This is a genomic window from Aurantimonas sp. E1-2-R+4 (genome assembly GCF_036549515.1).
GTDB lineage: Bacteria > Pseudomonadota > Alphaproteobacteria > Rhizobiales > Rhizobiaceae > Aurantimonas > Aurantimonas coralicida_A.
In genome coordinates, this window is sequence record NZ_JAZHLK010000031.1 from 1 (window position 1) to 48450 (window position 48450).

The 48450-nt window shown below is 63.8% G+C and carries 45 protein-coding genes; 22 read left to right on the plus strand and 23 right to left on the minus strand.

Features of this window, described 5'->3' with window-relative positions; all coding sequences use genetic code 11:
* On the minus strand, positions 1-198 hold a 198-nt coding region (locus tag VQ045_RS14330), incomplete at its 3' end, for a polysaccharide biosynthesis protein (RefSeq protein ID WP_331830574.1).
* Positions 199-1093: 895 nt separating this feature from the next.
* Between VQ045_RS14330 and VQ045_RS14335 the strand changes: the two genes are divergently transcribed.
* Positions 1094-2440 (plus strand): UDP-glucose dehydrogenase family protein, encoded by a 1347-nt coding sequence (locus VQ045_RS14335; protein WP_331830575.1) that lies wholly within the window; start codon positions 1094-1096, stop codon positions 2438-2440.
* A gap of 46 nt (positions 2441-2486) precedes the next feature.
* Here the strand turns inward: VQ045_RS14335 and VQ045_RS14340 are convergent, their stop codons facing one another.
* From VQ045_RS14340 to VQ045_RS14350, 3 genes are all read right to left on the minus strand, one after another.
* Complete coding sequence (locus VQ045_RS14340) at positions 2487-4607, minus strand: polysaccharide biosynthesis protein (RefSeq protein WP_442879876.1); 2121 nt, start codon at positions 4605-4607, stop codon at positions 2487-2489.
* Positions 4608-4795: 188 nt separating this feature from the next.
* On the minus strand, positions 4796-5470 hold the full coding sequence (locus VQ045_RS14345) for a GntR family transcriptional regulator (RefSeq protein WP_327624549.1): 675 nt from the start codon (positions 5468-5470) through the stop codon (positions 4796-4798).
* Positions 5471-5565: 95 nt separating this feature from the next.
* The gene (locus VQ045_RS14350; protein ID WP_331830603.1) at positions 5566-8505 is read right to left on the minus strand and encodes an FAD-binding and (Fe-S)-binding domain-containing protein; all 2940 of its coding nucleotides are present in this window, start codon (positions 8503-8505) and stop codon (positions 5566-5568) included.
* A gap of 166 nt (positions 8506-8671) precedes the next feature.
* On the opposite strand from VQ045_RS14350, the gene VQ045_RS14355 reads away from it, so the two are divergent.
* The 7 genes from VQ045_RS14355 (at position 8672) to VQ045_RS14385 (ending at position 15576) form a co-directional block, all read left to right on the plus strand.
* Positions 8672-9868: a pyridoxal-phosphate-dependent aminotransferase family protein gene (locus VQ045_RS14355; protein ID WP_331830604.1), complete on the plus strand. Its 1197-nt coding sequence runs from the start codon at positions 8672-8674 to the stop codon at positions 9866-9868.
* A gap of 50 nt (positions 9869-9918) precedes the next feature.
* Complete coding sequence (locus VQ045_RS14360; protein ID WP_331830577.1) at positions 9919-10890, plus strand: TRAP transporter substrate-binding protein; 972 nt, start codon at positions 9919-9921, stop codon at positions 10888-10890.
* A 134-nt stretch (positions 10891-11024) separates the two neighbouring features.
* A complete protein-coding gene (locus VQ045_RS14365) occupies positions 11025-11546 on the plus strand; it encodes a TRAP transporter small permease (RefSeq protein WP_327624546.1) in 522 nt (173 codons plus the stop codon).
* Positions 11546-12826 (plus strand): TRAP transporter large permease, encoded by a 1281-nt coding sequence (locus VQ045_RS14370; RefSeq protein WP_327646256.1) that lies wholly within the window; start codon positions 11546-11548, stop codon positions 12824-12826. The genes VQ045_RS14365 and VQ045_RS14370 overlap by 1 nt, the downstream gene beginning before the upstream one ends.
* Positions 12827-12830: 4 nt before the next feature.
* Positions 12831-13613 carry an enoyl-CoA hydratase/isomerase family protein gene (locus tag VQ045_RS14375; RefSeq protein ID WP_331830578.1) on the plus strand — a complete coding sequence of 261 codons (783 nt, stop codon included), beginning with the start codon at positions 12831-12833 and terminating at the stop codon, positions 13611-13613.
* Entirely contained in the window at positions 13613-14824 is a 1212-nt protein-coding gene (locus VQ045_RS14380; RefSeq protein WP_331830579.1) for a CaiB/BaiF CoA transferase family protein, read from the plus strand. The genes VQ045_RS14375 and VQ045_RS14380 overlap by 1 nt, the downstream gene beginning before the upstream one ends.
* A 5-nt stretch (positions 14825-14829) precedes the next feature.
* Entirely contained in the window at positions 14830-15576 is a 747-nt protein-coding gene (locus tag VQ045_RS14385) for a fumarylacetoacetate hydrolase family protein (RefSeq protein WP_331830580.1), read from the plus strand.
* Positions 15577-15608: 32 nt separating this feature from the next.
* On the opposite strand, the gene VQ045_RS14390 is transcribed toward VQ045_RS14385, so the two are convergent.
* The gene (locus VQ045_RS14390; RefSeq protein ID WP_331830581.1) at positions 15609-16316 is read right to left on the minus strand and encodes a GntR family transcriptional regulator; all 708 of its coding nucleotides are present in this window, start codon (positions 16314-16316) and stop codon (positions 15609-15611) included.
* 214 nt (positions 16317-16530) lie between these two features.
* On the opposite strand from VQ045_RS14390, the gene VQ045_RS14395 reads away from it, so the two are divergent.
* From VQ045_RS14395 to VQ045_RS14410, 4 genes are all read left to right on the plus strand, one after another.
* On the plus strand, positions 16531-17487 hold the full coding sequence (locus VQ045_RS14395; RefSeq protein ID WP_327624539.1) for a Bug family tripartite tricarboxylate transporter substrate binding protein: 957 nt from the start codon (positions 16531-16533) through the stop codon (positions 17485-17487).
* A 72-nt stretch (positions 17488-17559) separates the two neighbouring features.
* The gene (locus tag VQ045_RS14400; RefSeq protein ID WP_331830582.1) at positions 17560-19101 is read left to right on the plus strand and encodes a tripartite tricarboxylate transporter permease; all 1542 of its coding nucleotides are present in this window, start codon (positions 17560-17562) and stop codon (positions 19099-19101) included.
* Complete coding sequence (locus VQ045_RS14405; protein ID WP_331830583.1) at positions 19088-19585, plus strand: tripartite tricarboxylate transporter TctB family protein; 498 nt, start codon at positions 19088-19090, stop codon at positions 19583-19585. Before VQ045_RS14400 ends, VQ045_RS14405 begins: the two co-directional genes overlap by 14 nt.
* Positions 19586-19656: 71 nt before the next feature.
* A complete protein-coding gene (locus tag VQ045_RS14410; protein ID WP_331830584.1) occupies positions 19657-20826 on the plus strand; it encodes a mandelate racemase/muconate lactonizing enzyme family protein in 1170 nt (389 codons plus the stop codon).
* Between the two features lie 734 nt (positions 20827-21560).
* On the opposite strand, the gene VQ045_RS14415 is transcribed toward VQ045_RS14410, so the two are convergent.
* The 4 genes from VQ045_RS14415 to VQ045_RS14430 form a co-directional block, all read right to left on the minus strand.
* Positions 21561-22556 carry an Ldh family oxidoreductase gene (locus VQ045_RS14415; RefSeq protein ID WP_327624536.1) on the minus strand — a complete coding sequence of 332 codons (996 nt, stop codon included), beginning with the start codon at positions 22554-22556 and terminating at the stop codon, positions 21561-21563.
* Positions 22553-23485, minus strand: coding sequence for a hydroxyacid dehydrogenase (locus VQ045_RS14420; protein ID WP_331830585.1), 933 nt, complete (start codon positions 23483-23485; stop codon positions 22553-22555). Before VQ045_RS14420 ends, VQ045_RS14415 begins: the two co-directional genes overlap by 4 nt.
* A gap of 101 nt (positions 23486-23586) precedes the next feature.
* Positions 23587-24765, minus strand: a complete 1179-nt coding sequence (locus VQ045_RS14425; protein WP_331830586.1) for a UxaA family hydrolase — start codon at positions 24763-24765, stop codon at positions 23587-23589.
* Between the two features lie 75 nt (positions 24766-24840).
* Positions 24841-25128 (minus strand): UxaA family hydrolase, encoded by a 288-nt coding sequence (locus VQ045_RS14430; protein ID WP_331830587.1) that lies wholly within the window; start codon positions 25126-25128, stop codon positions 24841-24843.
* 171 nt (positions 25129-25299) lie between these two features.
* On the opposite strand from VQ045_RS14430, the gene VQ045_RS14435 reads away from it, so the two are divergent.
* A complete protein-coding gene (locus VQ045_RS14435; protein ID WP_331830588.1) occupies positions 25300-26028 on the plus strand; it encodes a GntR family transcriptional regulator in 729 nt (242 codons plus the stop codon).
* Between the two features lie 71 nt (positions 26029-26099).
* Here the strand turns inward: VQ045_RS14435 and VQ045_RS14440 are convergent, their stop codons facing one another.
* From VQ045_RS14440 to VQ045_RS14470, 7 genes are all read right to left on the minus strand, one after another.
* Complete coding sequence (locus VQ045_RS14440; protein ID WP_331830589.1) at positions 26100-27095, minus strand: alcohol dehydrogenase catalytic domain-containing protein; 996 nt, start codon at positions 27093-27095, stop codon at positions 26100-26102.
* Positions 27092-27850, minus strand: a complete 759-nt coding sequence (locus tag VQ045_RS14445) for an SDR family NAD(P)-dependent oxidoreductase (RefSeq protein ID WP_331830605.1) — start codon at positions 27848-27850, stop codon at positions 27092-27094. Before VQ045_RS14445 ends, VQ045_RS14440 begins: the two co-directional genes overlap by 4 nt.
* Positions 27851-27870: 20 nt before the next feature.
* Positions 27871-29175: a histidinol dehydrogenase gene (gene hisD / locus VQ045_RS14450; RefSeq protein ID WP_331830590.1), complete on the minus strand. Its 1305-nt coding sequence runs from the start codon at positions 29173-29175 to the stop codon at positions 27871-27873.
* A 9-nt stretch (positions 29176-29184) separates the two neighbouring features.
* Positions 29185-30516: a TRAP transporter large permease gene (locus VQ045_RS14455; RefSeq protein ID WP_331830591.1), complete on the minus strand. Its 1332-nt coding sequence runs from the start codon at positions 30514-30516 to the stop codon at positions 29185-29187.
* Positions 30517-30523: 7 nt separating this feature from the next.
* On the minus strand, positions 30524-31036 hold the full coding sequence (locus VQ045_RS14460; RefSeq protein ID WP_327624528.1) for a TRAP transporter small permease: 513 nt from the start codon (positions 31034-31036) through the stop codon (positions 30524-30526).
* A gap of 156 nt (positions 31037-31192) precedes the next feature.
* Positions 31193-32344: a TRAP transporter substrate-binding protein gene (locus VQ045_RS14465; protein WP_331830592.1), complete on the minus strand. Its 1152-nt coding sequence runs from the start codon at positions 32342-32344 to the stop codon at positions 31193-31195.
* Positions 32328-32711, minus strand: a complete 384-nt coding sequence (locus VQ045_RS14470; protein ID WP_327650894.1) for a hypothetical protein — start codon at positions 32709-32711, stop codon at positions 32328-32330. Before VQ045_RS14470 ends, VQ045_RS14465 begins: the two co-directional genes overlap by 17 nt.
* On the opposite strand from VQ045_RS14470, the gene VQ045_RS14475 reads away from it, so the two are divergent.
* The gene (locus tag VQ045_RS14475) at positions 32710-33768 is read left to right on the plus strand and encodes a LacI family DNA-binding transcriptional regulator (RefSeq protein ID WP_331830593.1); all 1059 of its coding nucleotides are present in this window, start codon (positions 32710-32712) and stop codon (positions 33766-33768) included. The genes VQ045_RS14470 and VQ045_RS14475 overlap by 2 nt on opposite strands.
* Before the next feature lie 113 nt (positions 33769-33881).
* A complete protein-coding gene (locus tag VQ045_RS14480) occupies positions 33882-35054 on the plus strand; it encodes a Gfo/Idh/MocA family protein (RefSeq protein ID WP_331830594.1) in 1173 nt (390 codons plus the stop codon).
* A gap of 15 nt (positions 35055-35069) precedes the next feature.
* Here VQ045_RS14480 and VQ045_RS14485 read toward each other — a convergent pair whose 3' ends face one another.
* Complete coding sequence (locus tag VQ045_RS14485; protein ID WP_327624523.1) at positions 35070-35774, minus strand: GntR family transcriptional regulator; 705 nt, start codon at positions 35772-35774, stop codon at positions 35070-35072.
* 259 nt (positions 35775-36033) lie between these two features.
* On the opposite strand from VQ045_RS14485, the gene VQ045_RS14490 reads away from it, so the two are divergent.
* The 7 genes from VQ045_RS14490 (at position 36034) to VQ045_RS14520 (ending at position 44073) form a co-directional block, all read left to right on the plus strand.
* Positions 36034-36891 carry an isocitrate lyase/PEP mutase family protein gene (locus VQ045_RS14490; RefSeq protein ID WP_331830595.1) on the plus strand — a complete coding sequence of 286 codons (858 nt, stop codon included), beginning with the start codon at positions 36034-36036 and terminating at the stop codon, positions 36889-36891.
* A gap of 69 nt (positions 36892-36960) precedes the next feature.
* On the plus strand, positions 36961-38181 hold the full coding sequence (locus VQ045_RS14495; protein WP_327646232.1) for a CaiB/BaiF CoA transferase family protein: 1221 nt from the start codon (positions 36961-36963) through the stop codon (positions 38179-38181).
* Positions 38182-38330: 149 nt separating this feature from the next.
* The gene (locus VQ045_RS14500) at positions 38331-39629 is read left to right on the plus strand and encodes a TRAP transporter large permease (RefSeq protein ID WP_331830596.1); all 1299 of its coding nucleotides are present in this window, start codon (positions 38331-38333) and stop codon (positions 39627-39629) included.
* Positions 39630-39648: 19 nt separating this feature from the next.
* On the plus strand, positions 39649-40689 hold the full coding sequence (locus tag VQ045_RS14505; RefSeq protein WP_327646229.1) for a TRAP transporter substrate-binding protein: 1041 nt from the start codon (positions 39649-39651) through the stop codon (positions 40687-40689).
* Positions 40690-40701: 12 nt separating this feature from the next.
* Positions 40702-41211: a TRAP transporter small permease gene (locus VQ045_RS14510; RefSeq protein ID WP_331830597.1), complete on the plus strand. Its 510-nt coding sequence runs from the start codon at positions 40702-40704 to the stop codon at positions 41209-41211.
* Positions 41204-43156 (plus strand): aconitate hydratase, encoded by a 1953-nt coding sequence (locus tag VQ045_RS14515; RefSeq protein WP_331830598.1) that lies wholly within the window; start codon positions 41204-41206, stop codon positions 43154-43156. Before VQ045_RS14510 ends, VQ045_RS14515 begins: the two co-directional genes overlap by 8 nt.
* Positions 43153-44073 carry a hydroxymethylglutaryl-CoA lyase gene (locus tag VQ045_RS14520; RefSeq protein ID WP_331830599.1) on the plus strand — a complete coding sequence of 307 codons (921 nt, stop codon included), beginning with the start codon at positions 43153-43155 and terminating at the stop codon, positions 44071-44073. The genes VQ045_RS14515 and VQ045_RS14520 overlap by 4 nt, the downstream gene beginning before the upstream one ends.
* 91 nt (positions 44074-44164) lie before the next feature.
* Here VQ045_RS14520 and rlmH read toward each other — a convergent pair whose 3' ends face one another.
* The 6 genes from rlmH to VQ045_RS14550 form a co-directional block, all read right to left on the minus strand.
* On the minus strand, positions 44165-44647 hold the full coding sequence (gene rlmH / locus VQ045_RS14525; protein ID WP_331830600.1) for a 23S rRNA (pseudouridine(1915)-N(3))-methyltransferase RlmH: 483 nt from the start codon (positions 44645-44647) through the stop codon (positions 44165-44167).
* 51 nt (positions 44648-44698) lie between these two features.
* Positions 44699-45148, minus strand: a complete 450-nt coding sequence (rsfS, locus tag VQ045_RS14530; protein WP_442872881.1) for a ribosome silencing factor — start codon at positions 45146-45148, stop codon at positions 44699-44701.
* A gap of 87 nt (positions 45149-45235) precedes the next feature.
* Positions 45236-45721, minus strand: a complete 486-nt coding sequence (locus VQ045_RS14535) for a TadE/TadG family type IV pilus assembly protein (RefSeq protein WP_331830601.1) — start codon at positions 45719-45721, stop codon at positions 45236-45238.
* A gap of 134 nt (positions 45722-45855) precedes the next feature.
* A complete protein-coding gene (locus tag VQ045_RS14540) occupies positions 45856-46374 on the minus strand; it encodes a TadE/TadG family type IV pilus assembly protein (RefSeq protein ID WP_327624512.1) in 519 nt (172 codons plus the stop codon).
* A gap of 4 nt (positions 46375-46378) precedes the next feature.
* Complete coding sequence (locus VQ045_RS14545; RefSeq protein ID WP_331830602.1) at positions 46379-47626, minus strand: TadE/TadG family type IV pilus assembly protein; 1248 nt, start codon at positions 47624-47626, stop codon at positions 46379-46381.
* A gap of 212 nt (positions 47627-47838) precedes the next feature.
* Positions 47839-48132: a hypothetical protein gene (locus VQ045_RS14550; protein WP_327624510.1), complete on the minus strand. Its 294-nt coding sequence runs from the start codon at positions 48130-48132 to the stop codon at positions 47839-47841.
* Positions 48133-48450: the final 318 nt, after the last annotated feature.

A 48450-nucleotide genomic window follows, 5' to 3' on the forward strand; every position in this document is an offset into this window, starting at 1 on the left:
ATATTCCTGGTCGCTGATCTCGAGATTCATCTCGTATTGCTTGAGCTCGTCGCGCGAAAAAACGACGATACGGCGCGGCTTGTAGCGCGCCAATACGGTCTTCACGAAGCTCTTGCCGAACGAGCCCGTTCCACCCGTGATCAAAATGGATTTTCCGTCGAGGTCGGGGACGGGATTCAGGAAGTCACGCGAAGTCATGCCAGCTTTCGAACCTTCTTCGGTATTGGACAAGAAAAGACGGGCTTAAAAGCCTACGCCTCTCGAAACGGACCTGGATAATTCAAAAATGAGATGGCGGACAAGCAGGACATGGCCCCCAAAGAACCAAACATTCCGCCTCGGCCGACCTGGCACGAACGGCGCCGTTCATTTCCCTTCATCGACCTTGGTCTGCGGCTATGAGCGCTCTCAGGCTTTTCCATCGAACGGCCTATGGGCGCGATCGTGAAGGAAATTCCGCTGCGCTATTTATTCAAAGCCGCTCTAATTCACACGACGCGGCCTGTAAAGCACGAAAACGAATGAGCCAGGCGCTGTCCTTACCGACCTTGGCAAGTCCGAACACCCAGGTGGAGGACTAGCCTGTTGCTACCTCCCCTGCAAGGAAGCCAGTCCGCCGGCCCGGCTGCCGTATGCGGCGCCGATGGTCGAGACACGGCAGGCTAGTCCCACCGACTTTATACCAACCTGCGGTGATAGGAACCCATTCGACCGGCCATTTCCCGCACCTTGGCGCCGATGCGTGGCGAGGAGTGGGACGACGCGCGATGCAGCCAAGCGCGGCGAGCGCCCGGCCTTCGGTGGGCTGAACGGGCTCGCCGGACGGCGTCACACCGCTTGCCCGATGCGCCGCATCGAACCGCGCGTCGCTCCTGGCCGGACAAGCCCGTTCAGCGCCATCGAATAGGTCCCTATCGCCGCAGGTTGGTATTACCCACTGCAATCCCGTCGTCGCATCGCGACGACGGGCTCATTCGAGACTCCGGGGGCGTCCGGCCAGAAGTATGTTTTCTATTGCCTTCGAACCTTCCGGCTGTTTATCCGGGAGGCTCTTTTTTTGGCTCGCCTTGAACTCTGGACTTGGACATAGCGCATGATGATCACGGTGATTGGTAGCGGCTATGTCGGGCTGGTGGCGGGCGCCTGTTTTGCCGATCTCGGCAACGATGTCATTTGCGTCGACACCGACCCCGCCAAGATCGACATGCTGCGGCGAGGCCAGGTGCCGATCTTCGAGCCAGGTCTGGAGCCGCTGCTGCAGCGCGGCGTACAGTCCGGACGGCTGGAATTCACCACCGATTACGACCTGGCGGTCGGGCGCAGCAACATCTTCCTGATCGCCGTCGGCACGCCTCCCGACGAAGACGGCAGCGCCGATTTGCGCCATGTCCTGTCCGCCGCCGCGGCGATCGGCGATCGGCTGACGCAAAAGGCGGTTATCGTCAACAAATCGACGGTTCCGGTGGAGACCGCGGCGAAGGTCGAGGCGGTGATCGCCGCGAGGCTCCGGTCCCGCGGCGTCGATGTGGAGTTCTCGGTGGTGAGCAACCCGGAGTTCCTCAAGGAAGGGGCTGCCATCGCGGATTTCACACGTCCGGACCGCATCATCATCGGGAGTTCCGATGAGTGGGCGACCGAGATCATGCGCAATCTGTACGCGCCTCTCAATCGTCGCCAGGACAAGATCATCGTGATGGATGCGCGAAGCGCGGAACTGACGAAATACGCAGCGAATGCGATGTTGGCGACGCGCATCAGCTTCATGAACGAACTGGCGCACCTCGCGGAAGCCGTAGGAGCAGACATCGAATCGGTGCGGCGCGGCATCGGAAGCGATCCCCGCATCGGCCTTCGGTTCCTTTATCCTGGCTGCGGATATGGTGGTAGCTGCTTCCCCAAGGACGCGCGCGCGCTGATCAGCATGGGCGCGGAGCGTGAGGTGCCTCTGCGCGTCATGCGGGCGGTGGAAGAGGCCAACGAACGCCAGAAGCACGCGCTGTTCGAAAAGCTTGCCGCCTTTTACGGCGGCGAGACGAATCTGCAAGGCAAGACGATCGCGCTCTGGGGGCTGTCATTCAAGCCCGATACGGACGACATGCGCGAAGCGCCCAGTCGCGTGCTGATAGCGGATTTGCTGTCCCATGGCGCCCAGGTGCGCGCCTACGATCCAGCGGCGATGACACAGACCCGGCAGATTTTCGCGGATGCTTCGCGGCTCACCCTGTGTCCCAGCGCCGCCGATGCTCTGGAGGGGAGCGATGCCCTTGCCATCGTGACCGAATGGCGCGAGTTCCGCAGCCCCGATTTCGGCGAAATCGCGTCGCTGTTGAAGGACAAGGTGATCTTCGACGGACGCAACATGTACGAGCGTAGCGTGACCGATGCCGCCGGGCTTGCCTATTTCGATATCGGACGAAATCCCGTCGCCCGCCGGGAGTAGAGAGAACCGCGCAGGTCTCGGCGGACCGCTGGCGACGAACCCGGCCTCAACGATCGTGAAGGTCGGATTTGTCGTAACCGGCAGCGGTGAGAGCGACGTGTTCGGCCGGGTGCACCTGCGGGCCGCCCTGCATCATGGCGAGCACCTCCTCGCCGGGGCTGAATTCGGTGACGGTCGCCTTCAATAGACGCAGGGCTCCCGCGACATCATTGACGTCGATCAGACGCCGCATCTCGTCGAAGATACGCACGATGACGCCGCGCTCGATCGCGCGCGGGAACGCCACGAGAATTCCCTCGATATCCGTTTGCCCCAAGGTCTCGCGGGAATCGAACAGCTCCTCATAGAGCTTTTCCCCCGGCCGCAAGCCCGTGTAGACGATCTTCACGTCGATATCCGGCCGCAAGCCGGAAAGGCGAATGACATTGCGCGCGAGATCGGCGATCTTCACCGCGGCACCCATGTCGACCACGAAGATCCGCCCCCGTTCCTCGGGGTCCTCCAGGCTATGGGCGGCCGATTGCAGCACCAGAAGGCAGGCTTCCGGTATCGTCATGAAGTAACGTTCGATCTCCGGATGGGTGACCGTCAGCGGTCCACCGGCCTTCAATTGCTTTTCGAAAAGCGGAACGACCGAGCCGGCCGAGCCGAGGACATTGCCGAAGCGGACGGTGACGAAACGCGTTCCGGCCTTATCGGAACCCAAATCCATCGCCTGACAGAACATCTCCGCCATGCGCTTGCTGGCGCCCATGACATTCGCCGGATTGACGGCTTTGTCAGTCGAGACCATGACCACCGCGCCCACCTTGGCGCGCATCGCGGCCTCCGCCACGTTGCGGGTCCCGATGGCATTGGTGAACAGTCCTTCGAGCGGTTGTGCTTCGACGATCGGAACATGCTTCAGTGCCGCGGCGTGAAAAATAACGTCCGGCCGGTGCGCATCGACAATGCGGGCGATCGCCTCCTTCTCACGCACATTACACAACAGCGGATACAGGGCGTATTGCGGGTTGCCTCGACGCAGTTCGCCGTCGATCGCGTAAAGCAGGTACTCACTGGCGTCCACAAGGATCAGGCTGGCCGGTTCCAGGGCGACGATCTGACGGACGAGTTCCGATCCGATCGAACCGCCCGCTCCTGTGATAAGGATCTTCTGGCCCTTGATCATCGTCGCCATTTTCGGAACGTCCAGGCGTAGCGGCTTGCGCTGCAACAAATCCTCCAGCTTGATCGGGCGGACTTCCACTTCCGCGCCGACTTCGCGAAGGTCGAGAACCTTGGGCAAGCGCAGCATCTCCAGACGATGCTCGCTGGCGATGTCGATCAAATCCTGAATGCGCGCGTGGCGCTCGAAGTCCTCGCGCGTTCGCGTCAGGATCAAGGCTTCGGGCCGGCGCCCCCGTCGATCGAACCGCCGGATGATCTGCGGCAGTTTCTCCATTCCCCCCAGCACCGGAACGCCGCGAATGAACCGGCCGGTGCGGCGTCCCCGTTCGTCGATGATCGCCAGAACATCGAAGGATTGTCCGCTTCGTTCCGCGATGGTCTTCAAGAATGTCTCGGTGTTGTCGCCGGCACCGATCAGCAAGACGCGCTTGGCCGAGCCGCCGTCCCTGTCCCGGGCGCGGCNGCTTCGTTCCGCGATGGTCTTCAAGAATGTCTCGGTGTTGTCGCCGGCACCGATCAGCAAGACGCGCTTGGCCGAGCCGCCGTCCCTGTCCCGGGCGCGGCGCGTATCCCGCCAATTGCGGTAGACCCGATAGACGGCGCGTGGCGTCGCCAGCAAGACGATCAGAAACGCCCATGCGATAATCATCGACGAGCGCGGGATCGCCTCCAGCCGCACCAGCAGGAAATGGGCGACGATGAAAATCGCAACCGAGATGGTGGCCGCCTTGATGATCGCCACGAGATCCGGGAGCGAGGCGTAGCGCCAGACTCCCCGGTTCATCCCGAGCACAAATCCGACGATGCCAACGACTGCGCCAAAAATAATCGTCGCAAGACCATATTCCGGCAGGTCGGAAAGGACCCTATCCAGATCCAATCTCAGGACCAGAGCCAGAAACAGCGCCGCGGCCCCCATGATGGCATCATGGACTAAGGCTATACCTCGAATGAAAAGCATTCGAGAGACGTGACTTGAACTTGCCATAATAACCATCCACCCGCAGTGGAAATTTAAAGGATTAAGAGTTTCTTACCCAAAAAATCCGTCGAGGGATAGGCTGAGCCCCCCCCCAACCCCAGACGAGATCAGCATAGCATGCTTCATGGCTAGAATTCGGCTCGGCGCCAAGTCGGCCGTATCACAGCCACCACCCGCTCGGGCGAGCAGCTGACCGAGGTGGTTCATTCGTCGATTATCGCCACCAGGGTCTGGAGCTTGAACTGAAGGTGCTCCTTCATCAAACGGCCGAGAAGAGGGGCGTCCCGCCTCGCAAGCGCGGCATGGATGACCTCGTGTTCCCGCGTCGCGGCGAGCCAGCGCTCGGGTGTCAGATTGGCTTGATAGCGCGCCCGGTAGACACGCCGCGCCACCATGGCGTGATGCTGGATGAGAGTGGGGTTGCCGGCGGCCGTGAGTATGGCCGCGTGGATCGCCTGGTTGATCTCGAAATAGGTGGGGCGATCCTGCATTTCGTGGCTTTCGCGAAGACGGCGTGTCAGTTCGCCGATCGCCGCAATATCCTCATCCGAGGCTCGTTCGGCCGCCAGTTCGCCGGCCAGGCCTTCCAGCACCGCGATCAACGGGAACAGTTCCGCCAGTTCCGACAGGGTCTGCCGCGCCACGACGGCACCCCGGTTCGGGACGAGTTGCACGAACCCCTCGTGCGCCAAAACCTTCAAGGCCTCACGAACCGGCGTGCGCGACACGCCAAAACGTTCGGTCAGTGCCTTCTCCGGCACTTTCTCGCCGCCCTTCAGCTCGCCTTCCATAATCATCCGCCGCATCCGATCGGTCAGTTCGACCGCCAGCGCGGGACGCGTCAGGAAGCCTTCGGGGTTCAGGTCGGCAAGGCTCATGTCTCATTGTCCTGCGTCAGTATGGCGATCCGCCAACAGGCCGTCGCGTTCGATCCTGGTCCCACCGCCACACACGGCGGACGGGATGTCTGCTGCTACGCCGCCACGAGCGGCCGGTCCAGCGCGCCGGCGAGAACCTCGGCGACATGAACCGCCTTCCGGCCAGCACCGTCGGCGATCTGGTGGCGACAGGAGGTGCCGTTCGCGACGATGATCGCATCCTCCGATGCACTCCGGACTGCGGGTAGCAGGGACAGTTCGCCCATCGCCAACGACACGTCGATCGTCTCAGCATCGTAGCCGAAAGCGCCGGCCATGCCGCAACATGAAGATTCGATCACCTCGAGATCGAGGTTCGGAATCAGCCGCAACGCGCCTTCGACCGCCGACATCGCGCCGAACGCCTTTTGGTGGCAGTGTCCGTGCAGGTAGGCCTTTCGGTCCAGCAGTCCGAGCGGCAAGGACAGGCGGCCAGCCCGGTTTTCGCGGACCAGAAACTCCTCGAACAGCATCGCCCCGGCGGCAACGGATTCGGCGTCCTCTCCGGGCACCAGCGCCAAGAATTCGTCGCGCAGCGTCAGGATGCAGGACGGCTCGAGACCGACAATCGTCCGCCCCGCCCGCACATGCGGTAGCAGCGCTGCGATCGTACGCCGCGCCTCCTCCCTGGCTCGATCCGCCAAGCCCGCCGCGAGGTAGGTCCGGCCGCAGCACAGCGGCCGCTCGCCACGGCCGAGACTGGCGGTCGCAACGCTATAGCCGCCCGCTTCGAGGACCTTCACTGCAGCACGCAGCGTCTCGGGGTCGAACCAGCGGCCGAAGGTGTCGGCGAAAAGAACCACACCGCGTTCGCCCGCTCGCGACAGCGGCTCGCCCCGATCCCCCTCCCCGTCGCGGAACCAATCGCGCCGAAAGATCGGAAGCGTCCTGCGGCGGGAGAAACCGAACAAGCGCTCCGACAGCGCGGCAAACCCGGGAATGCGATCGCGCAGCGCCAGCAATCCCGTCAGCCGCGCAGCCACCGGCGCATAACGCGGTAGCTCGGCGATCAATCGATCCTTCAGCGAAAAGCCCTTGGCCTTCCCGCGCTGGTAGAGCACTTCCGCTTTCATTTTGGCCATGTCGACGCCGGTCGGACATTCGCGGCGGCAGGCCTTGCAGGAAACACAGAGCTTGAGCGTCTCGGCCATGTCGTCGGAGGCCAACGCATCGGGGCCGAGTTGCCCCGACAGCGCCAGGCGCAGGGTGTTGGCACGCCCGCGCGTCACGTCGTTCTCGTTTCGGGTGACGCGGTAGCTCGGGCACATGACGGCCCCAGCCATCTTCCGGCAGGCGCCGTTGTTGTTGCACATCTCGACGGCCCCTTGGAGCCCGCCGGCCGCTCCCGGCCAGGCCGACCAGTCAAAGGCCGTCGTGATATCCTCGACCGCGTAGCCTGGCGGGTATCGCATCAGGCTGCGGTCATCCATCTTCGGCGGATGGACGATCTTGCCGGAATTGAGCAACCCGGACGGGTCGAAAATGGCCTTCACCTCCTCGAAGGCGCGCACGATGCGCGCGCCGAACATCTGCTCGTGGAATTCCGAGCGGACGATGCCGTCGCCGTGTTCGCCGGAATGCGAGCCCTTGTATTCGCGCACCATCGCGAAGGCCTCCTCGGCGATCGCCCGCATGGTGGCCACGTCCTTGTCCAGCTTGACATTCAAGACCGGACGCACGTGCAGGCAACCCTCTGAGGCGTGGGCGTACCAGGTGCCGCGCGTGCCATGCCGCTCGAAGATCGCCGTCAGCCGATCGGTATAGTCGGCGAGATGTTCCAGCGGCACCGCACAATCCTCGACGAAAGACACCGGTTTGCCCGCCTCCTTCATCGACATCATGATGTTGAGGCCGGAGGCGCGCAGGTCGGCGATAGCGGCCTGCAGCTTGGCGTCCTTGACCGCAACGACACCGCCTTCTTGTTCGCCTCCCTTACCGAAACCGTAGCCGAGACCGCTCATGACGTCCCGCAGCGCTTCGATGCTGCGTTCGTTCTCGTCCGCCTCGTCGGCGAATTCGACGAGGAGCAGCGCCGCCGGATCGCCTTCGACGAAAGCTTCCAGCGTCGGCACGAACATGTCGATCCGCCGGGCGAGCGCGATCATGGTCGAATCGACGAGTTCGACCGAGGTGGGTTTCAGCGCGACGATGTGCTGCGCGGCGTCCATCGCCGCCCGGAAGGTAGGGAAATGGCAGGCGCCGAGCAGTTTGGTGGTCTTCGGCAGCGGCGACAGAGCGATCTCGATGGCCGTCGAAATTCCCAACGTGCCCTCGGAGCCGACGAGGAGATGGGCGAGATTGATCGGCTCGGCGGCCGGCATCAGCGCGTCCAGATTATAACCGCCGACCCGCCGCTGGACCTTCGGGAACCGCGCTTCGATCTCGGCGGCCTCGCGCCGGCCGAGCGCCAGCATGGCGGCGACGAGATCACGCGGCGGCTCATCCGGGGCGTCCTGATCAAGGCGGGCAAAGCGGCCCCTGATGCCGTCGGCGAGGATCGCGTCGATGGCGATGACATTGTCGCGCATGGTGCCATAGCGCAACGAACGCGAGCCGCAGGAATTGTTGCCGGCCATGCCGCCGATCGTCGCCCGCGAAGCGGTGGAAACATCGACCGGGAACCACAGGCCATGCGGCTTCAGGAGCCGGTTGAGGTCGTCCAGCACGATGCCCGGCTCAACCACCGCACGACGGCCTTCGACATCCAGCTCCAGCAGACGGTTGAGGTATTTCGAAGTGTCGACGACGAGCCCGGAATTCACCGTCTGGCCGCATTGCGACGTGCCGCCACCTCGCATCGTCAGCGGCAGTCCCTCCTCGCGGGCGGCATCGAGCGCGGCGGCGACGTCGTCCGTCGTCCGCGCCACCACCACGCCGGCCGGCATGATCTGGTAGATCGAGGCGTCGGTCGCGTAGCGCCCACGCGAAAAACGATCGAACAGCACCTCCCCGGCAATTTCTTTCGACAGCCTACGGGACAGGCCCGGCCGGATCATCTCACCCACGATTTCGGATATCCACTCCGGGAAAGCGCCATTCGCCGCTTGACAGAAATAATGAATTCATAATTCAATATGACCGGAATTCAGTTGCGCCGGCAAGAGCGCATCGCAGGAAAGGGATCGGATGCGGCAAGGCGTCACGATCTCAGGGGGACTGATCGTGAGCTATCAACCGGGACGGCACTTCCTCCAGATTCCGGGCCCGACGAACGTTCCAGATCGTGTCCTGCGAGCGATGGACAGACCGACCATCGACCACCGCGGCCCGGACTTCCAAGCGTTAGGCAAGCGGGTTCTCTCGGGCGTCCGCACGATCTTCAAGACCAGCAATCCCGTCGTCATTTACCCGGCCTCCGGAACCGGCGCCTGGGAAGCGGCACTGGTCAACACGCTGTCGCCTGGTGATCTGGTGCTGATGTATGAGACCGGGCATTTCGCCAGTCTTTGGAAGAAACTGGCCGAACGCCTTGGTCTGAAAACGGAATTCATTGCTGGCGACTGGCGCCACGGCGCCGACGCTCAGGCGATTGGCGAACGCCTTGCCGCCGACAAGGGCCACGCGATCAAGGCGGTCTGCGTCGTCCATAACGAGACCTCGACCGGCTGCGTGTCGTCCATCGCCAATGTCCGCAAGGCCATCGATGCGGCGAGCCATCCGGCCCTTCTCATGGTCGACACGATCTCGTCGCTCGGTTCGATCGACTACCGGCACGACGAATGGGGCGTCGACGTCACTGTCGGCGGCTCGCAAAAAGGGCTGATGCTGCCGCCCGGCCTGTCATTCAACGCCCTGTCCGACAAGGCGATTGAAGCGTCGAAATCCTCGACACTGCCGAAATCCTATTGGGCCTGGGACGAGATGCTGCCGGCCAACGCCAACGGCTTCTTTCCGTTCACGCCGGCGACCAATCTGCTCTACGGCCTCGATGCGGCGATCGAGATGCTGCACGAGGAAGGGCTCGACGACGTCTTCGCCCGGCATCAGCGCCACGGCGCGGCGACGCGCGCGGCCGTCGCGGCCTGGGGCCTGGACGTTCTGTGCGCCGAACCAGCCGAGCATTCCGGCGCTCTGACCGCCGTGCTGATGCCGAACGGGTCCGGCGCCGACGCTTTGCGCAAGACCATTCTGGAGCGCTTCGACATGTCGCTCGGTGCCGGACTGTCGAAGGTGGCCGACAAGATTTTCCGCATCGGCCATCTCGGGGACTTCAACGATCTCATGCTTGTCGGTACGCTGGGAGGCGTCGAGATGGGCTTGCTGATAGCGGGCGTGCGGCACAAGGCAGGCGGCGTGGAGGCGGCGATGGAGGTCCTCGCCTCGCCGACGGAGGGGCAGGCACAACAAGCAGCAGAGTAAGAATCGGGCGGAGAAAACCGCCCGTCGGAAAGCAACTGGGAGGAAAGACAATGAACATTCGCACATTGATGATGGGCGTCGCGGCCGCGGCGCTTTGGGGAACGGCGGCGAACGCCCAGGAGGTCCTGAAACTGGGCCACGTCGGCGCGCCGGGATCGCTCTATGAATCGACCGGCAACAACTTCGCCGCATGTGTCGACGCCAGCGGCAAGGCGACCGTCGAGGTCTATGGCTCGTCGCAGCTCGGCAATGACGAGGAGATGCTGCAGAAGCTCAAGCTCGGGCAGATCGCCTTCTCGATCCCCTCCTCGATCATGAGCTCCGTGTCGCCGACCTTCGGCATCTTCGAGATGCCCTATCTGATCAAGGACCGCGACCACATGCGCAAGGTCCGCGACGAGATGGGCAGCACCTTCGTCGACGCGGCCAGCGACAAGGGCTACCGGATCATCGGTTTCTGGGAAAACGGCTTCCGCAACGTGACCAACAACGTCCGGCCGGTTACCGTGCCAGCCGATCTGGAAGGCATCAAGCTGCGTACGCCGAAGGGCGAGTGGCGGGTGAAGATGTTCCAGAGCTACGGCGCCAACCCGACACCGATGGCCTTTTCGGAGGTGTTCACCGCGTTGAAGACCGGCGTCATCGACGGGCAGGAAAACCCCCTCGCCCAGATCTATTCGGGCAAGTTCCAGGAAGTGCAGAAATACCTGTCGATGACGGGTCACGTCTATTCGCCGGCCTATCTGGCCAGCTCCGCCAAGCAGTGGGAAGGCTGGGACGACGAGCTGAAGACCGCGATCCAGGATTGTGCGGTCAAGGCCAGCGACTTCGCCTATGATGAATCCGCCAAGCTCGACGGCGAGTTGGTCGACAAGATCAAGGAAGCCGGCGTCGAAGTGAACGAGGCCGACAAGGATGCCTTCATCGAGGCCTCCAAGCCGATCTACGAGGAATTCGGTCAGCAGGTCGAGGGTGGCCAGAAGCTGATCGAGGACATCCAGGCGCTCGCCTCCAGCTCATAAACTGAACGCCGGTGGCGCCCGCGCCACCGGCTTCCTTCATGCGGCACGGCCCGTCCGGCGGACGCCCGTCCTATCATTACCGATCATCGACAAATGGGGCGCCCGAACGGGCGCGGGAGGCCGAATTGCGCCTGATGGCGAAGCTTCTGGGCGAGGTTCTGACCTGGGTGGTCATTACCCTCATGGTTGGCCTCACGACCGTGGTCGTGGTGGCGGTGATCTTCCGTAAGGCAGGGGCTTCGCTCTCCTGGTATGACGAGGTCGCCTCGGTGCTCCTGGCATGGACCACCTATTACGGCGCCGCTCTCGCCGCGCTCAGGCGCGGCCACATCGGCTTCGATGACGTGCTCCTCGCGCTGCCGCGGAAGGCGCGCGGCGCGGCGGTGATCGTCGCCGAAACCCTGGTGATTTCGTTCTTCGCGCTGCTCGCCTGGGCGGGGCTCGAGGTCCTGAGCATCCTCGAAGGCGAGACGCTGGTCAGCCTAACATGGGTGCCGGTCTCTCTCACCCAATCGATCATCCCGATCGGCGCCATCCTGTTCATCGTCGCCGAACTTCTTAGTCTGCCCGACTACTGGCGCGACGTGATGGCCGGACGCTCGGTGGAACACGCGGTCATGGCGCATGGCGCAACGCCCGACAAGGATCAGGCCTGATGTTCATGTTCGCTATCTTCATCGCGCTCGTCGCGATGGTCTGCATCAACGTGCCGATCGCCATCGCACTGGCGCTGGCGGCGGTCCTTGCCATCGGGTTGACCGACGGAGCCGGCGCTCTCGTGACGATCGCGCTCGATATGTATTCGGGCGCGAAATCCTTTTCGCTGATCGCCATTCCGATGTTCGTGCTGGCCGGCGCGATCATGAACGCGACGGGCATCACCCGGCGCCTCATCGCCTTCGTCTCGGCGATCATCGGCTTCGTGCGCGGCGGCCTGGCGATGGTCAATGTCGGCGTGTCGCTGTTCTTCGCCGAAATCTCGGGCTCGGCGGTCGCGGACGTGGCGGCAATGGGCTCGATCATCATCCCGGAGATGAAGCGGCGCGGCTATCCCGCCCCCTTCGCGGCAGCGATCACCTCATCCTCGGCCTCGCTGGCGATCATCATCCCGCCATCGATTCCGATGATCCTCTATGGTGTTTCCTCCGGCGCCAGCATCGAACAGCTGTTCGTCGCGGGTGTCGTGCCGGGGCTGCTCGGCGCGGCCGGGTTGATGGGTGTGGCCTACTACTACGCGGTCAAATACGACTGGCCGACCGAGGATGCCTTCAATCTCCCAGCGCTGCGCGCCACCTTCATCGACGCGCTGCCGACATTCTCCCTGCCGGTGATCATTCTCGGCGGCATCTTCGGCGGGTTCATGACGGCGACGGAAGCAGCCGGCATCGCCGTCGTCGCGGCGATCCTGGTGGGTGCCTGGTACCGGGAGGTCGACTGGCGCCAGCTCAAGGAGGCGATGCTGGAGGGTGGCATGCAGACGGCGGTCGTCATGCTGCTGGTCGCCACCTCCGTCCTGATGGGCTCGTTCCTGACCACCGCCCGCGTCCCCCAGGACATCGCGGCGGCGATTTTGGACCTCACCAGCAACCAGTACTTCATCCTTTTGATCCTCAACGTCTTCTTCCTGGTGATTGGCTTCTTCCTGCATTCGGCCGCGGCGATTATCCTGGTCGTCCCGATCATCACCCCGCTGATCCAGCAGGCAGGGATCGATCCGGTGCATTTCGGTCTGGTCGTCACGCTGAATCTGGCCATCGGCCAGCAGACGCCGCCGGTCGCCTCCGTGCTGATCACGGCCTGCTCGATCGCCAAGGCGAACATCTGGGAGGTGACGAAGTGGAACCTGCCGCTGATCGGCGTGCTCCTGTTTGTCCTGATCATCAGCACTTACGTGCCAGCCATCCCGATGTTCCTCGTCGAATACTTCTACAGGTGATCTCATGTCCGATAACGAACTGCTCTACGAAGTCCGCGGAACCACCGGCTGGATCACGCTGAACCGCCCACAGTCCCGCAACGCGCTGACCTTCGGCATGTATGACGGCCTTGCCGAGATCTGCCGGACGGTCCCCACCGACGGCTCGGTCAAATGCCTCGTCGTCACCGGTGCCGGTGAGAAGGCGTTTGCCGCCGGCACCGACATGACGCAGTTCCGCGGCTTTAACACCGATCAGGACGCGCTTGACTACGAACACCGGATGGACGTCGTCCTCGGCGCGGTCGAGGCCTGCCCGGTGCCGACCATCGCGGCGATCTCGGGCGCCTGCACCGGCGGCGGCGCGGGCATCGCGGCCGCCTGCGACATCCGCATCACCACGGCGGATCTCCGCTTCGGCTTTCCGATCGCCCGCACGCTCGGCAATTGCCTGTCGATCGCCAATCTGTCTCGACTGTCGGCACTAATGGGCGCCGGCCGAACCAAGGAGGTCATCTTTACCGCGCGGCTCGGCGGCGCCGCCGAGGCGCTGGCGATCGGCCTCGTCTCGGAGATCGTGCCCGATCACCCCGCGCTAATCACCCGTATCGAGGCGCTGGCCGAGCAGCTGGCCGGCCACGCGCCGATCACCCTCGCCACCACCAAGGAGGCGCTGCGCCGGCTGCGCATCGAGGGCGCCGGCGCCGATGACCGCGACCTGGTCGTCAAGGCCTATATGAGCGAGGACTTCAAGGAAGGCATGGAAGCCTTTCTCGGCAAGCGCAAACCCGAGTGGAAAGGCCGGTAATGACCGCTGCGAAAGGCCCGTTGGAGGGCATGAAGGTCATCGAGCTCGCCCATATCATGGCGGGTCCGGTCTGCGGCATGATGCTCGCCGACATGGGGGCTGACGTGATCAAGGTCGAAAAGCCCGAAGGCGACGACAGCCGGCGCTTCCTGCCGCCAGACATCGGCGGCGAATCCGCCGCCTACATGATGATGAACCGCAACAAGCGCGGCGTCGTCCTCGACCTCAAGAGCGACGACGGCAAGGCGGTGTTGCGGCGGATGCTGGAGACCGCCGACGTCGTCATCGAGAATTACCGCATGGGGACGATGGAAAAGCTCGGCCTCGGCTACGAGGACCTGCGCAAGGCCAATCCGGGTCTGATCTATTGCGAGATCTCCGGCTTCGGCCGCAGCGGCCCCTACGCATCGCGCGGCGGCTTCGACCTGATCGCGCAAGGCATGAGCGGACTGATGTCGATCACCGGCGAGGGGCCGGGCCGGCCGCCAGTGAAATCCGGCGCGCCGGTCACCGACATCACCGCCGGCATCCTCGCGGCGCTCGGCTGCTCTAGCGCCTATGCGCGCAAACTTCAGACCGGCGAAGGCCAGAAGGTCGACACCTCGCTGTTCGAGGCCGGCATTACCCACACCTACTGGCAGTCGGCGATCGCGTTCGCCACCGGCGTTTCGCCCGGCCCGCTCGGCTCGGCGCATCCGCTCAACGCGCCCTATCAGGCATTCCAAACCGCCGACGGCTGGATCACGGTCGGGGCGGCCAACCAGAAGAACTGGGAGCGGATGCTGGCCGTCGTCGGCGCACAGGAACTGGCGAACGACCAACGCTTCTCGAACAACAGCGGGCGGATGCAGAACCTCGCCGCGCTCGAGGACATCTTGAACGGCTACTTCTCGCGGCAATCCTCGGCGGAGTGGCTGGAGCGGCTGGAGACGGCGGGCGTTCCCGCCGGCCCCGTGCTCGACGTCGGCGAGATGCACAGCGATCCGCAAACGCTCGCCCGCGAGATGGTGGTCGAAACCGAGCATCCGAAGGCCGGCCCGGTGAAGGCGATCGGCCTGCCGATCAAGTTCTCCGAAACGCCCGGCGGCGTCACGCGCCCCGCGCCGCTGCTCGGCGAGCATACGCGCGAAGTGCTTTCGCAGGCCGGCTACGACGACAGGGCCATCGACGCCATGTTCGATTGCGGTGCCGTCCGCGGTCCCGCGGCGTAGCGGGAATGGCGCATCTCGGCCTCGCCGACCGGCTGATCCTGGCCAGGAACGGCGGGCCGCGCGTGCCTCCGGCTGACGTAGCGGGCAGTGTTGCCAGCGCATTTGACGCCTATGCGATCCAGCGCCGCGTGGCGGATGCCGTCGGCGCGATCGGCGGCTTCAAGATCGGCCGCCGCCCCGGCCAGGACCAGATCATGGCGCCGATCTTTCAAAAAGACGTGCGGACGAGCCCCGCCATCTTCACCCGCGCGGACATCGACCGCATCGGCATCGAACTCGAAGTCGGCTTCATCGTGGACAGGCCCCTGCCCGATCCCGAGAGCGCGGATTTCGAGAGTCAAGCACGCGCCTGCGTGTCCGCCGTCGCTGCGTTGGAGATCGTCGACACGCGGCTGACCGACATCGAGGCGGCGCCGACGCTGCTCAGGCTGGCCGACAATCAGCTGAACGGCGCCGTCGTCGTAGGGGCTCCACGCCCGGACTGGCAGGGGATGGACCTTACGACGGTCAGCGCCAGGCTGGACCTCGATTCGCAAACCGTCCTCGATGGTCGTGCGGATGTGCCGGGCGGCGACGCCTTCGCGACCTTCTGCGCCCTCGCCCGGATGATCGGGTCGCATTGCGGCGGCTTGAGTCCCGGTCAGGTGGTCATCACCGGCTCGTTGAACGGCATGCCTTTCATCGAACGCGGCACGCCGGTGCGCGGCTGGATCGACGGGCTCGGCGACGTCGCGGCGGATTTTCCGACGTAACCGAATGAGCGCGGCCGGGCCTGACAGCCGCGTTACAGATGCTTCATGTCATAGCGCCGCAGGAGGTCCACGATCATATCCCGCGCACGGATCTTGTGCTCCTGGGCCATCTGACGCGCCTCGCCCGGCTCGCCGGCGCGGATCGCGTCGATGATACGCTGGTGCTCCGCGATGGAGCCCGTCGGCTTCGACCGCAGATGCAAGGTCAGCCGGCGCGCCCGAAACGACTGATCGATATTGACCGTCGCGATCCGCTCCAACCGGCCGTTGCCGGCGGCGCGGACAAGGCGGGCATGGAACCGCGCATCCAGATCGGCCCAGCCGGCAAGATCGTCTCTGGCGAGGGCCTCGGAAAGCTCAGCGTTCAGCCGCTCCATGTCGCGGCAAACAGGTTCACGCACCGGGTGTGGCTGTTCGGCCAGGAGCAGCGCCGCCATGCCCTCGACGGCGATGATGACGTCGTAGACCTCCTTCATGTCGTCAGGCGACAGCGCGCTGATGACGACGCCGCGTTTGGACCGCAGCTCGACCATGCCCTCGCTCTGCAGACGGATGATCGCTTGGTGAACCGGCGTCCGGCTCATCCCCAGTCGTTGCGCCATCTCCTGTTCGGAGCCCTGAAAGCCCGGAGGAAAGACGCCATCGCGAATCGCCTGTTTGACGGCGTCATAGGCCGCTTCGACCAGCGACGGCTTGCGCTCCGGTTTTTCAATGCCGAGGAGTGTCGGGACGTTCGACATCGTGATTTTCCCCTCTTGCCGCGAGAGCCTTTCCGGCACCCTACACGGCTCGACGGTTAAATCGAACGCTTTCTTGCATGCATCTTCGGACGCATGATTGACATTGCCGGTGGCGTGGTCACAGATTGGAAAAGATCGGTCGCCGCCGTTTCGCGCCTGGAGGTGCGCGCGACGCAAGTGGGCCGGTCGGGAGACATTCACTGGGAGGAATACTATGAAACTCACGTCACTGATGGCAGGCGTCGTCCTGGCGGTCGGACTAACGGCCGGTTCCGCGAGCGCGCAGGACTATCCGACGAAGCCCGTCAACTACATCATTCCGTTCAATGCCGGCGGCGAATCCGACATCGCCGCCCGGCTGCAGCAGCCGGTCTTCGAGCGCCTCACCGGGCAGAGCATGGTGGTCCAGTACATGGCCGGGGCCGGGGGCGCGCAGGCCTGGTCGCAGCTCAACGGCATGGACGGCGACGGCTACACGCTGATGGGCACCAACCTGCCCCATATCATCCTGCAGCCGATGGCGCAGGAAGTCGGCTACAAGACCGACGACATCGCCAATGTCTACTTCTTCCAGTACACGCCGGACGCCATCGTCGTGCCGGCCGACAGCCAGTTCAAGACGCTGGAGGATCTGGTCAACTACGCCAAGGAAAATCCGGGGCTGGTGACTTTCTCTGGCTCGGGGACCAATTCGGCCAATCACGTCGCGAAGACGAAATTGGACGGTCTTGCCGGCATCACCACGACCTATGTGCCGTTTTCCGGCACGAGCCCGTCCATCGCGGCCGTACTCGGCAACCAGGTTCTGGCGAGCTTCGGCTATACGACCTCCGCCATCAATCAGGGCGACGCGCTGCGAGTCCTCGCCGTCGCATCGGAAGAGCGGGTGCCGAGCTTCCCGGACGTTCCGACCTTCAAGGAACTCGGCTACGACATGGTCGGGGGCGCCTATCGCGGCGTGGCCGTGCCGAACTCTACTCCCGAAGACGTCCGCAAGCAGGTCTCCGACGCCCTCGACAAGGTCAATCAGGACCCGGACTTCATCAAGAAGATGGAAGACGGCGGCTTCGTCGTCATCAATGTTCCCTACGACGAAGTCGAGGCATTCATGAACGAGCGCCGCGAGCAGTATCAGGCGGTCGCCGAGCAGATGGGCATCGCCCAGAAATAGGCGCCAGCCCAGCCCAGGCGGGAGTGGTCGACGCTTCCGCCTGCCATTTTCCATTCCATTGAAGCGATCGCCATGGACAAGCTCGTCTATCTTGCCGAGGCCTTGACGCCGTTCAACCTCGTTCTGGCGCTCGGCGGCGTGCTGGCCGGCATCGTCATCGGCGCGCTGCCCGGCCTGTCGGCGACGATGGCCGTGGCCGTCCTCGTGCCGTTCACCTTCACGATGGACCCGGCCTCCGGCCTCATCGTGCTCGGCGCCATCTATACCGGGGCGATCTACGGCGGCTCCTATTCCGCCATCCTGGTCAACACGCCGGGCACGCCCTCGGCCATCGCCACCACTTTCGACGGCTTTCCGATGGCCAAGCGCGGCGACGGCGCGTTGGCCATCTCCATCGCCACCCTGGCCTCGGTGTCGGGTGGCATCGTCGGGGCGCTGATGCTGATGTTCCTGGCGCCGCCGCTGGCGCGGGTCGCGCTCGCCTTCGGCCCGCCCGAATATTTCTGGCTCGCCGTCTTCGGCCTGACGCTGATCTCGGCGCTGTCGGTCGGCAATCTCATGAAGGGCATGATCGGCGCCTGCCTCGGCCTGCTCATGTCGATGATCGGGGTCGCGGTCATCGGCGCCGACGTGCGCTTCACCATGGGCAGTCATGCGCTGCTCGGCGGCATCAACATCGTCTCCGGCCTGATCGGGCTCTATTGCATCCCGGTCCTGATCGACCTCGTCGCAACCAAGGACCCGCACCTCAAGGTCGAGAGCGACACCAGCGGCTATCGGCTGAAGGAAGCCTTCGCCATCGTCATGCGGGAGAAATTCAACCTGATCCGCAGCTCGGTGATCGGCACGCTCGTCGGCATCCTGCCCGGCGCCGGCGGCTCGGTCGCCAGCCTCGTCTCCTATTCCGAGGCCCGCCGGTCGGCCAAGCATCCCGAACGCTACGGTACGGGCGAGCCGGGCGGCATCATCGCCACCGAGGCGGCCAACAACGGCACCGTCGGCGGCGGCTTCATCCCGACGCTGGTGCTGGGAATTCCCGGCACGCCGCCGGACGCCGTCATCCTCGGTGCGCTGCTCGTCCAGGGCATCCGCATCGGCCCGACGCTCTTCACCACGCAAGGGTCGATCGTCTACACCTTCATCTTCGGTCTGCTCATCGGAACGATCCTGATGCTGCCGGTCGGCCTGCTGGTCGGGCGGTACGCCTACAAGGGCATCATCGCGATCCCGAAGGCGGCGCTGGTGCCGACCATCGCCTTCATGACGGTCATCGGCAGCTTCGCGATCCACAACAATCTCAACGACGTCGCCGTGATGCTCGGGCTGGGCGTCATCGGCTGGATCCTCAACCGGGTCGGCTTCGCCCCCTCCCCGATCGTGCTCGGGCTGGTTCTGGGGCAGATCGCCGAGCAGGGATTCGTGCAAAGCTATCTGATCGGCAACGCGCAGGGGAACGTTCCGGGCATGTTCTTCGCCCGGCCGATTTCACTGGCCATCGTCGCCTTCTCGGCGCTGACGCTGTTCTATCCTCTGATCGTCGGAGCGATCGGGGCGCGGCGGGCCCGCAAGTCAAAGACCGACATCATCGTGGAGAGTCGAGATGGCCGTCCTTAAGAAGCCGCACGACCTACCGGGAACCATCGCCGCCGCCCTGTTCGTCGGTCTCGGCGTGGTGCTCATCCTGCAGACCGGCAGCATGACGCCGATGGGTTCGGTGTTTCCGATCACCATCTCCGCCGCGATGATCGTGTTCTCGGCGATCCTGATCCTTCGCAATTTCGTCATCGCGGCGCGGCGCCCCTCCGTCGAGGCGGCCGACGAAACGGCAAGCGAGACGGAGCAGACGCAAGGGTCGATGCCGCGCCGCATCGGCTTTCTGGTCGCCATGGCCGCGTGGGTCGCGCTGATTCCGATCCTCGGATTCTTCGTCGCCAGCCTCATCGCCTTCTTCGCCATCATGGCCGTCGCCAGCCATGAGCGCGTCACGCTGCGCGAAGGCGCCGTCCTCGGCGTGATCGGTGTCGCCATCTTGACCGCTTTCTACCTGATCATGGCCAATGTCCTGCTGATTCCGATGCCGCGCGGCCTGTTCTTCTAGGGTCGGGTCGGCCTTGATCGCGGCCGTCCCCGCCACGTCTCCCGCCGTCATTCCATTCTGAAAGCATCGTCATGCGCATCACCGAGATCCGGGAAAAGACCGTCTCGATCGCCAGCCCGATCGCCAACGCCTTCATCGACTTTTCCAAGATGACCTGCTCCGTCGTCGCGGTGGTCACCGACCAGATGCGCGACGGCAAGCCGGTCGTCGGCTTCGGCTTCAATTCGAACGGGCGTTACGGCCAGGGCGCGCTGATGCGCGAGCGCTTCATCCCGCGGCTGATGGAAGCCGACCCGGAGACGCTGATCGACCGCGAGCACGACAATCTCGATCCCTTCGCCATCTGGACGGCGATGATGACCAACGAGAAGCCGGGTGGTCACGGCGAGCGCTCGGTGGCGGTCGGGACGATCGACATGGCGGTCTGGGACGCGGTCGCCAAGATCGCGGACAAGCCGCTCTACCGGCTTCTGGCGGATCGCTACCGGGGCGGCGAAGCCGACGACAGCGTCTGGGTCTATGCGGCCGGCGGCTATTACCATCCCGGCAAGGAAATCGAGGGTCTCAAGGACGAGATGCGGTCCTATCGCGACCGCGGCTACACGGTCTGCAAGATGAAGATCGGCCTCGCGCCGCTGAACGATGATCTGAAGCGCGTCGAGGCCGCGCTCGCCGTCGTCGGCGAGGGACAAAATCTCTGCGTCGACGCCAATGGCCGGTTCGACCTTCCAACGGCCATCGCCTACGCCAAGGCGCTCGAGCCTTACGATCTCTACTGGTACGAGGAAGCCGGCGACCCGCTCGATTATGCCCTACAGGCGGAGCTGGCCAATCATTACTCGGGCCGGATGGCCACCGGCGAAAACCTCTTCTCCATGCAGGACGCGCGCAATCTGATCCGCCATGGCGGCATGCGGCCCGACCGCGACGTCCTGCAGTTCGACTGCGCCCTCTCCTATGGGCTGGTGGAATATATGCGCACCCTCGACATGCTGAAGGAGAACGGCTGGTCGAGCCGCCGGGTGGTGCCGCATGGCGGCCATCAGATGTCGCTCAACATCGCCGCCGGCCTGCATCTCGGCGGCAATGAATCCTATCCGGACGTGTTCCAGCCCTTCGGCGGCTTCGCCGACGCGACCGAGGTGAGAGACAGCCGCGTCGGCCTGCCAAACGTTCCGGGCGTCGGCTTCGAGGCGAAAGCGGCGCTCTATGAATTGTTCAAGCGCGAGCTTCTTGATTAGGACAGGATCGTACGAGGTCTCCGAGACCGGTCTGAAACAGAATTGTTGATTCTGTTTCAGATTTATGACGAAGCACATGTTCCAGCCAAGCAATGGCTGCCGGCAGACCCTGCCTTGCCAGAGGCAATAAAAACTGGGACATTCGCGCCGATCAAAGCCGCTACAAGGTCATGCTTGGCTTCAAGATGCAGACGTCTGAAGAAACAAAAAACGCTCTTCGAAAGTCATGGAGATATCATCGGGAGGAATTTGCGCTTCCACCTATCGCCTATCTGATTATCTTGATTTTTGATGGGAATTTTAAGTCTCCCATTTATCTACCATTCTTGAATTTTGTGGTATTTGTATTTCCAATTATTACTATTATTCGTATTTATATCACGTTCCGAAAATTCCCTTACGATTCCTTGAGTTGATAAAGCACGGAAAGTTGGCCGACATCGAGGCATTTGAACCGTCCGTCGAGCGTGTTGCGTGAGATCACCGGACGCCTGAGAATGCTCAATTTGAAACAGAATCAATGTATTCTGTGTCAAAGCGTGCTTCTCACTCTGGCGCAAATCGGCTCCGGAAGCGCGGGCTAGGCCTGCATGAGTCTGGTCGTTCAGCACGCATTACAGAACCTCACGGCCGGGCTGTCGACGACCGAGCGAGGAAACGGGCGTATCCCGACCCACGACGAAGGGGTGATCGCGACCGAGATGGGTCCGATCACACCGCCTCGATCGTTGCCCTCACATCGCACGGATCGCGGCCAGCAGATCATCGTCCACCGCGATGCCGGTTTCGAGCGCTTCGCGCCGTGCCGCGCGGCCCTTGCGGCCCGGAATCCGGGTTCCCGACTCGGCGCTGATTTCCCCCACCAGCGTCGCCAGACGCTCAACGGCATGATCGCCGCCCATCGCCACCGGATCGATGACGAGGATCCACTGGCCCAGTCCCGGCGGCGGCCCCTTGTCGTCGAACAGGGAACTTGCCTCATAGGCGTAGTTCGCGCCGGTCAGTCCGGCCGACAGCATTTCCACGACCAGGGCGAGCGCGGCACCTTTGGCATCGCCCATCGGCAGCATGGTCCCTGCGAGCGCCGCGTCGGGATCGGTCGTCGGCTGTCCGGCACTGTCCAGCGCCCAGCCTTCGGGAATGGACACGCCCTTCTGCTTGGCGGCCATGACCTTGCCGCGCGCGATCTTCGACAGAGACAGATCGATGACGATCGGCTCTTGATCGCCCAAGGGCGCGGCGAAGGCGATCGGATTGGTGCCGAACAGGGCGCGGGTGCCGCCCCAGGGCGCCATCGCGCCGGGCGAATTCGCCATCATCAGGGCGACGAGGCCGGCTTCGGCGAAGCGCTCCACCGTCAGACCGAGCACACCGGCATGATGCGAGCGATAAACGGCGGCGCTCGCCACCCCGGTCTCCCTGACAATGGCCGGCAGTTGTTCCACGGCGAGATCGAGCGCCGGGAAAGCGAAGCCGTTGCCCGCGTCGATGCGCAGCAGCGCCGACCGGGTCCGCTCGGCTTGCGGAACCGCCGCGCCGGCGACCTTTCCGGCCCTGGCTTGCGCGCAATAGGCGACGAGGCGCCGCAGCCCGTGCCCGCTCTGGCCGGCGGCTTCCGCGGCGACGAGCCCGCGCGCAACCGAGGCGGCTTGCGACGGGCCGGTCGAGGCGCGTTGCAGCGCGTCGGACGCGAGCGTTTCAGCCTCGGCGATCGACAGTCTTTCGGTCACGAACGCGTCTCCAGATGGCGCAGGATATTGTCGGCCGTCACCCGGCTGACCCTGACATTCGATTCGTCGGTGACGCCGGCGATATGCGGCGTCAGGATGAGGTTGGCGATGCCGGCGAAAACGCGACCGGCTTCGGCGGTCAGGGGCTCGGTCTCGAATACGTCGAGCGCCGCGCCGGCGATCTTGCCCTGACGCAGCGCGTCGGCCAACGCCGCCTCGTCGACCACGCCGCCGCGCGCCGAATTGATCAAGACGGCGCCGGACCGCATCGCCGACAGGGCATCCGCGCCGATCATGTGGCGGGTCGTGTCCGTCAGCGGCACATGCAGGCTGACGACATCCGAGAGGCGAAGCAGATCGTCGAGGTCGAGCCGTTGGGCATCGGCCCAGGCGGCGTCGCTCTCCGGCAGGAACGGATCGAAGGCGGCGATCGAGAAGCCGAAGGCTCGCGCCCGCGCGGCCGTCTGGCGAGCGATCGAGCCGTAACCGACGAGCCCCAGACGCTTGCCCTGCCCTTCCCGGCCGATCAATTGCTGGCGCGGCCAGCGACCGGCGATCACGTCTTCGGTCGCGGTATAGGCGCGCCGTAGCAGCGCGAGCGCCGTGGTGACGACATACTCGGCGACGGCGACGTCGTTCGCGCCCGATGCCGGATAGACCGTCACGTCGCGCGCCTTGCAGGCATCGAGATCGATATTGTCGAGACCGACGCCGAGGCGCCCGACACAGCGAAGGCCGGGCGCGGCGGCAAGCAGCGCGGCGGTGACCCTGGTCCGGTTGCGCACGACGATGGCGCTGGCGCCGGCGACCGCGGCGATCAGGTCGTCCGGACGATCGACGAGTTGCGGGTCGTAGAGGGTCTCATGCCGGGCCCGGATCCGATCGACGGCGGCCTCGTCCATGAACTCGGTAATGACAATTTCGGGCAATGGGCTCCCCTCCACAAAAGCCGTGGCGGCCGTCTCTGACAAGACGGCCGCCGATCAGGTATCACGCCGGGCGCTTCGTGGAGGCGTCCGGCGACGATGGCTCAGGCGCTGCGATAGAGCTTGGTCATGACGAATTCGCGATGTCCCAGCGCTTCGGCCGCCGTGACCCGGCCGTTCGCCGTGCGCATGATCGATTCGATCAGATCATCACCGGCCTGATCGATGGTCTTGTCGCGGCGCAGGATTCCGGTCACGTCGACGTCGACATGCTCGGACATCGTGCGCACGGTGCGCGGATTGGCGGTGATCTTGATCACCGGGACGATCGGATTGCCGACGACGTTGCCCTGGCCGGTCGGGAAGGTGTGGATGACATATCCGGCCGCTCCCATCAGCGTCACGCATTCGGCCGCCGCCGACGAGGTATCCATGAAATAGAGGCCGTTGCCCTTTTGCGGCGCCTCGGCCGGTTCGAGAATGTCGATGAATTTACACTCGCGCCCGATCTTCTCCAGATTGCCGAGCGCCTTTTCCTCGATCGTCGAGAGGCCGCCCTCGATATTGCCCTTGGTCGGCTGGCTGTCCGACAGATCGTCCGTGGCGTGGGCGAAGATGACGTCGTCCTGATAGGCCTTCCACATCTTGTACCAGCGCTCGCCGGTCTCGGCGTCGATCGCACGCTCCTTGCAGATGTGCTCGGCTCCGGTGATTTCCGAGGTTTCGCCGAAGACGCCGTAGATGCCCTCGGGGATCAGCTTGTCGTACATGTTGCCGACCGTCGGGCAGGAGCCGAGACCCGTCGTGGTGTCGCTCTCGCCGCATTTGGTCGAGACCCAGAGCTCGGACACGTCGCATTCGACGCGCTGCTGCTCGGTCGCCCACTGGACGAATTCCTTGGCCTTGCGGGAGACGTCCATGATCGTCTTCAGGTCGCCGTTCTGCTCGATCGAGAAGGCGGCCACGGGCTTGCCGGTCGCGGCGATGCCGTCGGCGATCTTCTGGGTCCAGCCCGGCTCGATGCCGACCACGATGCAGGCGGCGACGTTCGGGTTCGCGCCGGTGCCGATCATGGTGCGGAAATGCAGGTCGAGATCTTCGCCGAACTGCAGCCGTCCATAGGCGTGCGGCAGGGCGAGCGTACCCTTGATGTTGTTGGCGACGGCCTCGCAGCAGGCGTTGGAGATGTCGTCGACGGGCAGGATCACGATGTGATTGCGGACGCCCACGCGGCCGTTCTCACGGCGGTAGCCCATGAATTTGCGATTGGTGTTGATCGGCATGGATCGGGTCTCTTTCCTGAACTGACGGATAAACGAAGGGATCGAAGGCGGGACGGCGTCACCGCCCCAGCGCGATCACCAGCGGTTGGTCTTCAGATTGTGGACATGGACGTGTCCGCCCTTCTTCGCGTCCCCCTTCATGCGGCCGATATCCTCGCCGTATTTGATCGCCGTATCGCCCGTCGAAAGATCCTTCAGCGCGACCTTGTGGCCGATCGGCACATTGTCGTTGCAGATCAGCTTGAAGGACGAGTTGTCCGCTGTGACGACACACAGCATCTCGGTGCCGGCCTTGAGGTCCTCCACGACGACAACGCCGACGTTGTCCTTGTGATCGTGGACGAGCAGTTGCGGGATGCTCATGATTGATTCCTCCGAGGGTTACGGTTGATACAGACGTGAAAAGCAGCTGATCGAGCCGACTCCAAGCGGATCGGCCAATGTGCGATCATCTCGAGTCTTGTATAAGACATAAATTACCTTTACCCAGTTATGTCAAGCGGTTTAGGGTCTTTGGAAACGGGACGGTGACGCATGTCGGACGGAGAGAATGCCCCAGCGTTCAGACCGCTCTATCAGCAGGTGCGCGAGACCCTGGTCCGCCGACTGATCGACGGCGTGTGGACGCCGGGGCTGATGCTGCCGAGCGAATTCCAGATCGCGGCCGATCTCGGCGTCAGTCAGGGAACGGTGCGCAAGGCCCTCGACGCGATGACGGCCGAACATCTCCTGGTCCGGCGGCAGGGACGCGGCACCTTCGTGGCGCTGCCCGAGGAAGGCCGCATCCTGTTCCAGTTCTTCCGGCTCGCGGCCGACGACGGCACCCGCCTGTTCCCCGACAGTCAGGTGCTGGCACGGGTGCGTGGGCGCGCCGATGCCGCCGCCGCAAAGGCCCTGCAGATCGCGCGGAACGACGCCGTCTGGCGCATCGACCGCGTCCGGCATCTGGGCGGCCGGGCGGTCATCGCCGAGCAGATCACCCTCCCCGTCGCAAAATTCCCTTCGCTGGCGGAAATCCGCGACCTACCGAACAACGTCTACGCGCTCTATTCGGAGGTTTTCTCGATCACGATCGGGCGGGCTCTGGAACAACTCAAGGCGACCGGCGCCGACGCGACCACCGCCACGCGGCTGAACTGCCAGCCTGGCCATCCGGTACTGTCCATCGAGCGGGTCGCCTTCGCGCTCGACGGTTCGCCGGTCGAATGGCGCCTGTCCCGATGCGTGACCGACGGTTTCCATTACCAGTCCGATCTTCGTTGACCAGTCAAGATCGCTCGCGAGGGTTCACCGACGCGGCGCGAATTCCATCCATCGAACCAGCAGCTTGACGCTCAGGGTTTGAGGATGATCTTGGGTGCAGCCGCCGCGCCGTTGCGGATGTCGCGGAACGCGCCGAGGCCATCAGAGAGCGAGCGGGTCTCGGTCCAGTTGAGCGCGCCCAGACGTCCGTCGAAGATTGCTGCGGCGGTCTCCCGGAAATCCGCCGGCGTATAGGTGTAGGTGCCGATGAAGGCGATTTCCTGCAAGGTCATCTTCCGGATATCGAGGCCGCCATTGGCATCGCCGAGACCGATATGGACGATGGCACCGCCCGGACGCACCGCGCGGCAGGCTGCTTCCCGGGTCGCCGCAAAGCCGACGGCGTCGATAACCAGATCGACAGCCCCGTCGACGGCGCAGCCGGGCTGAGACGGATCGAATACATGAAAGTCGCCGGAACGCGTCAGCGTCGGGTGACGGGCCTTGTTGGTTTCGGAGATCGCGATGCCGGACGCGCCCGCGGTGGCAAGTACGAGCGCCGCGCCGAGGCCGATCGCGCCGCCGCCGATGACGAGGCATGTCGCCTCCTCCAGCGGTTTGGCGAGAGCGTTCCTTGCCAGTCTCACAGCATGCCAGCCGCAGGCGATCGGCTCGGCGAGCGCGGCCTTTTCGAAGCTGACGCCGGCGGGAATGGTAACGAGGTTTTCCAGTGGCATCGACAGGCGCTCGGCGAACGCGCCCTCGCGTGGCGGCATGGAGATGATCTGCCGCTGGGGGCACAAATTGTTGCGGCCCGCCTTGCAGGCCTCGCACTGGCCGCAGGTCACCAGCGGATTGACGGTCACGCGCCGGCCGGCCTCGGGGCCATTGACGATCGTGCCGGCCGCTTCGTGGCCGAGGATCAGCGGCGCCGGACGCCGCTCGTCATGGCCGAGAAAGGCGTGCATGTCGGACCCGCAGATGCCAACCGAATCCACCCGCAGCAGCGCCTCGCCGTCTCGCGCGACGGCGTCCGGCACGGTGTCGTATCGCAGCTGCTCGGGACCGGTATAGACAAGCGCCTTCATTTGGCGGTGAACCCCCCATCGACGAACAGGATCTGGCCGGTGACATAGGCTGACGCATCCGAACACAGGAACAGCAGCGGCCCCGCGAGATCGGCGAGTTCACCGTTGCGGCCGATGCAGGTCTGGCCCGCATGGCGCTCCGCGAGGGCCTGATCGGCGAAGACCGGGCCGGTCAGCTCAGTCGGGAAAAAGCCCGGCGCGAGCGCGTTGGCCAGAACGCCAGCGCCGGACCAGGCTTCCGCCATCGCCCGCGTCAGCTGCTCCACGCCGCCCTTCGAGGCGCCATAGGCGATGCCGCCCGGAAAGGCGCGGCGCGATTGCAGCGAAGCGAAATTGACGATGCGACCCCAGCCCTTCGCCTTCATAGCCGGCACCAGCGCCTGCGCCAGAAAGAACGGAGCCGTCAGATTGAGCGCGAGCGTTGCGTCCCACCCCTCGGGAGTGACATCGTCCGCCGGCTGGCGGGTGTTGAGGCCGGCGGCGTTGATCAAGATGTCGGGCGGACCGAACGGCCGCGATACGGCGTCGGCGACATCGCTCACCGCGCTTCGATCCGAGAGATCGGCGACGACCGTAGCGACCTTGCCGCCCGTCTCCGATTTCCATTGGTCGAGAACGTCGCCGCGCCGCGCCACCCCGACGACCGACGCGCCGGCTTCGGCGAGCATGGTGGCCGCGGCCCGGCCGAGCCCGCTGCTTGCGCCGGTCACGCAGGCGACCCGCCCGCTCACATCGAAAAGCGCCTGGCTTGCCACGGTCACGTGTTCTCCTTGCCTCACTCCGCCGCGCTCAGATCGAAATTCTCGCCGGGAAAATATTTGGCCAGGCGAATGTCGGCGGTGCGGGCATGGCCCTCCATGCCTTCCAGCCGCGATATGCGTGCGGTGGCCTCTGCAACCGGCCGCGCGCCGTCGCGCGTAGCCCGCTGCCAAGTGACCATTTTCATGAATTTGTGGACCGACAGGCCGCCCGTATACCGCGCGGCGCCGGAGGTCGGCAGCACATGGTTGGTGCCGGACGCCTTGTCGCCAAAGGCAACCGTCGTCTCCTCGCCGAGGAAGAGCGAGCCATAGCATTGCAGGCGATCGAGCCACCAATCCGGATCGGCGGCCTGCACCGACAGATGCTCGGGCGCGTATTCGTCGGCGACCTTGGCCATTTCCTCGCGGTCCTTGCAGACGATCACCTCGGCATAGTCGCGCCACGCCGCAGCTGCGTTCTGGCCGTTCAGTTCGGGCAGCGCCGCGATCAAGGCAGGCACTCTCTCAAGCACGGCCTCGGCCAAGGGCCGGTGCGAGGTGACGAGCCAGACCGGCGAGTTGTAACCATGCTCGGCCTGCCCGACGAGGTCGACGGCGGCGATCTCCGGATCGGCGGTTTCGTCGGCGAGGATCAGGCTGTCGGTTGGCCCCGCGAACATGTCGATGCCGACGCGGCCGAACAGGATCCGCTTGGCTTCGGCGACGAACTGGTTGCCGGGTCCGACGAGAATATCGGCCTTCGGCAGACCGAACAGGCCGAACGCCATGGCCGCGATGCCCTGGACGCCGCCCATCGCCAGGATCGAGTCGGCGCCGCACAAATCGGCGGTGTAGATGATCGCCGGATTGACGCCGACACCCGGCCTGGGCGGCGAGCACGCCGTGATGTGGCTGCAGCCGGCGACCTTCGCGGTGGTCACGGTCATCATTGCCGAGGCGATATGGCTGTAGCGACCGCCGGGCGCATAGCATCCCGCCGCTTGGCAGGGGATGGATTTCTGGCCGGCGATCAGTCCGGGAACGACCTCGATCTGGATATCGCGGATCGTCTCCCTCTGTGCCTCGGCGAAGCGACGCACATTGTCATACGCGAAGCGGATGTCGTCCTTCAGCTTCTGCGAGACCTTTGAGCTGGCTTCCGCGATCTCATCCTTGGTCAGCACGACATTGCCCTCATAGCGATCGAACTTCTCGGCATAGGCGCGCGCCGCAGCCTCGCCGCCCGCTTCGATCTCGGTGAGAATGGCCTGCACCGTTTCGCGCACATCCCCGGCGTCCGATGTCGACGTCTTGCTGGCTTTCTTGAGATATTCGGCCATGGAAGTTTCCTAACGATAGATCTCGGGGAGCATCGCCGTGGAAATCGCCGGCACGTAGGCGATCAAGAGAACGACGGCGAGCATGAAGATGACGAAGGGCACCGCCCGCCAGGCAATCGGCAGGATGGATTCGCCTGTCAGCCCCGAGACGACGAAGAGGTTCAATCCCAGCGGCGGGGTGATGAATCCGACCCCGAGCGAGGTGACCATCATGATGCAGAACTGGATTTCGTTCATGCCGATTTCGTCGGCGAGCGGTTTCAGGATCGGCGCCAGGATGACGATGTTGGGCGTCGTCTCCATCACGCATCCGGCAGCGATCAAAATACCGATCATCAACAGGATGAGCATGTTGGGATCGTCGGTCAGCGAGGTCACCGCGAAGACGAAGCCTTGCGGCACGCCGAGCGCGGCCAGTGTCTGCGCCAGCGGCAACGACATCGCGATGATCGGCACGATGACACCGTTCACCTTGGCGGACGAAACCAGCATGGAGGGGAAGTCGGAGAGCTTCAGCGTCCCCAGGACGAACCCCAAGATGATCGTCACGACGACTGCCGTCGCGCCGGCCTCGGTCGGCGTCAGGCGGCCCGAGAAAATGCCATAGAAGATGATTCCGGGAACGAGAAATGCATACCAGCCGCTCTTCAGCGCCCGGCCGACATTGCCCAGCCATTCGCGTCCGGAGATCGCGCCGCCGCCCTCGTAGGCGTAAATCCGGTTGACGACGATATTGGTCAACAGGATCGAGAGCAGGATGGCGATGCCCGGAATGATGGCTGCCTGAAACAGCGTCGAGGCGGAGATGCCGAGCACCAGACCGACGATGATGTAGGCGATGGACGGGGGGATCAAAATGCCGGTGCAGGCGCCGGCGGCCACCAGGGCGCAGGCGTAAGGGCGCGGATAGCCGGATTCCACCAGACGGTCGATGGTCATGCGCCCGACCGCCGCTGCGCCAGCGGCGTCGGAGCCCGAGATCGCCGAGAACATGCCGCAGACCAGCACCGTGGCCGAGCCGAAGCCGCCCTTGGCCCAACAGGTCAGCGCTTCGGCGATGTCGAGGAATTTTCGACTGAGACCGGTGCGGACCAGCACATCCCCCGTCAGGATGAACAGCGGCACCGCCGTTAGCGCGAAGGCGTCGATCCCATCGAACAGGGATTCTCCGAACAGCGACAGCGGAAGCACCTGCGACCAGGCCAGCATCGCGACAGCCGAGGCGCCGATCGCGGCCCAGACCGGAATGCCCAGGATGATGAGCGCGACGAAAAGCAGAACCGGGCCGTAAAAATCCCATCCCAGTTCCACCGCCTGCTGTTGGAGTTGTTGCCAAAGCATCTGGGCCTCAATCGAACAGGCGCTCGCCCTCGTAGGGCGGGCGGCCGCTCACGAGGGCGGCGGTGTCCCGCACAAGGGACTGGGTGAGGCGAAAGATCATCAGGGCAAAGCCGACCGGCACGGCCATCAGGAACCAGACCATGGAAACCCGCAGACCGTGGCTGACCGAGCCGAATCTCCAGGAGACCTCGACGGTCTCGAACGACCAGTAGACGGCAAAACCAGCAACGACGAACATGACCAGGTCGCCGAGGATGTAGAGCAGCGCCTTGGCGCGAACGGACACATAATGGAACAGAACGTCGATGCGGATGTGGGCGCGCTCCTTCACCGCCGAGGCTGCGCCGATCCAGGCGAGATAGATGAAGGAATAGCGGACGATTTCCTCGCCCCAGATCGAGGAATAGGCGAATAATTCACGCCGGATCACCTCGACCGCCATCGTCGCGACGAGGACCGTGTAGAAGATGAGCAGCGCCCATCGCTCGACGTTCCGGTCCAGGAGCATCAGAATTTTCACGCGCCTCTCCCCTTCGCGGCAGAGCGGCGCCGACCACCGTCACGAACGGCAAATCCGGCACAGACCCTGACCCTCGTCAACGGCGCTCTATCCCGCGCCCTGCGATCATGAGATCGCGGATGAACGCGCTCGAGGCGCACTCATCCGCGCGATGCGTCAAGCGTCGTGGACGTAGTAGCGTCCCGTCGTGCCCGCAGCCTCCTCGAGGCCTTTGAAGACGTCCATCGATCCAGCGAGTTCGGACTTATAGGAATCCCAGTCGCTGTGCTGATAGCCGCCGGCTTCCTTCCATTCGCCCAACTGGTCCTCGCTCAGCGAATGAAACTCCACACCGGACTTTCGCATCTCAGCCATTGCGTAGGTCCGGGACGACGGCACCTTGGCAAGGTTCTGGTGGAAGGTCATCTCCGAGGCCCAGTCGACCGCCTCCTGAACGTCCTTGCCGAGCCCATTGAACCATTCGAGGTTACAGGCATAGCACTGGCTGTCGGGAACAGCCTGCGTGAACGTCACATGGCTGAGGATGTCCTTGAACCCGAAGGCATAAAGAGCGCCGACCGCGGGATCGAGCGCATCGGCCACACCCTGCTTGATCGCGGAGGACGTCTCGCCCCAAGCCACCGGCGTCGGATTGGCCCCGACCATGCGGTAGTATTGCTGCAGCATCTTGGAGCCGGGCACGCGAAATTTCACGCCCTGCAAGTCGCCCGGGGTGATGATCGGATTCCCGCCCTTCCTGACCGCCACGACCCGCGGATCGATGCAGAAGTAGAACAGGGGCCGGAATCCACGTTGTTCAACCTTCGCGTCGACCTGTTCTTTCCAGATATCGGACGTGACGAGGTTCACGAAGCGCTGATTGGAGCCGCACAGATACGGCATGTTGATGAGGTCGACGACCGGCGCATAGGGGGCGAAATTCGACAGCGAGAACTGACCGACGGGCACGGTTCCGCCCTGCACTTTCTGCGCCAGCGCACTGCCCACGCCGAGTTGTCCACCAGGGGCGAGCTTGACGTAGATCCGGCCATTGGAAGCGTTCTGAAGGTTCTCCTTCAGGTCAAGCTGCATCATCGGGTAGCTGCGCGTCGTGCCAAGTTGGTACTCGGTCGCCACCGTCACGACGTGCTCGGCGGCTCCCTCCCGCTCCCTTTCCTCGCTGGCCGCCTGCGCGACCGCCACATCCGACCAAAGCGTGCCCGCCGCGCCGGCAATCATGGCTGCAGTAAAAGCCCCGGCACCCGTCAGGCGCAGAAAATTCCGGCGCTCCGCGGATTCCAGTTCTGTGGGTTCATGAATCTTGGACATTGGTGGCCTCCTCCCGACCGTTATCAATATTGGGGACGTCAGATCTGCCTTCCCGTGCTCGCTCACGGTGCAACACGGCAATGACGAAAAGGGTCGATGCCAGTGACAAGACCAACATCTCCCCGACGTCGGAGAGAAAAGCCTTCCCAGCCATTGCGCCGAGAACGACATTCGCAACGAAAATCGCAAACACGACCCCGGTCGCCGCAAGCGCGGCAGCACCCGAATTACGCATCGTCTCCTCCATGATTTGATGCGTCCCCGACAGGGTGTATGCCCTTTCAATCATCGATGCAAGCGCTTGCATATTGCGATTGGCAACAATTTCTTGGATAATGACGGTCACGGACGCAAGGAAAAACAGCATGAGCGGCAGGTCTGCACCGACACTTGAAGACGTTGCGCGCCGCGCCGGCGTCTCAACCGCGACGGTGTCACGCTGCCTGAATGTGCCGGAGCGTGTCCTTCCCGCTACCAGAGAACGGATCATCCTTGCGGTCGCCCAGCTGGGATACACGCCCAATTTCGGCGGTCAGGCTCTCGCCTCGAACCGGACCAACACCGTCGGCGCGGTCATTCCGACCATGGAGAACGCCATTTTTGCTCGTGGCATCCAAGCGTTTCAGGAAGCCTTGGCCGCATCCGGCGTGACGCTGCTCGTCGCGAGTTCGGGCTACGACCCCGAGCGAGAGGGCGAACAGATCCGCGCGCTCGTCGGGCGAGGCGCCGATGGACTCTTGCTGATCGGCGTGACCCGCCCCGAAGCGACGTACAGTTTCCTGCGCCAGCGCGGGGTGCCGTATGTCATTGCCTGGAATTATCGCCCGGGCGACGACAACCTCTATGCCGGATTCGACAATCGCAGCGCGGCGCGCGCGCTGGCCACTAAAGTGATCAATTACAACCACACGATGATCGCTATGATTGCCGGCAAGACCGAGACGAACGACCGGTCCGCCGATAGGGTAAGCGGCGTGCGTGATGCGCTGGCGGCTGCCGGAATGGACGCACAGGCGATGCCGGTCGTGGAGACCACCTACTCGCTTGACGGAGGCGGCCGCGCCTTCGAAACCTTGATGCGACGGCACAATCCTCCGACGGCCGTGATCTGCGGCAACGACGTCCTGGCGGTCGGCGCGATGACCGGGGCCAGGGAACTTGGGATTTCGGTTCCGGCCGACGTCTCGATCGTCGGCTTCGACGACATCGACCTGGCGCTCGTGGTCCAGCCGCAACTGACCACCGTGCATGTCCCGCATCGACGCATGGGCGAAGCGGCAGCCAAGCTATTGCTCCAGCTCAGGGACGGCCATCCGAATATGGAAAGCGTCATCCTCGACACGCATGTCGTGGAGCGTGGATCGCTCATCCGTCACGTTAGCGGGATGCCGCTCTTCCTGGGGCAAGGGAAAGCGGCTGTATGATGATCGCGATTCGAATCAAGACGATAGAATCATCGGCCAACATGCGGGATGAAGGTCTCCGCTGACGGCGGGAAGCTCCCGTCCGCCTTGGGCAAACGACGGGGAGAAAAACAATGGTCTCAGCGGCACGAGCGATTCCGGTGGCGCGGCCCATCCGGCTCGGCATGGTGGGCGGTGGCCAAGGCGCCTTCATCGGCGCAGTCCATCGCATCGCGGCCCGCCTCGACGGCGAGTTCCAGCTTGTGGCCGGCGCCTTCTCCTCCGATGCCGAGCGCTCGGTGGCCTCCGGTGCGGAGATCGGTATCGATCCGGGCCGCGCCTATGCCACCTTCCAGGCGATGGCCGAAGCCGAGGCCGAACGCGACGACGGTATCGAGGCCGTGGCGATCGTCACGCCCAACCATCTGCACTTTTCGCCCGCCAAGATGTTTCTGGAAGCCGGCATCCACGTCATCTGCGAAAAGCCGCTGACGGCGAAGCTCGAGGACGCGGTGGAGCTGCAACGGATCGCCGCGGCCTCGGGGCGCGTCTTCGTGCTGACGCACAATTACACCGGCTATCCGATGATCCGTCAGGCGCGAGACATGATCGCCGCCGGGGACCTCGGGCCGTTGCGCGTCGTGCAGGCCGAATATGCCCAGGACTGGCTGACGGAGGCAGCCGAAACGGCGGGCTCCAAGCAGGCCGAATGGCGCGTCGACCCCGACAAGGCCGGCGCCGGCGGCGCGCTGGGCGATATCGGCAGCCACGCCTTCAACCTTCTGACCTTCGTGACGGGCCTTGCGCTCGACAGCGTCGCGGCCGACCTTTGCGCCTTCGTCCCCGGCCGCAGGCTCGACGACAATGATCACCTGATGCTGCGGTTTAAGGGCGGGGCGAAGGGCATGCTGTGGGCGAGCCAGGTCGCACCCGGCCACGAAAACGGCCTGCGCCTTCGCGTCTACGGCGAAAAAGGCGGGCTCGAATGGACGCAGGAGAACCCGAACCAGCTCTGGTTCACTCCGTTCGGCGAACCGAAGCGGCTGATCACTCGGGGCGGATCGACCGCCGTTCCGGCCGCCCAGCGCGTCACCCGCGTTCCGGCGGGGCATCCGGAAGGCTATCTGGAAGGCTTCGCCACGATTTACCGTGAAGCGGCGGCTGCCATCCGGGCCGTCACCGACGGTCGCCCGATTCCGGCAGAGGTGATGTTTCCGACGATCGAGGACGGCGTCGACGCCATGCGCTTCATCGACGCCGCGGTGCGCTCATCGTCCGACGACAGTCGCTGGACGAAACTGCGGTAGACGCGCCACGCCCGATCAAAGCGCGATATCATCCCGGTCGTGATCCCCACCGTCCCGCAAGTCCGTCATGGTCTGCAGCAGGGTATTGCGGGCCGCCAGGATATGCGCCCGCATGACCGACGCGGCCCATTCGGCATCGCGCGAGGCGATGGCGCTGACGAGATCACGGTGATCGGCAAAACTTCGTCCGAGGTCGCGCGGCCGGAACTTCGTGTAGGTGTGGATGAGGAAGCCGATATCCATCAGCCGGTCGGCGGTATCGCGCAGCGTCTGGTTGCCCGAGATGTCCAGAATCCGATGGTGCAGCCGCTTGTTGAGATCGGACAGGATCTCGACCGCGTTCTCCTCCCCTGCCCTGGCCTCCATTTCGTCGCAGATTGCCGCGAGCGCACCAATGTCCGCATCGCCGCGCAGAGTGGCAGCAAGGCCGGCGCCGCTGCTCTCGAGCAGCGCGCGGACCGCGTAGACCTCGCTCACCTCGCGGATCGTCCGACGCCGGATCACCGCCCCGGCATGCGGCACCATCTCGATGAAGCCGTCCCCGGCGAGTTTGCCCAACGCCGCTCGGATCGGTGTCCGGCTGACGCCAAAGCGCTCGGCGAGCACCTCTTCGGTGAGGCGCACACCGTTTTCGTAATCGCCTTTGAGAATGGCCTCCCGCAGCGCCGCGTAGACCCGATCCGCACTGCGTTCGCTCGGCACCCGTTTTCTAGACACCATGGTTGCGGTCCATCGCGAAGCTCCGTTTCATTGCGAATGATTGGATACAAAAACGCATTCTGACAACCTTATTTAATCATCAGATTGACAGATTGGATACAATCCGTATTTTCAGTCAAGTTGAGCGCTGGGAGGCGCGGCGGAACGCATATCCGAAAACAGGCGACCGCCTTCGGGTTTGCGTCCGCAGTGACAATTGTCCGGCATCGCAGGATGCCAGACCGCGAAGCCCGGTCGGGCGCGCTAAGGGGGTGATCAAATGGCAAATCCCGCATTGAAGGCTGCGATCGCCCGCAAGGATTTCATTCTTGCGCCTGGCATCTACGACCTCATTTCGGCGCTCATCGCCGATCGCATGGGTTTTCCGGCTCTCTACGTCACCGGCTATGGCACGGTGGCCTCTTCGCTCGGATTACCGGACGCGGGCATTGCGACCTATTCAGACATGCTCGGACGGATCGCGCAAATGGCGCGGATGACCGAGACACCAATCATAGCCGATGCCGACACCGGTTATGGCGGCCTTCTCAACGTGCATCACACCGTGCGTGGATACGAAGCGGCGGGCGTCAGCGCGATCCAGCTCGAAGATCAGGTGTTCCCGAAGAAATGCGGCCACACGCCGACCCGTCAGGTCGTGCCGAGCGAGGAGATGGTTCGCAAGATTCAGGTTGCCGTCGACAGCCGCCAGAGCGACGATTTCCTGGTTATTGCCCGCACGGACGCTCGCACCGCACTTGGTCTGGACGAGGCCATCCGGCGCGCCGTCGCTTATGGCGAAGCCGGAGCGGATTTGATCTTTGTCGAATCGCCGGAAAGCGTCGACGAAATGGCCCGGATCGGTCGCGAGATCGACCGGCCGCTGATCGCCAACATGATCAATGGCGGCCGGACTCCGCTGTTGCCGGCGGATGAGCTTCAGGCGCTCGGCTTTGCCGTCGCGATCCATCCGGCGGCCGGGTTCCTGTCCGCCGCTGCCGCGCTCCAGACAACCTATGCAGATCTCAAGGCGAATGGCATCAATACGGATCGCACCGAGCTCTACAGCTTCGCCGATTTCAATCAGTTGATCGGCTTCGAGGACGTCTGGGCGTTCGACCGGCGTTATGCGGTTTAGCGGCATGGCAAAGCGGTTCGAAAGAGGAACACCGAGCGACATCGGGGTGGAACTGCGGGAGCGTCTCGTTTGAGCAGCAGGGAGGAAACCGACCGTATGGGTCCGTTGGAAGGTATTCGCGTCCTGGAGATGGGTCAGCTGATCGCAGGCCCGTTCTGCGGACAATTGCTGGCCGATTTCGGCGCGGAGGTCGTCAAGATCGAGCCGCCGAAGACCGGCGACGCGATGCGGCAATGGGGCCGCACCGATGCCGACGGCCATACGCTCTGGTGGCCGGTGATTGCCCGCAACAAGAAATCCCTCACCCTGAACCTGCGCGACAGCCGCGCGCAGGACATCGTCAAGGCGCTGGTCGCCAAGACCGACATCCTGGTGGAGAATTTTCGCGCCGGCCGCATGGAGGAATGGGGGCTGGGTTACAACGTCCTGTCGAAGATCAACCCCGGCCTGATCATGGTGCGCATCACCGGGTTCGGCCAGACCGGACCGTATAGCGACCGCGCTGGCTTCGCCTCGGTCTGCGAGGCGATGGGCGGCTTGCGTGAGATCAGCGGCCATCCGGATCGACCGCCGGTGCGCATGGGGATTTCGCTCGGCGATACGCTGGCCGGCCAGAACGGCTTTCAGGGCGCTCTCCTGGCATTGCAGCACCGCAACAGCACGGGCGACGGGCAGATGGTGGATGCGTCCATCTACGAATCGGTGCTCTCCGTGATGGAAAGCCTCGTCTCCGAATATGACGGCGGCGGTCATATCCGCGAACGCTCGGGCAGCATCCTGCCGGGGATCGCGCCGTCCAACGCCTATCCGACCAAGGATGGCGGCACGATCATCATCGGCGCCAACCAGGACAGCCTGTTCCGCCGCCTGACCGCCCTCATGGGGCAGCCGGAACTCGCCGACGACGAACGGTTTCGCGACCATCAGGCCCGCGGGCGCAATCAGGCGGAAATCGACGCCATCATCGGCAAGTGGACGCAAACCAAGCCGGCGAAGGAGCTGGTCGACGAGTTGGCGAAGGTCGCGGTCCCGGCCGGTCCGACCTACCGGGCGAAGGACATGCTGGAGGATCCGCATTTCCAGGCGCGCGAATCCGTGACCCGCGTGGACGATCCGACGCTCGGCCGCTCGATCGCCATGCAGAATGTGTCTCCACGTCTGTCCGCATCGCCCGGAACGATCCGCCATACCGGCCCCGCCCTCGGCCAGCACACGACTCAAGTGCTGGCGGAATGGCTCGGCTACAGCGACAACGAAATTGCTCGACTGGACGCCGACGGCGTCATTTGAGCCTTGAACACGAGCGCAGCGCCAGTGCGCCGCGCCATCCTGGGGAGGATGCAAGTGACAGGAACGACAGGCAGGCCCGGCTGCGGCGGGGCGACGGCTATGACCATAGGCGACTTGCGTCACGCGGCGTATTACGGGGATGCTCGGCGATGATCGAACCCATCATCGTCGTCGTCATCCTGTTGGCGCTCATCGCCATCGGTGCGCCGATTTTCCTGGCGCTGGGCGCGGCCGGTCTGACCGGCCTCTACATGGCACGCGGCTCGATGGCGTTCTTCTTCGGCCCGACGTCGCTGTTCGGCCAGTTGAACAGCTTCGAGTTGCTGGCACTGCCGCTGTTCGTGCTGATGGGCAATTTCCTGGCGGCGACGCCGGTCGGCAAGAACCTCTTCCACGCGACGGTGGTGTGGCTGCAATGGCTGCGCGGCGGGCTCGCTATCGCGACTGTGGGCGCCTCGGCCGTGTTCGGCGCCGTCAGCGGCGTGTCCATCGCCGGTGTCGCCGCCGTTGGCTCGATCGCCATTCCGCAAATGCTGGAGCGCGGCTACAGCCGGTCGATCGCCGCCGGCAGCGTCGTCAGTTCCGGCGCGCTCGCCATGCTGATTCCGCCAAGCGTACCGCTGATCATCTACGGCGCGGTCTCGAGCGTTTCGGTCGCCGACCTGTTCATCGGCGGTATCGTGCCAGGCATCGCCCTCGCTTTGGCGCTTTCGGTCTATCTTTATATCCGCGTTCTGCTCAATCCGGAGGAAGCCCCGCGAGGAGAACATGTCCATTACAGCTGGGGTGATCGGCTCCGGGCGCTTGCCGGCATCTGGCATGCGGTGCTGCTGATCGCCGTGGTTCTCGGCACGATCTATTCAGGCGTCGCCACCCCGAGCGAGGCGGCGGCCTTCGGCGCGATCGGCGCCTTCGTCATCGCCGCCTTCATCTTCCGCTCGGTGGGAGTCAAAGGCACGATGAAGGTGCTCGGCTCCAGCGCGCGTATTTCCGGTGCCATTCTCCTGATCATGGGCTGTGCCCGGATCTTCGGCGACTACCTGAATTACGTCCGTGTCCCCGACGCAATCACCGGCCTTCTGGTCGGAACCGAGCTGCCGCCGGAGGTCATTCTCATCCTGATCATGCTGGTGCTGGTCGGCCTCGGCATGCTGGTCGACGCGGTCTCGCTCATCGTCGTCACCACGCCGATCCTGCTGCCGCTGATCCAGACGCTCGGCTACGACCCGCTGTGGTTCGGGATCATCCTGGTGATGAATCTGGAGATCGCGGTGATCACCCCGCCGGTCGGTCTCAATCTCTACACGCTGAAGGCGGTTGCCCCGATGCTGCGCATCGAGGAGATCGTCCGCAGCGTCGTGCCATTCGTCGCGGTTCAGTTCGTGATGCTCGTCATCTTCGTGCTGTTCCCGGCGATCAGCCTCTGGCTGCCAAACCTGATGAAATAAACCCAAGGAGGAAAACAACATGACCATCAACAGACGCGGTTTCATGACCGCCACCGGCGCGCTGGCGCTCGGCTCGGCGCTCGGCCTTCATTCCAGGGCCGCTTACGCGGAAGCGCAAAAGCTCACCGGCGTCACCTACCTGCCGCCGTCCTATGCCGATCTGGCCTATGGCAGCCAGGGCTTCGTCGACTTCGTCAACGAAAAGCACGGTGACGTCGCCACGATCGAGTTCTACGATTCCGGCCGCCTGCTGTCGGCGGACGAACAGCTCCCGGCGCTGCGTGCCGGAACCATCGACTTCATGTTCCACACGACGTCCTACGTCACCCGGTCGCTGCCGATCCTCGGCATTACCGGCCTGCCGGGCGTGGTCGGCGAGCTCTACGAAAATCCCGATCGCCTCAAGCGCGGCTCGCCCCTGTTCCAGCTCGTCGAGGACGAGCTGAAGAAGAATGGACTGACCGTCTTGAGCCTCGGCGGCGGCATCATGGAGCCGGAATATATCTGGAGCACCAAGGACTCGCCGATCCGCAGCCTCGACGACATCGAAGGCAAGAAACTGCGCGTCGTTTCCTTCGAGGCGACCAAGGCGATCGAAGACTTCGGCGGCGCGGCCGTGCGCATACCCTCCTCCGAGCTCTATCTCGCCATGCAGCGCGGCACCGTCGACGCGGCCGTCGCCAACATCTCGACGATCAACGGCCGTAAGATCCAGGAGCAGGCCTCCCAGGTCTACAAGCTGCCGGTCACCGCCTTCGGCATCGGCATCTTCGTCCAGACCGATCGCTGGGAGGCGATGAGCGAGGAGGTCCGCAACGCGATGATGGCGGGCGTCGAGTGGTTCGACGAGAATAGCGCGCGCGTCGCCAATCAGGACTATTTCGACGCCAAGTACTGGCCGGCGTTCCGCGAGGCAGGTCTTGAGGTCATCGAGCCGACCGAGGCGGAGCTGGAGCGTTTCCGCGAGGTCAGCACGAATGTCCGCGAGGCCTGGATCGGAGAAGTCGGCGAGGAGGTCGGCAAGAAGGCGATCGATCTCGCCATGGGCAAAGACGCTTAAAGGAGCGAAACCATGCTCGCCGTCCCGTTGAAACTGTTCGAGGCGTTCGCCCGACTCCTTGAAATCGTCGGCCAGGGCGTCCTCGCCTTCATGGCCCTGACGATCACCTACGACGCCACGATGCGCTATCTGTTCGCGGCGCCGACCTCGTGGAGTCTGGAGATCAACTCGTTCCTTGTCGTCTACCTCGCGGTGATGACAGCGGCGGAGGTTCAGCGGCGCGGCGAGCATATCGGAATTACGCTTCTCGCCGACGGCCTTCGTCCCGGCGGGAGGTGGGCGGTGACAACGGCCATCGGCATCGTCGGCGCCGTGTTCTGTGCCATCATCACCTGGCGCGGCGGGCTGATGGCGTACGACGCATGGGCCTATGGGGAGCGCGTATCGAGCGCTTTAGGCACCCCCATGTGGCTTGCCTATGCCATGCTGCCGATCGGCTTTGGAACGCTCGGATTGCAGTTCCTGATCAACATCGCACGCGGCCCCGCGGCTGCGTCTTCGGAGACGATGCCGCATGTCTGAGAACCTCGCGCGCAAGCTCATCGCCAGCCGTCTTGTGTCCGGCGACATGACGCCGGGCGCGGAGATCGCCCTCAAGATGGATCAGGCTTTACTGCAGGACGTGCTCGGCACCCTGGTGATGCTAGAACTCGAGGCGATGGGCATCGAGCGGGTCGCCACCAACCCGAGCGTTCAATATATCGACCACGGGCTGGTGCAATCCGACGAGGTGAACGCGGACGCGCACCTCTTCCTGAAGAGCGCCTGCGAACGCTTCGGCATCGTCTATTCCGGCCCGGGCAACGGCATCAGCCACCCGGTGCATATGGAGCGTTTCGGCGTGCCGGGACAGTCGATGGTCGGCAGCGACAGCCACACCCCGGCGGCGGGATCGCTCGGCATGCTGGCGATCGGCGCTGGCGGCATCGAGGTGGCGCTCGCCATGGCCGGCGAGCCGCTGTTCCTGACCATGCCTGATATCTGGGGCGTCGAACTGACCGGGGCGCTGCCCGACTGGGTCTCGGCCAAGGACGTGATCCTGGAAATGCTGCGGCGTCACGGCGTCTCCGGCGCGACCAACACGATCATCGAATATTACGGCCCCGGTCTCGGCTGCCTGTCCGCCATGGACCGGCATGTCATCGCCAATATGGGCTCGGAACTCGGCGCTACGTCGAGCGTGTTTCCCAGCGACGAGGCGATCCGGCGCTTTATGCAGGCGCGCGGACGCGAGGCGGACTGGGTGCCGCTCGCCGCGGACGCCGGATGCGCCTACGACCGTCACGAGACGATCGATCTGTCGACGCTGGAGCCGTTGATCGCGCGCCCGCAGAGCCCCGACAACGTGGTTCCCGTCACCGAAGCCGCGGGCGAGCCGATCTATCAGGCCTATATCGGCTCCTCCGCCAATCCCGGTTATCGCGACTTCGCCGTCGTCGCCGACATTCTCGACGGCAGGACCGCCGCCGAAGGGGTCTCGCTCGACATCAACCCCTCCTCCCGCCAGGTGCTCGACGCGTTGGTGCAAACCGGCAAGCTCGGCGCCTTCATCCGCTCCGGCGCACGGCTGCATCAGGCCGGCTGCAATGGCTGCATCGGCATGGGCCAGGCGCCGGCCAGCGGACGCAACAGCCTGCGCACCGTGCCGCGCAATTTCCCCGGTCGCTCCGGCACGCGCGAGGATTCGGTGTTCCTGTCGAGCCCGGAAACGGCGGCGGCCTCCGCGCTCAGCGGCGTCATCACCGATCCGCGCACGCTGGAGATGGCCTATCCGAAGATCGCCGAGCCCGAGACGATGCGCGTCAACGACGCCGGCTTCATCTTTCCCAAACCGGGTGTCCGGCCAGCCCTCTATCAAACCAAGCACACGCCGACGCTGCCCGACTTCGACGCGTTTCCCGATGAATTCACGGTCCCGGTTCTCCTGCGCCTCGGTGGCAATATCTCGACCGACGACATCATCCCGGCCGGCAATGTCCTGCCCTTCTGGAGCAACGTCTTCGAGACGGCAAAATACGCCTTCGCGCAAATCGACGGGAGCTATCCGGAGCGGGCCACGGAGGAGAGCCGGGGCCACGCCATCGTCGCGGCGAAGAATTACGGCCAAGGATCGAGCCGGGAAAACGCCGCGCTGGTTCCTAGACTTCTGGGATTGCGGCTGGTGATCGCCGAGAGCTTCGCGCGCATTCATTGGCAAAATCTTGCCAGCTTCGGCGTGCTGCCACTGACCATCGACGCGGCAGCCGGCATCGACGCCGGCGACACCATCCAGATCGAAGCCGTGCGGAAGCAACTGGCTGCCGGCCCATCTGTGGCAGCGACGGTCGTTTCCTCGTCGGGCAAGACGCGCCAGATGACGTTCCAGCACGCGCTGAGCCCCCGGCAGATCGAGATCATGCTGCAGGGCGGCGTGATCAACTGGGTGAAGGCGCAGTCTTCCGGTACGGACGCAAGGAGATCGGGATGACCGGCAATTCCCAGTCAGTCGAGATCGTCGAGGTCGCCCCACGCGACGGCTTCCAGTCGATCGACAAGCCGCTGCCGACCGAAGAGAAGATCGCGATCATCGAGGCTCTGCTCTCCGCCGGTGTGAAACGTATGGAACTCGGCTCCTTCGTCAGCCCGAAGGCGATCCCACAAATGGCGGACATGGCCGACATCGCCGCGCATTTTCAAGACCGGGACGGCGTTCGCCTGTCGGTGCTGGTGCCCAATACCAAGGGCGCCGAACTGGCGCTGAAAAACCGTTACAGCGAACTGGTCTTCGTGTTTTCGGTCTCCGAGGCGCACAACCAGAACAATGTCCGCCAGAGCGTCGAGCAGTCGCTGGCACAGCTGCGCGCCGTGGTCGACACGATGGCGCACGATGCCAATTTCCGTCTGCGCGTCGATCTCGCGACGTCGTTCGACTGCCCGTTCACGGGCACCGTGCCGCTGGACGACGTTCGTCGTGCCTTCGCCAAGGCCATCGAGATTGCGCCCGAGGCGGAATTCGCTCTGTGCGACACGACCGGCCGGGCCGACCCGCTGACCGTCAAGGCGCGGTTCGAAGCGGTCATGGCCGATGCGCCGACAGCCACCAGCTGGGCATTTCACGGCCATGACACCTTCGGCATGGGTGTCGCGAACGCGCTGTTTGCCTATCAGGCCGGCGTGCGGGTGATGGAAGGCGCGGCGGCCGGTCTCGGCGGTTGCCCTTTCGCGCCGGGCGCCACCGGCAACACCGCCACCGAGGACCTGTATTTCGCCTTCCAGCAAGGCGGCATCGACACCGGCCTCGACCTGGAAAAACTGCTCGTCGCGGCCGACCGTATCGCCGCTTTGCCCGGTGGCAAGACCGGCGGGCATCTGCGCATCGTGCCCCGGAAGAGGGCCTACACCTGAAGCAGGGCCGGCTCGCCCGAATCCGTTGAGATGTTGGACCGCGCTGGCAGTTCCCGGCCACGGCATGTAGCGCGCGATGTTGCCGCAACCGTCAGGCGCGATGATAGGGATGCCCGGCGAGGATCGTCGCCGCGCGGTAGAGCTGTTCGGCGACCAGAATCCGTGCGATCTGATGGGGATAGGTCATTCGCCCGAGAGAAAGGACGAGGGTCGCGCCGGACCGCAGGGCGTCGTCATGACCATCCGGGCCACCGATGAGCAAGGCGAGGTCGCGGCGGCCGTCGTCGCGGAACGTGGCGATCGCCGAAGCAAACTCCTCCGACGACAACGTTTTTCCCCGCTCATCCAAAATGAGGTGAACCGAGCCCTCCGCCAGCGAGGATCGCAGCCGCTCGGCTTCTTCACGCTTGCGCTCGGGTGCTGTGCCGAGCCGTGATTCGGGATATTCGGAAAGCCCCTGGTAATCGAGCCCAAGCGGCGCGCCGGTTTTCTTCAAGCGGTCGAGATAGCGGTCCGCGAGCAACCCTTCCGGGCCGGCTTTCATCCGCCCGATTGCCGCAATCGTCAGTCGCATCGGCCGAGCCCTTTCCTCGGCCGAAGCCTCACTCCAACAATGACGCGCTGATCAATGGATCGTCGCGTCTCCGGCATCTCCGACGGACCACATCTTCTCGATGTTATAGAAGCTGCGGACTTCCGGGCGGAAGATATGGACGATGATGTCCCCGGTATCGACCAGCACCCAGTCGCCGTTCTGAAGGCCTTCCACCTTCGCCATCCCGAAGCCGTTGGACTTGAGATCGCGAAGCAGGTGGTCGGCGACCGCCGTCACATGACGATGCGATCGTCCGGAGACGATCACCATGTGATCGGCCAGCGCCGATTTGCCCTTCATGTCAATGGAAACGATGTCCTCGCCTTTCGAGTCTTCCAGGCTCGAAATCACGAGATCGATTGCAGTCCGGCCGACCGAAACATCGGTGGCGGGCGCGTCAGAAGGAGTGGTCTCGAAGACGTCCTTCGCTTCAGCCGCAGGTCTCAGTGTCGTTTTCCCTTTCCACGGGCAGACAATCAGTGCCGAAATGGCCCTGATCTACTGAATGTAGGCAGTCTTTGGTGTCGGTTTCAAGACGCACTGATATAAGAACGACATCATTCGACCCTAACAGTCGGTGCAAATGACGTCGGTCCCAACGCGGGGCCGAAGATAATACGTCCCCCCCATCTCAAAGAGCGTAGTCAATCCATACCCTCCAAACGGCAAATATTGGTAAGTCGTCGAGGCGACCAAGATGGACTGACTGCGTAGGCCGGCAAGGTCGGCGGGCAACTGGAAGGGCCCGCCGGAGGCATCGGGAGTGGACCCTCTTGCCTGGGACCAACCGACGGACGCGCCGCCCTCGGCATTGATCTTGACCGCCGTCACCTTGATCGCGACCTTCGTGGCGTCGTAGGGGGCGACCAGCGCCGATGAGACCGCGAAGATGGCGCCGATCTCGGCTTTGGTCGTTTCGGGGATCTGGGTGATGAGGTCATTCACCGTACTGGCGGTGTGTTGGATTTTCCGATTGAGCGTGAATGCCATGGCGACTTCCGAGCCGGCCATATAGAGCATCAGCAATATCGGAGCGATCAGGGCGAATTCCACGGCAGCGACGGCTCCCGTCGCACCGCGGAATTTCCCCGCGCGGCCTCGCCCTGGGTTCCCACGCCGGCCCCTGGCGCCATCAGACGGCCCGCCGGCCGTTTTCCAATGCCTGTGTAACGAGCGGAACAACCGCATCAAAACATCTCCGTCCGGAAAGCCGCCATCCCCGCGAGGAGGTGCGACCCATCCCCCATATTCGAGAGATATTTACGCATCAGGTCCGTGTAGATCGGCCATTTGTAATAGACACGGAGAGCGACAATCGAACCGGGACCGCCCGGCGCATAGCTGAAGCCGGTCGTGTCGAGATTCCCGCCACTGACCGGGGACGAGGAAGGAATTGCCGCAAAGCTCGAATAGGACTTGAGATCGATTTGGAGTTTTTGACAATCCAGAAGAAACCCAACCTTTCCGCACAACCGCTTGCGAAAATCCACCTCCGATAGATTGGCAGCCTGGATCTCGCCGGTACGTACCGTACGGCTGACACGGGCGACCGCCTGATCGAGGGTCAATTCGCCGAGAAAAACCAACGACGTCTCGATCGTGGCGAAGACGATCAGCAGGAATGGCATCGCCAGCAACCCGAACTCGACGATGGTCGCACCAGATCGATCGTTCCGCAGCCGAGTGAGTTTGGGAAGACGCGGCATGACCTTACTGCACCAGCAAGGGGGAGTAGTCCTTCGCAAGCCGGTCTCCTTTGTAGCCGGCTTTGTCGAAGTCCGAATTCAACGTCATCTTAAGCGTGGTCGTGCTGTTTCCAGTGAAGGATATCGTATCGGCGACCAACGCCATCTGATCAGAGCCGATGCCCAATTCGCCGCTGCCGGTGATCTTCAGGTTGTGTTTCGGCAGATAAACGGTTCCTTTGATGTTCACCGATCCGCCGCCGGCAATCGTGGCGTCCTTGGCGGGGGCGATGTCCCTGCGTCCGGCCATTGCGATTCCGGCATAGGTGCCCGTCGTCGGCGCCGAGATGTTCAGATTGGCGCCGCCATTCACCTTTGGATACGAATGGTCATCGACAAAAATCAAGGTTACGCCGTCACCCGAAAGTGTGGCTTTGGATGACAGATCGAGGGGGCCACCGGCAATGACGTAGGTCCCCGGCGCCAGCGTGATATTGGCCGAGGACGGAGCCTTCAAGCCGCCGCAATAGCGGCCGGGCTGGAGTGTGAAGTCACCGTCGCCCAGCGACGCGTTGCTGGACAGGCAGGTCCCTGTTTTCGCCGGCATCGGCAGATCCGCATAGGGGTCTTCCACAGGATCGCAACCACCCGTCACTTTCGGCGAGAATTGACCCGACCCGCCCCCAACGGCGCAAAAATCCTTGGCCTTGGCGGTACCCGCCCCGGATTGGAAAAGCGCACTGCTGGATATCGAGTTGGAGTGGACCGAGCATTGAGGACCGATAAAGTCGGACGATCCGCCGAAGGAAATCGCCTTCGACGCGGTTTGCGATAGGCCGATCATGCAGTAGCTCGACCGCAAGGGCCCGACGACGGCCTTCGCCAATACCTCCATCGGAAAGCTTTGCCCGAAGATCGGAAACGCCAAGGGATAGTCGTATGCTCCGGTGACCGTGACGCTGCGCTCGGCCTGGTTGATAGTGACCGCGACGGAAACAGCGTTGATCTTTTCGTTCGATGCGAAGAACGACTTGCCATTGGCGATCAACGACGCCTTGTCGGCTTCGCTCAATTTGCTAAACTTCAGTCCGGCCGCCTTCACAGTCGCCAGCGCCGCGCTGTCTGCGGCGTCCTGCATCACGCTCCGGTTGCTCAGCGCCGCCGAATAATCGACGGCAAGCCCCATCGCTCCAATCAGGGGAATGGCCAGCAACGCCGTCATGATCGCGAAATTACCCGATTGGCTATCCGCGAATTTCCTGATCATACGCATAACGCTCTCACCCGACAGATAATCACGGGCAATCTACAGCGGACGCATTAATGGCGCTTTAAATAAACATGAAGGATCAGACGTAGCGGCAGATTTCCGGGCGGGCCGAGACCGATCGACAGATCACCAAACCAACCGCAAAGCGGTCTAACGCCGCGCCGCCAAGACCGGCAGGGGTAGCGCCTTCATGGCCTTGGAGGCGATGGTGGTCGTCAGTTTACGCGACCAGCGCGACAGCGTCGGTAGGCTGCAGCGCCGTCGTCTCGCGCCTGCTGCCGATAGAGAAGATCCGCGCCAATGCTGTCTTCGTCCCGATCGATCCTGCCCTCGTAACTGTTTCCCGCCGTCTGGCGCCCATATTGCTGGCAGAAGGCCTCCGTTCCCCGTGAATTGGGGTTCGCCGAGACCTGCGCGCCGGCAATCGGCGATAGATTGGGATAGGGCGTACCGGCATTGCAGCCGGCAAGGCCGACGAGAATGCCCAGCAATAGGATGGTGGCGCGCATAACTGCCTCCAATAACATGACGATCCTCACCCCCTATCTGGAGCAGCAGGTGCCGGGCACCAAGGGTGATAAAGCAGGCGTGTTCGCCACCGGTCCGGCATGTGGCCGTTTTTCCCGGCATGCTGATGCGGAGACTCCCATCGTATTCCGTGGGGAAAGGCTGAACGACAGGTCGAGCCCGATGCGTTGTCCCATTCGGGTTGCGGTCGGGGATGTCCCGAAGTTTGTTGAACTTCGTTGAGCGGCGATGCCGGGTTGAACGTTACGCGGCCCTCGATGCAGGGGCAATGAACTTTTCGGCATTTTGGCGCTGATGGG

Excerpts from the sequence above, each read along its gene's own strand:
- VQ045_RS14335 (WP_331830575.1), top strand. The coding sequence starts at position 1,094 with ATGATGATCACGGTGATTGGTAGCGGCTATGTCGGGCTGGTGGCGGGC.
- VQ045_RS14345 (WP_327624549.1), bottom strand. The coding sequence starts at position 5,470 with ATGAGCCTTGCCGACCTGAACCCCGAAGGCTTCCTGACGCGTCCCGCG.
- VQ045_RS14350 (WP_331830603.1), bottom strand. The coding sequence starts at position 8,505 with ATGATCCGGCCGGGCCTGTCCCGTAGGCTGTCGAAAGAAATTGCCGGG.
- VQ045_RS14360 (WP_331830577.1), top strand. The coding sequence starts at position 9,919 with ATGAACATTCGCACATTGATGATGGGCGTCGCGGCCGCGGCGCTTTGG.
- VQ045_RS14365 (WP_327624546.1), top strand. The coding sequence starts at position 11,025 with ATGGCGAAGCTTCTGGGCGAGGTTCTGACCTGGGTGGTCATTACCCTC.
- VQ045_RS14370 (WP_327646256.1), top strand. The coding sequence starts at position 11,546 with ATGTTCATGTTCGCTATCTTCATCGCGCTCGTCGCGATGGTCTGCATC.
- VQ045_RS14375 (WP_331830578.1), top strand. The coding sequence starts at position 12,831 with ATGTCCGATAACGAACTGCTCTACGAAGTCCGCGGAACCACCGGCTGG.
- VQ045_RS14380 (WP_331830579.1), top strand. The coding sequence starts at position 13,613 with ATGACCGCTGCGAAAGGCCCGTTGGAGGGCATGAAGGTCATCGAGCTC.
- VQ045_RS14385 (WP_331830580.1), top strand. The coding sequence starts at position 14,830 with ATGGCGCATCTCGGCCTCGCCGACCGGCTGATCCTGGCCAGGAACGGC.
- VQ045_RS14390 (WP_331830581.1), bottom strand. The coding sequence starts at position 16,316 with ATGTCGAACGTCCCGACACTCCTCGGCATTGAAAAACCGGAGCGCAAG.
- VQ045_RS14395 (WP_327624539.1), top strand. The coding sequence starts at position 16,531 with ATGAAACTCACGTCACTGATGGCAGGCGTCGTCCTGGCGGTCGGACTA.
- VQ045_RS14400 (WP_331830582.1), top strand. The coding sequence starts at position 17,560 with ATGGACAAGCTCGTCTATCTTGCCGAGGCCTTGACGCCGTTCAACCTC.
- VQ045_RS14405 (WP_331830583.1), top strand. The coding sequence starts at position 19,088 with ATGGCCGTCCTTAAGAAGCCGCACGACCTACCGGGAACCATCGCCGCC.
- VQ045_RS14410 (WP_331830584.1), top strand. The coding sequence starts at position 19,657 with ATGCGCATCACCGAGATCCGGGAAAAGACCGTCTCGATCGCCAGCCCG.
- VQ045_RS14425 (WP_331830586.1), bottom strand. The coding sequence starts at position 24,765 with ATGCCGATCAACACCAATCGCAAATTCATGGGCTACCGCCGTGAGAAC.
- VQ045_RS14430 (WP_331830587.1), bottom strand. The coding sequence starts at position 25,128 with ATGAGCATCCCGCAACTGCTCGTCCACGATCACAAGGACAACGTCGGC.
- VQ045_RS14435 (WP_331830588.1), top strand. The coding sequence starts at position 25,300 with ATGTCGGACGGAGAGAATGCCCCAGCGTTCAGACCGCTCTATCAGCAG.
- VQ045_RS14440 (WP_331830589.1), bottom strand. The coding sequence starts at position 27,095 with ATGAAGGCGCTTGTCTATACCGGTCCCGAGCAGCTGCGATACGACACC.
- hisD (WP_331830590.1), bottom strand. The coding sequence starts at position 29,175 with ATGGCCGAATATCTCAAGAAAGCCAGCAAGACGTCGACATCGGACGCC.
- VQ045_RS14455 (WP_331830591.1), bottom strand. The coding sequence starts at position 30,516 with ATGCTTTGGCAACAACTCCAACAGCAGGCGGTGGAACTGGGATGGGAT.
- VQ045_RS14465 (WP_331830592.1), bottom strand. The coding sequence starts at position 32,344 with ATGTCCAAGATTCATGAACCCACAGAACTGGAATCCGCGGAGCGCCGG.
- VQ045_RS14475 (WP_331830593.1), top strand. The coding sequence starts at position 32,710 with ATGAGCGGCAGGTCTGCACCGACACTTGAAGACGTTGCGCGCCGCGCC.
- VQ045_RS14470 (WP_327650894.1), bottom strand. The coding sequence starts at position 32,711 with ATGCTGTTTTTCCTTGCGTCCGTGACCGTCATTATCCAAGAAATTGTT.
- VQ045_RS14480 (WP_331830594.1), top strand. The coding sequence starts at position 33,882 with ATGGTCTCAGCGGCACGAGCGATTCCGGTGGCGCGGCCCATCCGGCTC.
- VQ045_RS14485 (WP_327624523.1), bottom strand. The coding sequence starts at position 35,774 with ATGGTGTCTAGAAAACGGGTGCCGAGCGAACGCAGTGCGGATCGGGTC.
- VQ045_RS14490 (WP_331830595.1), top strand. The coding sequence starts at position 36,034 with ATGGCAAATCCCGCATTGAAGGCTGCGATCGCCCGCAAGGATTTCATT.
- VQ045_RS14500 (WP_331830596.1), top strand. The coding sequence starts at position 38,331 with ATGATCGAACCCATCATCGTCGTCGTCATCCTGTTGGCGCTCATCGCC.
- VQ045_RS14505 (WP_327646229.1), top strand. The coding sequence starts at position 39,649 with ATGACCATCAACAGACGCGGTTTCATGACCGCCACCGGCGCGCTGGCG.
- VQ045_RS14510 (WP_331830597.1), top strand. The coding sequence starts at position 40,702 with ATGCTCGCCGTCCCGTTGAAACTGTTCGAGGCGTTCGCCCGACTCCTT.
- VQ045_RS14515 (WP_331830598.1), top strand. The coding sequence starts at position 41,204 with ATGTCTGAGAACCTCGCGCGCAAGCTCATCGCCAGCCGTCTTGTGTCC.
- VQ045_RS14520 (WP_331830599.1), top strand. The coding sequence starts at position 43,153 with ATGACCGGCAATTCCCAGTCAGTCGAGATCGTCGAGGTCGCCCCACGC.
- rlmH (WP_331830600.1), bottom strand. The coding sequence starts at position 44,647 with ATGCGACTGACGATTGCGGCAATCGGGCGGATGAAAGCCGGCCCGGAA.
- VQ045_RS14540 (WP_327624512.1), bottom strand. The coding sequence starts at position 46,374 with ATGCCGCGTCTTCCCAAACTCACTCGGCTGCGGAACGATCGATCTGGT.
- VQ045_RS14545 (WP_331830602.1), bottom strand. The coding sequence starts at position 47,626 with ATGCGTATGATCAGGAAATTCGCGGATAGCCAATCGGGTAATTTCGCG.
- VQ045_RS14550 (WP_327624510.1), bottom strand. The coding sequence starts at position 48,132 with ATGCGCGCCACCATCCTATTGCTGGGCATTCTCGTCGGCCTTGCCGGC.